Here is a 57,671-nt window from a genome sequence, read left to right as displayed (position 1 = left end):
CTTGGTGACTGTCCATTGGCCGTTCACCTGTTTGGCCTCGGCGCCGACGCGCAGAGTGCCGGATGGATGACCGAAACGTACCGCCTGACGCTCACCGCCACCGGCGGCCAGATTCACCAGGGTGCCGGGAATAGCGGCCGCCGTGCCTATGGCCACCGCAGCTGTGCCCATCATGGCGTGGTGCAGCTTGCCCATGGACAGCGCCCGCACCAGTAAATCCACCTCGGTGGCATCAATGTTTTTGCCGCTCGACACCACATGGGTCATGGGCCTCGTCACAAAGGCTACCTTGGGGGTGTGCTGGCGGGTCTTGGCTTCATCGAGGGTCTTGATAAGCCCCATTTTAATGGCGCCGTGGGCGCGCAGCTGCTCGAACATGTCAAGCGCCGCCGGATTGCCATTGATGGCCTCCTGCAGCTCGTCACCGCGATAGCCAAGGTCTTCGGCATTGACAAAAATGGTTGGGATCCCGGCATTGATCAGGGTCGCCTGAATTTTGCCGCTTAAGTGCACCTCGGTAGGCACTTCCAGCTCGTCCACCAGATTGCCGGTGGGGAACATGGCACCGCCGTCTTCGCCGTCATCTGCAGGATCAACAAACTCCAGCACGATTTCGGCGGCGGGGAAGGTCACTCCATCGAGCTCAAAGTCGCCGGTTTCCTGCACTTCGCCGTTAGTCACAGGCACATGGGCAATAATGGTTTTGCCGATATTGGCCTGCCAGATCCGCACTTCGCAGATGCCGTTTTCAGGTACCCGGGACGAATCAACCAAACCCGCGTGAATGGCAAAGGCGCCGGCGGCGGTTGACAGGTTGCCGCAGTTACCGCTCCAGTCAACGAAGGCGGTGTCGATGGACACCTGACCATAGAGGTAGTCCACATCGTGATTGGGCACGCTGCTTTTATTCATGATCACGCACTTGCTGGTGCTGGACGTGGCACCGCCCATGCCGTCGGTGTGCTTGCCGTAAGGGTCGGGGCTGCCAGTCACCCGCAGCAACAGCGCATCACGGGCGGCTCCCGGCACCTGTGCCGCCTCAGGCAAATCGTCGAGGCGGAAAAACACCCCTTTGGAGGTTCCGCCACGCATATAGGTGGCAGGAATGCGGATTTGTGGTTTAAACATTTTAATCTCCAAAAAACGATTGGGGCGAGGCCGCCGCGCGCAGTGTAGGAAGTCCTACATGAGCACGGCCAACAAAGCCCCGGGTGCAACAGGCCGCGTTATGAATTAGCCAAAAAGTCCTGCGCAAAACGCTGCAGTACGCCGCCTGCCTCATAAATTGAGACTTCTTCGGCGGTATCCAGGCGACACTTCACCGGCACTTCCAGGGTTTGACCATTTGTCTTATGCACTAATAGGGTCAGGCTTGCACCCGGGGTGCGCTCGCCCTTCACATCGAAGGTTTCAGTGCCGTCGATGCCGTAAGTCATGCGGGTTTCGCCGGGCATAAATTCCAGCGGCAACACGCCCATGCCCACCAAATTGGTGCGGTGAATACGCTCGAAGCCTTCGGCCACAATCACTTCGACACCGGCAAGACGCACGCCCTTCGCGGCCCAGTCACGGCTGGAGCCCTGACCGTAGTCCTTACCGGCGACAATGATCAGCGGCTGCTTGCGCTCCATGTAGGTTTCAATGGTTTCCCACATGCGCAGCACCTTGCCCTCAGGCTCAAGGCGGGCGAGTGAGCCCTGCTTCACCTTGCCGCCTTCGTCTTTCACCATCTCGTTAAAGAGCTTGGGATTGGCGAAGGTGGCGCGCTGGGCTGTCAGGTGGTCGCCCCTGTGGGTGGCGTAGGAGTTAAAGTCTTCCTCCGGCAGGCCCATTTTGGCGAGATACTCACCGGCGGCGGAGCTTGCCATAATCGCATTGGATGGCGACAGGTGGTCGGTGGTGATGTTGTCACCCAGCACCGCCAGTGGCCGCATGCCGCTTAGGGTTCGCTCACCGGCAAGGGCGCCTTCCCAGTAGGGCGGGCGGCGAATGTAAGTGCTCTGTGGACGCCAGTCGTACAGTGGCTTCTCGGTGCCGTATTCCACGGCGAGGTTAAACATAGGGTCATATACGGCACGGAACTGCTCGGGCTTCACCGACGACTTGATGATGGCATCGATTTCGGCATCTTCCGGCCACAGGTCTTTAAGGGTGACGGCATTGCCGGCATCGTCTGTGCCGAGCACATCCTTTTCAATATCGAAGCGCACAGTGCCTGCGATGGCGTAGGCCACGACCAATGGCGGCGAGGCCAGAAACGCCTGCTTGGCATAGGGGTGGATACGGCCGTCGAAGTTACGGTTGCCCGACAGCACGGCGGTAGCGTACAGATCCCGCTCGATGATTTCCTGTTGGATGGCTGGGTCCAGCGCGCCGCTCATGCCGTTACAGGTGGTGCAGGCAAACGCCACGATGCCGAAGCCGAGCTGCTCAAGATACGGCAACAGACCCGCTTCTTTCAGGTACAGCTCAACCGCCTTGGAGCCGGGGGCCAGAGAGGTTTTCACCCATGGCTTGCGCACCAGACCTTTTTGCACCGCGTTGCGGGCAATCAGACCCGCGGCAATCACGTTACGTGGGTTACTGGTGTTGGTACAGCTGGTGATGGCGGCGATGATCACAGCGCCATCGGGCATCTTGCCGGCTTCCTCTTGCCAGTTGTCGGCAATGCCTTTGGCGGCCAGGTCGCTGGTGGCCAAACGGGCATGAGGGTTGGAAGGGCCTGCCATGTTGCGTACCACACTGGAGAGGTCAAACGTCAGTACCCGACTATAGTCGGCACCTGTCATGGCATCCGCCCACAGACCTGTGGTCTTGGCGTAGTGTTCAACCAGCTCGACCTGCTTTTCATCACGGCCGGTGAGGCGCAGATAGTCGATGGTCTGCTCGTCGATATAGAACATGGCGGCGGTGGCGCCATATTCGGGGGTCATGTTGGAGATGGTGGCGCGGTCACCTAGGGTAAGCGCCTTGGCTCCTTCGCCGAAGAACTCAAGGTAGGCACCTACAACCCGCTCTTTACGCAAAAATTCGGTCAGCGCCAGCACCACGTCAGTGGCGGTAATGCCGGGGTTTGGTTTGCCGGTAAGCTCAACGCCGACGATATCCGGCAGGCGCATCCAGGAAGCGCGCCCCAGCATCACGTTTTCGGCTTCAAGGCCACCCACGCCGATGGCGATAACGCCGAGCGCGTCCACGTGGGGCGTGTGGCTGTCGGTGCCGACGCAGGTGTCGGGGAAGGCGATGCCGTCACGCACCTGAATAACCGGTGACATCTTTTCCAGATTTATCTGGTGCATGATGCCGTTGCCGGGGGGGATCACATCCACATTGCGAAACGCCTTTTTGGTCCAGTTGATAAAGTGGAAGCGATCGTCGTTGCGTCTGTCTTCGATGGCGCGGTTTTTCTCAAAGGCGTCTTTTTCAAAGCCGCCGTGCTCCACCGCCAGTGAGTGATCCACAATCAGCTGGGTGGGCACCACAGGGTTGACCTTGGCCGGATCGCCGCCTTTGGCGGCAATGGCATCACGCAGGCCGGCAAGGTCTACCAGCGCCGTTTGGCCGAGAATGTCGTGGCACACCACCCGGGCAGGGAACCAGGGGAAGTCGAGGTCTTGCTTACGGTAAATCAGCTGGCTCAAAAAGTCGTTAAGGCGCGCAGGCTCGGCCTTGCGCAGCAGGTTTTCGGCCAGCACCTTGGAGGTGTAGGGCAGTTTATCGAAAGCTCCGGGGGCGATGGCGTCCACCGCTTCGCGGGTATCGAAGAAGCTTAAATTGGTGCCGGGCAGCGGCTTACGGAATTGAGTGTTCATAACGGCGTTCCAGACAGGCAAAGGGCGCGAATAGTGAATGGCTGTTGTTGTTATTGCGCTGAGATTAATGGGGCCGACTGCTCGTCGGCCCCGCTGTTATCAGCCGCGCTCGCTGATTGGGGTCACGCTGCGCAGTTCCACACCCACATAATCGGCGCTTGGGCGGATGATGCGGTTGTTGCTGCGCTGCTCCATCACGTGGGCTGTCCAGCCGCTGACCCGTGAGCAAACAAAGATGGGGGTGAACAGCTTGGTGGGAATGCCCATGAAGTGATAGGCGCTGGCGTGGAAGAAGTCAGCGTTACAGAACAGCTTCTTTTGTTCCCACATAAAGGCTTCGCAGGCTACGGAAACACGGTACAGACGGTCGTCGCCGTATTCCTTGGCAAGCTTTTCAGACCACTCTTTGATGATGGCGTTGCGTGGGTCTGACTCGCGGTAGATGGCGTGACCAAAGCCCATGATCTTCTCTTTGCGCTCCAGCATGCCTGCCAGTACGTCGCGGGCGTGCTGCTCGTCGCGCATGTCCTGAATAAGCTCCATGGCCGCTTCGTTGGCACCGCCGTGCAGCGGGCCACGCAGAGAGCCGATGGCACCGGTTACGCAAGAGTGCATATCAGACAGAGTTGAGGCACACACGCGGGCGGTGAAGGTTGAGGCATTGAACTCGTGCTCGGCGTATAGGATGAGGGATACATCCATTACCCGGGCGTGCAGAGCAGAAGGCGCCTTGCCGTGCAGCAGGTGCAGGAAGTGGGCACCGATTTGCTCGTCATCGGTCTCGGTTTCGATGCGCACACCATCGTGGCTGAAGCGATACCAGTAGCAGATGATGGACGGGAAGGCCGCCAGCATGCGGTTGGTTACATCAAACTGGTCGGCAAAGCTGTGTTCAGTTTCCAGGTTGCCCAGCATGGAGCAACCAGTACGCAGTACATCCATGGGGTGAGCATTGGCGGGAATGCGCTCCAGCACCTCTTTCAGTGCCTGTGGCAGTCCACGCAGGCCTTTGAGCTTGGCGCGGTAGTTGTCCAGCTCCAGCTGGGTTGGCAGCTCGCCGTAGAGAATGAGGAAGGCGACTTCTTCAAAGCTGGCGTTTTCGGCCAGATCTTTTACGTCATAGCCACGATAGGTGAGGCCTGAGCCTGATTTACCCACGGTGCTCAGGGCGGTTTCACCGGCGCTCTGACCACGCAGGCCTGCACCACTCAGTTTTTTATCGGTTGTCTCAGCCATTTTGCATTCCCTCGTTAACTCGTTTGTTCTTGTCTGCCGGCATCGGTAGGGCGATGGGGTCCCGGCACTGGTTATGGATTACTTTGTTCGCCCCGGGGCTTTAGCCGGGGCGGGAAGCAGCTACTGCCTGGGCCTTATGCCCCGCTGTCTTCGTCCTTGCTTGTCTGTTACCTGTTCAGGCCTGCGGCCTTATTTGTTTTTTCCTTCGGCAAAGAGGCGGTCGAGTGTGTCTTCAAAGCTGTGGTAGTTCAAAAACTCGTACAGCTCTTTGCGGCTTTGCATGGTGCCCAGCACATTGCGCTGGTGGCCATCGTTCATCAGCGCCTGCATTACTTTAAGGGCGGCCTGGTTGGCGGCGCGGAAGGTGCCAAGTGGGTACAGCACCATGTCGGCACCGGCTTCATACAGGGCTGACTTATCAAACAGCTCTGTCTGACCGAATTCAGTCATATTGGCGAGGATGGGCGCTTTTACGGCATCCTTAAACTTGCGGTACTGGGGCAGCTCGGTCAGGGCTTCGGCAAAAATCATGTCTGCACCTGCCTCGATATAGGCCTGGGCGCGCTCGATACCGGCATCCAGCCCTTCCACGGCTACGGCATCGGTGCGGGCCATGATGACGAAGTTCTCGTCGGTGCGGGCATCCACGGCGGCCTTGATGCGGTCAACCATTTCCTGAGTGCTGACCACTGCCTTGTTGGGGCGATGACCACAACGCTTCTGAGATACCTGGTCTTCCATATGCACAGCAGCAACGCCGACCTTTTCAAACTCTTTGATGGTGCGGGCGATGTTGAAGGCGCCGCCCCAGCCGGTGTCGATATCGACCAGCAGTGGTAGCTGGGTGGCTGAAGTGATGCGGCCGGCATCAATCAGCACATCGTTCATGGAGGTCATGCCCAGATCCGGCAGGCCATAAGAGGCGTTGGCCACCCCGGCACCCGACAGATAGAGAGCCTGAAAGCCGGTCTTTTCGGCCATCAGAGCGAAATAGGCGTTGGTGGTACCTACGATTTGCAGTGGCTTTGAGCGTGCCAGTGCGTCGCGAAAACGCTTGCCTGCGCTGTGGGTCATGCTGTCTCTCCCTTTAATTGCTGTGTGTTGGCGAAGGCCGCTGAGCTTTGCTCGCGGGCGTTGGCCTCGGCCTTAAGTTCTTTAAGACGGGCTTCGGTATTGCGCCGTCCCTGTTCGATATGACGCTGCATCAACAGCGCTGCCAGCTCACCGTCTCTGTCGCTGATGGCTTCGACTATGCGCCTGTGTTCAGCAATGGCTCGACTGGGGCGCTGGTGGTTGCTGCACTGATAACGGTACATCCGCAGCAGGTGGTACAGGCCACCCATCAGAGTTTCCTGCAGGTGTTTGTTGCCGCTGGCACGGATGATTTGGTAGTGGAAATCCACATCACCCTGCTCCTGAAAATAGGTATCGCCCTGTTTAAGCGCCGCTTCCTGATGTGCCAGCAGCGCTTGTAACTCGGTCAGCTGCGCCTCGGTGATACGCTCAGCTGCGAGGCGGCAGGCCATGGCTTCAAGGGTGGAACGCAGATCGTAAAGATCATTCAGTTCTTCCGCTGACAGCTGAGCTACCCTTGCGCCCACATGGGGCATACGTACCACCAAACGTTGTCGCTCCAGGGTTTGCAGGGCTTCACGGGTGGGGCCACGGCTGATGCCAAATTGGGCGGCCAATGCCTGTTCGTTTATTTTGCTGCCGGGAGCCAGTTCGCCTTTGATAATCGCTGTTTGAATGGCACTCAGCACCTGATCGGCCAGCGTGGTGGCGCTGCGTTCTGTGCTTATGTCTTTATCGTTGCTCTGGCTCATTCGGCGACTCTGGTTTGTTGGGGCGGGCATCATCGGATGCGTGCTGCCGCTGGCAATGGTTGAAAATTAGACCTGTTACGGCAGATTGTCAACAATCTGTTGACGTAGACGTAAGTCTAAGATTTTATCGCCCTCGAGTGTTTATGTGTCTATGTGTATGTTTTATAGGTATTAAATGATTTTGCACGCTTTCTGTTATGTTTGCGTTACAACGATTGGTAAAGATTTATTGTCGACAACTGGCGGTTTTGTACTTTGTCTGCAAGGCATGGGAACATATATCCAGGCTGTTTCAGATAAGGGTGAATTGGATGGAAAAAATACTGGTGAGCGCCTGTTTGATGGGCGAAGCAGTGCGCTACGACGGCAAAGATAATTTGCTGGATTCGCCTTTGTGGCAGCGATGGCAGCAGGAGGGGCGTTTGGTCAGCATCTGCCCCGAGTGCGTTGGCGGTTTACCGACGCCCCGCCCGCCAGCGGAAATCCTGAGCCCTTTGGCAGAAATCAGCCGCTATCCTGCAGAAATCAAAAAGCCGTCAGCGGAAAAGCAAACACCAGACCCAAACCAGAGCATTCGGGTCGTCACAGTGATGGGGGAGGATGTGACTGATGCCTTCGTGCTGGGCGCAGAGGCGGCTTTAAGGCTGGCCGGAAAAGAAAATATTCGCTTTGCCATTCTCAAAGCGCGAAGTCCGTCATGCGGTAAGGGGCAGATTTACGATGGCAGCTTTTCCCGCACTTTGATTGATGGAAATGGCATTACCGCCGCGCTGCTGATCCTGCACGGAATTGAGGTATTTACTGAGGATGAGTTGCCACTTATCGACGAGCGTTTAACTCAGGTGTCGCCCTGACCACCCGTAGAGTCCGCCTGCAAAAAAGCCGACGGGTGTCGGCTTTCGGTTCGCATCACAATCAGAAGACTCAGCGGCTTCGCTCGGTGAGCTCGCGGTAGCTGTCGGTGCAGGCATTGTGGTGGGTCAGTAATTCATGGATCTGGGTATCTTTTTGCTGCCAGATCTCGTTAAGCCAGCGCTGGAACTGGGCGCGGTATTCTGCATTTTTGAAATACTGCTTGTTATCCACATGGGGCACTGGCAGCGCTTCAATGCGGATCACAATCTTGCTCACCTTCCCTTGCATGACACCTGAGAGAATATCCTTTGGTGCATCAGGATAGACTACGGTGACGTTAAGCAGGTGGCTGAATTGTTCACCCATGGCGGAAAGCGCAAAGGCAATACCCCCTGCCTTGGGCCGCAGCAGATAGCGGTAGGGCGAGTTCTGCCGGGCACGCTTTTCTTCGGTAAAGCGGCTGCCTTCCACATAGTTAATGATGGACGTTGGCAGATCGCGGAACTTTTCGCAGGCTTTGCGGGTAGTTTCCAGATCCTTGCCCTTGAGTTTGGGATTCTTTTTCAGCTTTTCAGGACTGGTGCGATTCATAAAGGGCATGTCCAGCGCCCAGCAACCCAGACCCATAATAGGCACATATAAAAGTTCTTTTTTGAGGAAAAACTTGAGCATGGGAATGTGGTTGCGCAGGATATAAGTTTGCGCGGCTATATCAAAACCACTCAAATGGTTGCTGACAACCAGATACCAGCCGTTTTTGTCGAGATTCTCGAGTCCCTTTACGTCCCACTCTATTTTCGCAATCAGTTTGAGGATGGCACCATTGAGAGTGGCCCATAACCACATCAAGCGGTTCATCAGCATGGTGATCCGGACCCGACCGGATTTAATGGGAGTCAGCAGCTTGAACAGGCCGCCAATTGAGATCAGTGAGCCGCAAACAGCAGTGTTGATAATCAATAAACTACCGCTTAATAAAAACAACAGCGGGCCAGGCAAAAAGTTAAGCATGTTGTTCAGAAACCTCGGTTTTTATCTCTTCTTTATCGGAAAGCTGAGTCAGAACGCCGTCTTTACGGGCCCAGATCTGATTGAGCTGCTCCTGGAAGTCCTGCTTGAATCCGCGGTCGTTGATGTAGTCGCCGCGCATTTCGGGGCAGATATCAGCCACTGCCACATGCACCCGAATTTCATCCACCTGACCGGAGATAAAGTCCCAGAAACTGGGTACCTTGCCGGGGTAGTAAATGGCCACATCCACCAATTTGTGAATGTGTTCTCCCATGGCTGATAGCGCAAAGGCCATGCCGCCAGCTTTGGGACGAAGCAAGTGCCGGAAGGGTGAGTTTTGCTTTTGGTGCTTGGCCGCCTGAAAACGGGTGCCTTCGACAAAGTTCATTACGCTCACCGGCTTGTCTTTAAACTTGGCGCAGGCGCGGCGGGTGATTTCAATGTCCTTGCCTTTGAGCTTGGGGTTCTTTTTCAGCTCAGCTGTGGAATAGCGGCGCATAAAGGGGAAGTCCAGCGCCCACCAAGCCAGACCAAGCACTGGCACATAGAGCAGCTCTTGCTTGAGGAAGAACTTGAGGAAAGGGATTTTGCGGTTGAATACCCGCTGCAGCACCAGAATATCGACCCAGCTCTGGTGATTGGCTATTACCATGTACCACTCATCGCGCGTCAGCTCAGCATTGCCCTGCACCTCGATACGTACCGGGTGCAACAGATTCTGATTAAAACTGTTTACCGAAATCCAGTTGGAGGCGCAGCCATCAACCAGATAAGACATGAATTTGCGCAGGGCTGGGATGGGCAGCAGTTTTACCAGGCCAAGCACCAGTATGGGGATACACCAAAACAGGGTGTTTAATGTATAGCCTGTAAAAGCAAGTGAGCCTCTGATAAGCGACAACAGCGGGCGCATTCATACCTCCGGAATTTTGTGGAGGCCTATGTTAACCGTGAATGCCCCATTGCTCAATCGCACCTCAGTGCCAAGATATTTGGTAATGTCGCCGCTGTGTATTGAGTTGGTTTCGGCAAAGCAGATGCAAAATCTGTGGAAATGGCAGACGTGGGAAGGTTCACGGTCTTAAGGATGCTGTAAATGAAGTGGGTGGATGCTTGGATTGATGAGGTTGAACTTGTGCCCTAAGTATTTGGCTGGTGAAGTCCCGTCCCTAGAGCCATCAGCGGTTACCTGAGGCCATCCTTCAATGATTTAGAGGTGCAGATGGACTGCCAATTGTCGGCCCGTTCGGCATTGGCCTCAAGCCAGCGAAGGGCTGCTGCGGTTTCTGTCATATGCTCTCTATCGACCCACATTGCCATTTGGGCTATATCGTTGCTGCGAAACGATACGGCTTGAACGAGTGCCAGGGCGCAATCGGCCCGAAGTGACAGACTAAAATGCGCGGCTTTTTTTAACCACGCGTTTTTTGGGTTGCCGCAGTCCCAGGTGTATTTAGGATTCAATCCCCAGCCAGGGTCTTGTTCACATTTGGGGTGATAGGTCGGAAATTCCACAAATCTCCCTGAGTAACGGGCTTCTACCCAATTGGGGCTCCAGTTAAACACCAACAGGGGACGACGCGCTTCCACATGTTCAATAATCAAGTCATTCAGAGCGTTGCCATCTGCAGCTTCGCTGACGACAAAGTCAATTCCCAGTGCTCTGATCCTGGCTCGGTCAGGCTTTTCCCATGGCCCCGCGTGGTATACACCTCTACCACCGGAGTCTTGTTCGGCGAAGATAGATGCGCATTTGTACAGAGCCTGCCAGTCAGGCAGGCCTGGGCACAAGTCTTCAACATAGGCGGGGTACCACCAGTCTTCGCGGGTGCTGGTCTCATGGTTTCCCGCATCTAGGATAAACCCCTTTTCTACCATGTGAGAGAACTCCTTGGCCATGGTGCCCTCCCAAACCTCCAGTTGCACATGGGCACGGCCGGTTCGCAGTAAAAACCACTGTGCACTGGCTGCGTCTTCTATTACTTCGGTCTTGATGTCTTGACGTGCCAGCAGTTGCGCCAGGATTTCTGTTTGAACCCGTTGACTGGACCAATCGAGTTTTAATAGCTTTACCGGTTGGCAGATCGCAGAAAAAGGCAAAAGAAGAAGGATAAGGAACATGGCAATACGCCTTGGCATTGACGGTATCCAATGGCTGAAGATATGCCACTGAGCATAGTTCAGTGGCGTCTTGCACGTATCCTTTTTATACCAATTGTTGAGCAAGGCTGGCCAACAGCCGATCCATGGCACGGTAGCCGAGAGCTTGGGCAAGATGCTTGCGTTCAACATTTGGGCAATTCTCCAGATCGGCTATTGTTCGTCCTACCCGTTGCAGCCGGTGATAGCTGCGAACGGACAGGCCCAGACGGTTAACGCTTTGCTCAAGGAACTCCAGATCAACCCGGGAAAATCCGGCTTGTTCCAGCTCTTTGCCGTTGAGTTCACTGTTGAGCTTGCCAGCTCTGGCCAGCTGCCTTTCCCGGGCAGCCGCCACGCGTTTGGCAACTGTTTCAGTGGTTTCAGCGTTTTGATTGGTCTGAGTGAGCGCTCCGGGCGGCAATGGCGGCACTTCAATGGAAAGGTCGAAGCGGTCAAGAAAGGGGCCGGACAGGCGTGCCAGATAGCGGCTGATTTGTTCGGGGCTTGAACGGCTGCCGGTACCGGCACTGCCGCAGGGGCTGGGATTCATGGCGGCAATTAGCTGGAAACGGCTGGCAAACGTGAGTTTGGCGGCGGCACGGGAAATAACAACTTCACCGGTTTCCATCGGTTCTCGCAGGCAGTCCAACACCTTTCGCGGAAACTCCGGCAGCTCATCGAGGAAGAGTACGCCTCTGTGGGCAAGGGATATTTCTCCCGGTTTGGGAACGCTGCCCCCACCCACCAAAGAAATCGCCGAGCAAGTATGGTGAGGTGCACGAAACGGCCTGCGGTGAAATTCATTTGGCTTTATGTTCAGTCCGGCGACAGAGTGCAGCGCCGCAACTTCCAGCGCTTCGTCATAATGCAGCGCTGGCAGCAGCCCCATAATACGGCTGGCCAGCATGGTTTTACCGCAGCCGGGTAAACCAAGCATAAGCAGGTTATGAGCGCCAGCAGCTGCTATCTCCAGCGCCTGCTTGGCCTGGTATTGCCCCGTCACTTCACTGAGGCAGTTGCTGGCTTGTGCCTGTTCCTCCAACCACTCTGTACCTTGCTCCAACCCCGGCAGAGGTTGCTGACCATGAAGAAAGGCCACCAGATGCACCAGTTGGCTGCAAAGTCGGATGGCCGGGTAATCCACCAGTTCCGCATCCGCACGGTTAGCCAAAGGCAGGATGAGCTCTCGGTTTTCTCTGCGCGCAGCGACTATGACAGGCAAGAGACCGGGACAAAACCGCACCTCACCCGACAATGCAAGCTCGCCGGCAAACTCTCGGTTTTTAAGGCTGGTCAGTGGAATTTGTCCTGAGGCGGCCAGAATACCGATGGCGATAGGCAGATCGTAACGCCCCCCCTGTTTGGGTAAGTCAGCGGGTGCCAGATTTACGGTAATGCGGCGCATGGGAAATTCAAATCCGGCGTTGACCAGGGCGCTGCGTACTCTTTCCCGGGCCTCCCTGACAGAGGCTTCCGGCAGGCCGACAAGGTTAAATGCCGGCAGGCCGTTGGCCAGATGAACTTCAACTGTCACGGCTGGGGCTTCCACCCCCAGACTCGCTCGGGTAGCGACGCAGGCAATGGCCATTGGACAAGTCCTTTTTATCCTTTAATGCGTTAAGTCTAGCAGCTGAAATCCGCTTGGAAATGAACAGTGGTTTATACTTTTATGAGTGGTCTAAGACAGGCGTTACATTGCAATGTGTTGTCAGCTGTGAGATTTATAGCGGTATTCTCTTTTGAAAATGTGCAAGGAAGACGTAACGCTGGCAGGGGTAAATAGCGCTTGCAGAATGGGGTGTACTCATGAGGTTATGGTTCTTTTTTGGGGTATTTCTGTTTATTTCTCCCTTGCAGGCGAAGACCGATGTGCTGTTTCTCAATCCCGGCATCAGTCAGGAAAGCTTTTGGGGTGATGTTGACAGCTTGTTCAACAAAGCTGCCGAACGTTTCAGACTGGAGGTAGAAACCCTTCATGCCGATCGCGACCATTTCCGGATGATCAGGCAAGCCCATGAAGTTGCCCTTCGCAGTGAACTCCCCCTGTATGTGGTTATGGTGAATGAAAAACAATCTGGTATGAGAATGTTGGATGTGTTTTACAAAAAGCCCGTGTATATCCAATTTATTCTCAATGATATCAGTCATTTTGAGAGGCAGGCGCTGCTTAAGGATGCTCACTGGCAGCACTATCTGTTACCGCCAATAGTGCCGGACAACCGCAGCATAGGGTTTGCAACGGCTGAAGCCTTAATGAAAGGTGTGACCGAGCAAAACCCTCAGGTTGTGTTGGTTTCAGGAGACGAGTCGACTCCGGCATCGGTTGAGCGAACTGAGGGCGCATTGGCGGCGCTTCAATCCATGACGGAGGTGATTACTGAACAAACTGTGTACGGTCAATGGCAGGAAACTAAGGCCTATCAGCAGGCTGGGGTGCTGTTGCAAAGGTATCCGGGACTCGATGCGATATGGACTGCAAACGACCACATGGCATTTGGTGTCATTCGTGCAATGAAAGACATTGCGGCGGTGCCGGGGCGGAAAATACGGATCGCCAGTATCAATACGTCGGCAGAAGTGCTGGCTTTAAGAAGAGAAGGGGTGATTAACGTATTGGGCGGTGGGCACTTTCTGGCCAGTGGTGTAGCGCTTGCTAATATCAGACGACATATGGAGACTGGTGAATATCCTCGCCGACAGATCACTTTGTTTCGATTGTTGGAGCCCGATACTGAGTTTTTTACAGCACTTGAGCATCGTGATTGGGATTCATTATTGGATATTGCTACAGCAGAGCATATTGCACTGGAGCACTAGCGTTTCAGGGGAGCAGCAATGACAGGTGGCAGTGTGTATAAATGCTGGCGTACCGGATAGTCGAGGTTCTGTCTTAGTCGGTGTTATTCGTGAAGATTGAGGGCGGATGTTTTTTTATGGCAGGTCTGAACGTCGGTGGGTATCAGGTTCTCTGAACCAGCTCATGGGTAAAGATGGCTGTTCGCTGTTCCATTTTTTTCGCATGGTACATGGCGATATCCGCGAATTTCATCAGTTGTTTTTTGTCGTCTGCATCCCGTGGATATTGGCTGATGCCAATACTGATGCCCACGGCCACCCTTAACCCGTCGAAGCAGATGTCCTGTACCAGTTGTTGATGTATCTGCTGGCACAGCTCTCGGGCAGATTGGGCGCTGAAGCCGGGTAATAACATGGCAAATTCATCGCCACCCAAACGCGCACAAAGTGCTCCATCAGGGGTTACAGATAACAGCCTGCTGCAGGCTTCCTGCAATACTCTGTCACCTATGTGGTGGCCATAGGTATCATTCACTGTTTTAAAATCATCCAAATCCATGATCAGGCAGGCGAATGGCTGCGCGTCCTTCAACATGAAATCAAAAGTTTTGTAATAGGCGTTTCGGTTTGGTAGTCCGGTCAGGAGGTCGTGTTCTGCCTGATAACGCATGTCTTCGAGGGTGTTGAAAAGCCTTTTAATGGTGTCGGCACTGAGCCTGGATACCAGATACACAAAGCAACCACCCGCACCAAAAATAGCCGCGACAATCAGCTCCAATGTGGTCACAGTATGACCATGCAGCATCCACAGGTATCCGATATAGCCAAGGATAAAGCCCAATACCAGTGCTAACAGCGTTAACCAGGCTCGAGTGTGGAATTCCGGTAACGTACAGATACGCCAAAGCGTTGGCAGTGAAGCCAAAAGAGCCAGTAGTCCCAAGACTGTCAATGCTGGAGCGGCAATGTCCATCAATTTGATTCCCAAAGTTGAAGTGGATTGTCCGGTCTGCGTAAGCCATTTCGTGTGAACTGATTATAGAAGAGATTCATTTTTCTGGTTTCAGTGACTGTCAGGAGTCAGTTTTCGCTGATGGTATTCCAGTATTTTTGCCAGTTGTCCCTGACTTCTCAGCTCCGCAATTTTGTCGTTGAAATGTATTTGTAACCATGACCGCCGACTGCTCTTGGGGGAGATCAGCATAAAAAAGGGTTCGCTTGGTGCCCCGGTGATTCGCCCCTTGTGTAATGGTGGCATAAAGGATTCGCCCAAGATTGCGATTGCGGCGGGCAGAAGCTCCAGGCGGTCGAGATAATAGCGACATCGTCCGGCTTTCAGCATTTCTGCCAGTTGCCGGTAATTGACCATGCGGATCACGTCTGAACCTTTCGTCAGACCGAACTGCGCATAATTATGGCCACCAAGCCCACACACAGAGCCCAACGCCTGTAATGCCGCGCCGCTGGCGATTTCGCTGGAAGTATCGGCGGCCTTGGCTAAATAAAAATAACCGGGGGTCAGGTAATAATAGGGTTCGGATGAGATATAATCCCGTTGCCGCTGTTCGTTCATGGATGCGCTCATGGCGGCATCCACAGCACCGGTTGTCAGGGACATAAGACAACGTCGCCAAGGCAGTGACACCACTTGATAAGGAACCCCCTCAAATACCCGCTTCAGTATGTCTATGTCGTAACCTGCAAGGATGTCGGTTTTTATGTTGTTTTCACGGACAAAATAGTTGAAGGGTGGGAATTCCGTGACTTCAACGCAGAAGGTCAAAGGGCGTTCGGTCGTGGAATGGGCAAACGGCGAGAACAGAGTCACAAAGCTGTAAATCATCAGCATATATAATGACTTGAACATAGTTACCCTCCGGTTCCTGCAGCATCTCAGAGTATAGCAAGTGAAGCGCAATCCTGCGTTTCAAGGATGGACGATTCCATGAGTTTTTTAGAAAATATCTCAATAATTCTGGCGCTTATATGTGTCAGTTGTTTCTTCTCCATGTCGGAGATTGCCCTTGCCGCGGCACGAAAAATCCGTCTTCGGCAGATGGCCGATGAAGGCAATGAAAAGGCCGGACGGGTGTTGGCCTTGCAGGCCCATCCGGGCAGTTTCTTCACCGTGGTGCAAATAGGTCTTAATGCCGTTGCTATCATGGGTGGTATTGTGGGGGAATCGGCCTTTACTCCCCACATAATGGCGCTGCTCACTGGTGTGGTACCCGACCTCTGGCTTGGCAAGTTAAGCTTTATATTGTCGTTTTTGCTGGTGACCAGTCTGTTTATTCTGCTGGCCGACCTTATGCCAAAACGCATTGCCATGGCCATGCCAGAGCAGGTTGCTGTGTCATTGGTGGGAGCCATGGGGCTGTGTATTACTCTGCTGCGGCCATTGGTGTGGGTGTTTAACGGCCTTGCAAACCGGTTGTTCCGTATGTTGCGTATTCCGACCCAGCGCAACGATACCATTACCGAAGATGACATCTATGCGGTGATGGATGCCGGTGCTGAAGCTGGCGTAATAGATAAAGGCGAACAGATGATGATGGAGAATGTGTTTGAAATGCAAAGCATTCCGGTCACTTCTGCCATGACCCCGCGGGAAAGTCTGGTGTTCTTTTTGCAAAGCGACACCGAAGAAGACATCAAGCGTAAAATTGCCGCAGACCCTCACAGTCAGTTTCTGCTGTGCGATGGTCAGCTGGATGCCATCAAGGGCTATGTGGATTCCAAGGATTTGCTCATCAAGGTGATAAGCGGTCAGGCCCTGAATCTGAAAGATCCGTCATTGGTGCAGAGCTGCCCGATTATTCCCGATACCCTGAGCCTGTCGGAGGCGCTGGACTATTTCCGCAATAACCGAGTCGATTTTGCCGTGGTGCTGAATGAGTATGCGCTGGTGCTGGGGGTTGTGACCTTTAACGACCTGCAAAGCGCCGTGATGGGCACCTGGTCGCTGGCCGAAGGCGAGGAGCAAATTGTCGCCCGTGATGCTTCATCCTGGCTGGTGGATGGGGTGACGCCCATTACCGATGTGATGCGTGCATTTGGCATTGACAGTTTTCCCCAGAGCCAGAATTACGAAACCATCGCAGGTTTCATTATGTTTATGCTGCGTAAAATTCCCCGTCGCACTGACTTTGTTATCTATGCCGGTTACAAGTTTGAAGTGGTTGATATTGACTCATACAAGGTAGATCAGCTGTTGGTGACCAAGGTGGAATTGACCGGAGCTGAAGATTAGTCAATCCCAAATATGAAAAAGGCCGCATGATGCGGCCTTTTTCATGGCTGTGGCTCAGGGCAGGAGTGAATGAGCCACGCAGAGCGGTGCAAGGAATTACACACACCTTCTTTAGTAGTCGATGCAATCGAGGAAGGCGGCTATCAGTGGGTCTTCCCGGCGCTTGGTCTTGCAGCAGCAACCCAGTTCAAAGGGGGCAATAGCCACCGGGCTTGGCATCAGCGCAATACGGTCGCGTACCGGGCTGTGCTGAATCACAACTTCCGGCGTAATACTCACGCCGCAGCCCAGTGCCACCATGGAGACAATCGCTTCATGGCCTGACACCTTGGCGTAAATATTGGGCTGAATGCCCATGGCCTTGAACCAGGCATCGGCACGGCGTCTGCCGGGGCCATGATCCTGAATGATAAAGGGCAGCTTGTCCCAGGGGATGGTTTCTTCACCAAGCAGCTCCCTGGCGCGGCAGGGCATTTGCGGGGCGATAATGGTCAGGGGGATAGTTTCGATTGGGGCGAAATGCAGATTATCCGGGAAGGCTTCCGGCAGCGCGGCAATGGCGATATCGGCACGGTTTTGCTGCACCTCACTCACCGCATTGGCCGCATCCCCGGTGCCAAGCACGATTTCCACCAGCGGGTGTTCGCGGCGAAACTTATCCAGTAAACCCGGTAAATGGCTGTAGGCGGCAGTCACCGAGCAGTACAGATTCAGCCGTCCTATTAACTGATGTTGATTGGGGGAAATGCGGCTTTTCAGTTGCTCCCAGCCATTAACCATGTTCTGGGCAAACTGGCGAAACTCCACTCCGGCGGAGGTCAGGCTTACGCTGCGGTTATCCCTTTCAAATAAACGGGTGCCGGCATCCTCCTCCAGCCGCTGCATGGCACGGCTTAAGGTGGACGGGCTCACGTGCATTTGCTCGGCGGTTCGGGCAAACTGCAAGGTGTCGCACAGACTCAGGAACAGCTTGATTTCTCGTATATCCACACCGACCTCGACTCGCTGGTTTTATCCGAAACCATGTTGCTTAAAGTGAAACAATAGCTTTCGTTTATATCATTTTGAGCAATGCTAACTCTCCGCTATAGTGATTTCAATCACAATCGGCACAGGCCAACAGAGGCATGCTGGTTGTTTGAACCCAATTGACGAAGGATAAGTGGTATTCACTATGGCTAACTACTTTAACTCATTGAATTTACGTCAGCAGCTGGCCCAGTTGAGCCAGTGCCGTTTTATGGATCGCAGCGAGTTTGAAAACGGTTGTGACTACATCAAGGGCTGGAATATCGTTATCCTCGGCTGTGGCGCCCAGGGCCTGAACCAGGGTCTGAACATGCGCGACTCCGGCCTGAATATCTCCTACGCCCTGCGCGCTGAGGCTATTGCCGAGAAGCGTGCTTCCTGGAAGAAGGCCACCGATAACGGTTTTACCGTTGGCACCTTCGAAGAGCTGATCCCACAGGCAGATCTGGTACTGAACCTGACCCCGGACAAGCAGCACTCCAACGTGGTTAACACCGTAATGCCGCTGATGAAGCAGGGCGCGACCCTGTCATATTCCCACGGCTTCAACATCGTTGAAGAAGGCATGCAGGTTCGCCCAGATATTACGGTTGTAATGGTGGCGCCCAAGTGCCCCGGCACCGAAGTGCGTGAAGAATACAAGCGCGGCTTCGGTGTACCTACCCTGATTGCGGTTCACCCAGAGAACGACCCACGCGGTGATGGTCTGGAAATCGCCAAGGCCTACGCCAGTGCCACCGGCGGCGACCGTGCCGGTGTACTGCACTCTTCGTTTATCGCTGAAGTAAAATCGGATCTGATGGGCGAGCAGACCATTCTGTGTGGCATGCTGCAAACCTCAGCCATCCTCGGCTACGAGAAGATGGTGGCCGACGGTGTTGAGCCTGGCTATGCCGCCAAGCTTATCCAGCAGGGTCTGGAGACCATCACCGAAGCACTCAAGCAGGGCGGTATCACCAATATGATGGATCGCCTGTCTAACCCAGCCAAGATCAAAGCCTTTGATATGGCCGAGGAATTGAAAGGCATTCTGGCACCTCTGTTCGAGAAGCACATGGATGACATCATCAGCGGCGAATTCTCCCGCACCATGATGGCAGACTGGGCCAACGATGATGCCAATCTGCTGCGCTGGCGGGCCGAAACCAACGAGACTGCCTTTGAGAATGCCCCAAGCAGCAATGAGCACATCGACGAACAGACTTACTTCGACAAGGGCATCTTCCTGGTTGCCATGATCAAGGCCGGTGTTGAGCTGGCATTCGATACCATGGTTGACGCCGGAATCATCGAAGAATCAGCCTATTATGAGTCGCTGCACGAAACACCGCTGATCGCCAACACCATCGCCCGTAAGCGTCTGTACGAGATGAACGTGGTGATTTCAGATACCGCCGAATATGGCTGCTATCTGTTCAACCATGCCGCCGTGCCCATGCTGCGTGATTACGTGAAGTCCATGTCAGCCGAGTATCTGGGCGCAGGGCTGAAAGACAGCAGCAACGCCGTAGACAACGTGCGTTTGATTGAAGTGAACCAAGCCATCCGCAACACCGCCGTTGAGTACATCGGTGAAGAGCTGCGCGGCTACATGAAAGACATGAAGCGCATCAGCGCTGCCCAGTAACAGGGGCACCAAGCTGGGTTGTTCAAGGAGCCAACGACCCGGCTGCAACAAATGCAATAAAGCAACAGTTGTGTTGAGTGGTCACAACTGACGCTGGCCGAAAGGCCTGAGCTTGTGGCCAAGGGAAGGTGAGAATAAGTCCCGTGCTTGCTCTGCGTGAGCTTACAGTGGATAGATGCAAGGCACAGTTCGCAGCGAATGGCCCTAGTCCTTCGCAAGAACTGTAACGTCGCAGATACCGCTGTAAGCCACGCCCTACGGGGCTTTGATAGCAACACCATTTCAGCGTTATTCAACTTCAGCAGGACGGCGGGGGCGCCCAGCCATGCTTTCAGTTGAATGCCTTGAACTGTCGTCGCTATCAAAGCCAGAGCTGTGCGAGGACTTGTTCGCACCTTCCTAAGCTCGATACTTTTTCTGTTGTTGTTTGCATTGTCTCGGCAGGGAAGCTGAATCTTTTTTGGAATGCAAATTTTCTGTTGTACAGCCCGCAAGCTTTGTGCTAATTCTTAAAGCTCGCTCAAAAAGGCGACATCAGAAACGAATACGCAAGTTGATTAAGGACTCTGTCAAACGTGTTTAACCAGGCTGCCAAGCTCATTCTCGTGATTATTACCGTAGTGATTATTAAGTCACAGCGGGGACGGCGCATGGCAAACTGACAGACCTAATCCAGGAAAGAAGTTGCAGAAAAGCCCCCCGCTCCGAAAGGACCGGGGGGTTTCTCGTTTCAGGGCATTTAAAAACTACCGTAAAGGCACAGAGCAGGAATTTAGATGGAAGGACAGATGATGAGAGGGGCTGACGCAGTCATCAAGGTATTGGCCGCCCATGGGGTGAACACGGTATTCGGTTATCCCGGTGGCGCCATCATGCCCATCTACGACGCGCTTTACGGCAGCGAAGTTGAGCACACCCTGTGCCGCCACGAACAGGGTGCTGGCTTCGCTGCCGTGGGCTATGCCCGCGCCAGTGGCAAAACCGGCGTCTGCTTCGCCACCTCTGGCCCCGGCGCCACCAACCTTATCACAGCCCTTGCCGATGCCCTGCTGGATTCAGTGCCTGTTGTGGCCATCACAGGTCAGGTGTCCACCTCGGTTATCGGCACCGATGCCTTTCAGGAAATCGATGTACTCGGCATGAGCCTGTCCTGCACCAAACACAGCTTTATGGTGCAGAGCGTCGATGAACTGGTGCCAACCCTCTACCGTGCCTTCGAACTTGCCGCCTCAGGCCGCCCGGGTCCTGTGCTGGTGGACATCCCCAAGGATATCCAAATCGCTCAGCTTGAGTACCGTGCCCCGCTGCTGGCCGTCGCCGATGAGCCCGAACTGTTGGACGCGGACATAGACGCCGCCCGCGCCCTGATAGCAGCGGCGAAGAAGCCTATGTTGTACGTGGGCGGTGGTGTGGGGATGGCCGGCTCTGTTGAGCAGCTGCGCCGCTTCATCAAGGCCACCAATATGCCATCCGTGGCTACACTCAAGGGCCTCGGTGCTATCCCCCATGGTACCCCGGGCTATTTGGGCATGCTGGGGATGCACGGTGGCAAGGCCGCTAACCTCGCGGTGCAGGAATGTGATTTGCTGATGGTGGTGGGTGCCCGTTTCGATGATCGAGTGACCGGCCGTCTGGCCTCATTTGCGCCCAACGCCAGGGTGCTGCATCTGGATATAGACGCCGCCGAGCTTGGCAAGCTGCGCCAGCCCGATGTGGCCATTGCCGCCGAGCTTCGCGCCGTGCTGCCACGGCTTGAAATGGAACTGGATATCGCCCCTTGGTGCGCCGAGGTGGCAGCGATGGATGAAGAGCACCGCTGGGACTACAACCACCCCGGCAGCCTTATCTACGCCCCGGCCATGTTGCGTCGCCTGGCCAACAAGCTGCCCGAGGACAGCGTAGTGAGCTGCGATGTGGGTCAGCACCAGATGTGGGTTGCCCAGCATATGCATTTCCGCCGCCCTGAAGATCATTTATCCAGCGCCGGCCTTGGCACCATGGGCTTTGGCTTACCTGCCGCCATCGGCGCCCAGATGGCCCGCCCCGATGCAACAGTGGTGGCCGTGTCCGGCGATGGCTCCTTCATGATGAATGTGCAGGAGCTGACCACTATCAAGCGCCGTAAGCTGCCGGTGAAAATCCTGCTTATCGACAACCAGCGTCTGGGCATGGTGAAGCAGTGGCAACAGCTGTTTTTCGAAGAGCGCTACAGCGAGACCAATCTGTCGGATAACCCCGACTTTGTCACCCTGGCGTCGGCCTTCGAGATCCCCGGTCGCACCATTTTCGGCGCCGACGAAGTGGAAGAAGCCCTGGAAGAAATGCTCACCTGCAAAGGCCCCTTCCTGCTGCATGTGGCAATTGATGATGCCTTTAACGTCTGGCCGCTGGTACCGCCCGGCGCCTCAAACAGCGATATGATGGAAGAAATGGAGAGAAGCACATGAACCACAGTCTGGAAGTTACTCTGGCACAGCGTCCCGAAGTGGTTGAGCGTGTCCTTCGGGTCGTTCGCCATCGCGGCTTTACTCTGACCAATATGAATATGCGCCTCGGTGATGACGGCGTGCATCTGTCGATGTCGGTTTCCAGTGAGCGAGCGATTGAGCTTTTGAGCAACCAGTTGACCAAACTGGTGGATGTGACCGGTTGTCATGTGATGCAGCCCGCCATGTCACAGTCGGCAAGTGCCTGATCTCATAACATAAGTAAGATATTCTGTTTCCATCAAAAAATTGAAAAAAGCATAGGAAGTTTCAATGGCTAAATTACGTTCCGCCACCAGTACCGAAGGCCGCAACATGGCTGGAGCCCGCGCCCTGTGGCGTGCCACCGGCGTTAAAGATACCGACTTCGGCAAGCCCATCATCGCCATTGCCAACTCCTTTACCCAGTTTGTGCCCGGCCACGTGCACTTGAAAGACATGGGCGCTCTGGTGGCGTCTGCCATCGAAGAGGCGGGCGGTATCGCCAAAGAATTCAATACCATCGCCGTGGATGACGGTATTGCCATGGGCCACGGCGGCATGCTGTATTCGCTGCCATCCCGTGAGCTGATTGCCGACAGCGTGGAGTACATGGTCAACGCCCACTGCGCAGATGCGCTGGTGTGTATCAGTAACTGCGACAAAATCACCCCCGGCATGCTGATGGCGGCGCTGCGCCTCAACATTCCTGTGGTGTTTGTTTCCGGCGGGCCGATGGAAGCGGGTAAAACCAAGCTGTCTGACAAGCTCATCAAGCTGGATTTGGTCGACGCTATGGTGGCGGCGGCGGACGACCGTATCAGCGACGCCGACAGTGAGAAAATCGAGCGCAGTGCCTGCCCCACCTGCGGCAGCTGCTCCGGCATGTTTACCGCCAACTCCATGAACTGCCTCACCGAAGCGCTGGGTCTGTCACTGCCGGGCAACGGCTCCATGCTGGCGACCCATGCAGATCGCCGTGAGCTGTTCCTCGAAGCCGGTCGCCGGGTGATGAAGCTTGCCAAGCGTTACTATGGCGACGATGACGCCTCTGTGCTGCCCCGCGCCATTGCCTCGTTCAAGGCCTTTGAAAACGCCATGGCGCTGGACGTGGCCATGGGCGGCTCGTCCAATACCGTGTTGCACCTGCTGGCGGCGGCCCAGGAGGCCGAGGTGGATTTCACCATGGCCGATATCGACCGCATCAGCCGCAAGGTGCCGCACCTGTGCAAGGTGGCGCCGTCCACACCCAAATACCATATGGAAGATGTGCACCGCGCCGGTGGCGTGATGGCGATTCTGGGTGAGCTCGACCGCGCTGGGCTTTTGCACACAGATGTAAACCACGTGGCATCGGAAGATGGCACCTTGAAATCTGTGCTCGAGCGCTTCGATGTGGTGCTAACCAAAGATCAAAAAGTACACGAGTTTTTCCGCGCAGGTCCTGCGGGCATCCCCACCACCCGCGCCTTCAGCCAGTCTTGCCGCTGGGACACCCTGGATGATGACCGCCGCGAAGGCTGTATCCGCAGCCGTGAGTTTGCCTTCAGTCAGGAAGGTGGCCTGGCGGTATTGTCGGGCAATCTCGCCGAAAACGGCTGTATCGTGAAGACCGCCGGGGTGGATGACTCCAACCTCAAATTCAGCGGCGTGGCAAGGGTATATGAGAGCCAGGAAGACGCGGTTGCCGGTATCCTCGGCGGCGAAGTGGTGGCCGGTGACGTAGTGGTGATTCGTTACGAGGGCCCCAAGGGCGGCCCCGGCATGCAGGAAATGCTCTACCCAACCAGTTACTTAAAGTCCCGCGGCCTTGGCACCCAGTGCGCCCTCATTACCGACGGCCGTTTCTCCGGCGGTACCTCGGGGCTGTCCATCGGCCATGTGTCGCCCGAGGCGGCCTCCGGCGGCACCATAGGCCTGATTGAAAATGGCGATCGTATCGATATCGACATCCCCGGCCGCAGCATCAAGCTGCTGGTGAGTGACGCTGAGCTCGAAAGCCGCCGCGAAGCCATGAACGCCAAGGGGCCACTGGCCTGGAAACCATTGTCACGGGTTCGCCCAGTGTCCATGGCGCTGAAGGCATACGCCATGCTTGCCACCAGTGCTGATAAGGGCGCGGTGCGCGATGTCTCCAAACTGGAGGGCTGAGATGCTGGATTTCGCTGGCGGTGGTGACACTAATAAATCAGAGGTGAAGCCTGTGGATCTTGCTCATTATTATCTGCAAAAAATCCTGCTGTCGTCTGTGTATGACGTGGCCAAGGTGACGCCCCTGTCCCATATGGGCAAGCTGTCGGCGCGCCTCGGGCAGGAGATTTATCTGAAACGCGAAGACATGCAGCCGGTGCATTCCTTTAAGCTGCGTGGCGCCTATAACCGCATTTCGCAGCTGACTCAGGCCGAGTGTAAGCGCGGTGTGGTATGCGCTTCGGCGGGTAACCATGCTCAGGGCGTTGCGCTGTCGGCCTCAAGTCGTGGCATTGATGCCGTGATAGTCATGCCCACCACCACGCCGGACATCAAAATCGATGCGGTGCGTCGTCGTGGCGGTAATGTGCTCTTGCACGGTGAGTCGTTCGATCAGGCCAATGCTCACGCCCAGCATCTGGCGCAAACCGAGGGCCGGGTCTATATCGCGCCTTTCGATGATGAGGCTGTGATTGCCGGGCAGGGCACAGTGGCGCAGGAAATGTTGCAGCAGCAGCGGGATCTGGAGCTGGTATTTGTGCCCGTGGGCGGCGGTGGTCTGGTTGCCGGCATCGCTGCCTATTACAAGGCGGTGCGACCATCGGTGAAAATCATCGGGGTCGAGCCTGAGGATGCCGCTTGCCTTAAGGCCGCCATGGCGGCGGGTGAGCCTGTGACTTTATCCCAGGTGGGCCTCTTTGCCGATGGCGTAGCGGTAAAGCGCATCGGCGCTGAGCCATTTCGTATCGCCAAACACTATGTGGATGAAGTGGTTACCGTGAGCTCAGACGAAATCTGCGCCGCGGTGAAGGATATCTTCGAAGACACCCGTGCCATTGCTGAGCCGGCGGGCGCGCTGTCTCTGGCGGGGCTGAAAAAGTATCTGGCGCAGACAACACCTGCTCTTGCTGAGGCGTGCAAACCAGCCCGCAAGGTGGCGGCCATTTTGAGTGGCGCCAACGTGAATTTTCACAGCTTGAGATACGTGTCTGAGCGCTGCGAACTGGGTGAGCAAAAAGAAGCTGTGCTGGCGGTGCAGGTGCCGGAAGTGCCCGGTAGCTTTCTTAAGTTTTGCGAGCTTTTGGGCAAGCGCGCCATGACTGAGTTCAATTACCGCTTCTCGGGCCGCGACAGCGCCGTGGTGTTTGCCGGTATCCGGCTCTCCGGTGGCCAGTCGGAGCTTAAAGAGATCATCGCGTCCCTCACTTCAGGCGGCTTTGAAGTGCAGGATTTATCGAGCGATGAAACCGCCAAACTGCATGTGCGTTATATGGTGGGAGGTCACCCCACAGAGCCCTTGAGTGAGCGGTTATTCAGCTTCGAGTTTCCCGAGTATCCGGGGGCGCTGCTTAAGTTTTTAACCACCCTCGGCAGCCGCTGGAACATCAGTCTGTTCCACTACCGTAACCACGGCGCGGCTTTCGGCCGGGTACTGGCGGGCTTCGAGGTGCCTGAGGGTGACAGCGAAGCCTTTGGCCGCTTCCTCACCGAGCTTGGCTTTGTGTGGCAGGAAGAAACCCACAGCCCGGCTTACCGCTTGTTTTTGGGCAGTAAATAAGTGGGAAAGCCCGTTAGGGAGGTGTGAGTGAGTCCCTGCGTGCTCTGGCTTTGGCGGCAACAGGAGTTCGAGGCATTCAACTGAAGGCATGCCGAGGCATGTCGAAGTTGAATAACGATGAAATACTAAAGCCCCTAAAGCCCCTTTGGGCGCGGCTTACTTGGGCGTGATTTACAAGGATATGGTTAGCGGCGCATTCATAGCTCAGTTCCTATCTGTCATTAACGACAGCTAAATTCAGCAAGGTAAGCCAGCGCAGAGCGTGTATGGGGCTCATTCGAACCTCCCTTAGACCAAGGCAGGGGCGTTTTAGTAAAGGAATTATGCTAGGGTAATTGCTCGAAATCAGAAGATAACGAGATAACTCAGACCTCAGCGCGGCAGCGCCGCGACAAGTTGCAAAACCCGACAACACCAACAAGGAGTCTCCATGCAAGCCGCCCCCAAGATTGCTCCCTTTATGCCGCCGCGTCGTATTCTGATGGGCCCGGGCCCTTCTGATGTGTATCCGGAGGTGTTGCTGGCTCAGTCGCGCCCAACCGTGGGCCACCTGGACCCCTTGTTTGTGGCCATGATGGATGAGCTTAAATCTCTGCTGCAATACGCCTTTCAGACGCAGAATGAGATGACTCTTGCTGTGTCGGCGCCGGGCAGTGCCGGCATGGAAACCTGTTTTGTGAACCTGGTGGAGCCTGGCGAAAAGGTAGTTGTATGCCGCAATGGGGTGTTTGGCGAGCGGATGCGTCAAAACGTGGAGCGCTGCGGCGGTATTGCGGTGGTGGTGGACTTCCCCTGGGGGACGCCGGTTGACCCTGGCGTGGTTGATGGGGTTTTGAAGTTAAACCCCGATGCCAAATTCCTTGCCTTTGTCCATGCCGAAACCAGTACAGGCGCGCTGTCGGATGCCAAAACCCTCTGTGCCCTTGCCCGCGAGCACGGCTGCCTGTCGATTGTCGATGCGGTGACCTCCCTTGGCGGGGTTGAGCTCAGGGTGGATGAATGGGGCATAGATGCCATTTATTCTGGCAGCCAGAAGTGTTTATCCTGCGTACCCGGCCTGTCGCCTGTGTCTTTCTCGCCAAGGGCGGTTGAAAAGATTAAAAGCCGTAAAACGCCGGTGCAGAGCTGGTTTTTGGATCAGACCCTGGTAATGGGCTACTGGAGTGGCGCTGGCAAGCGCGCGTATCACCACACAGCGCCGGTTAATGCCCTTTACGCCCTGCACGAGTCACTGCGGCTGCTTGCCGAAGAAGGCCTCGAAAATGCCTGGACCAGACATCAAAACATGCATCAGTTGCTCAAGGCTGGCCTTGAAAAGCTGGGGCTGAGGTTTGTGGTGGAAGTAGCCTGTCGTTTACCCCAGTTGAATGCTGTGTATATTCCTGAAGGTATAGATGATGCAGCCGTTCGTACGCTGTTATTGCAGAGATATAATCTGGAAATAGGTGCAGGCCTTGGCGAGCTGGCCGGCAAGGCCTGGCGTATCGGGCTCATGGGGTATGGCGCCCGGGCTGAAAATGTGGCACTTTGCCTTCGGGCTCTGGAAGAAGCGCTGAAATAAAACCGTCTGGTTGAGGGTTGCGCATTGGTCTCTTCGGTTGTCAGCGTCTATATTATTTGACAACGATAATTAAAAGGGATCTTATGCGCTTCCCCATGTTTTTGCTGGCAATGTGCTTTGCGATAGTAGCTCAGGCGTCCACTGTTACTATCGGTGCCACCAACAACAAGCCCCCCTATGTGCTTGAAGACTCAGAGTCTGGACTTGAACTTGAAATCATCCGTGCTGCTTTTGCTGAAGTAGGTATGGATGTTCGCTTTAAATTTTACTCCCGTAAGCGGCAAATCCTTTTCTACGAAAAAGAACGCCTTGATGGCGTGATGACGGTAAATTCTTACTTCAGGTTGTCAGGATATCCAACTGAAAATTACATTTACTATCAAAACGTTGCAATTAGTCTTGAGGAGCGGGGATTGCGGTTGAAGCAGATCCGGGATTTGACTCAGTACAGTGTGGCGGCCTTTGAAAATGCATCCGTTATGCTTGGTGGGGAATTTAAAACCGTTACCGATAAAACCATTTACCGCGAGCTTAGCCCTCAATCCACGCAAAACAAGATGTTATACCTTGGAAGGATAGATGTTGCGGTAGCTGACAAATACATCTTTCTGGCTAACAATCGATTGGTTGAAAGCGAGATTGATTCGGGTAAAAAAGTCGAATTTCACGAAATTTTTCCACGTACCGGTTACCAGCTGATGTTCCGCAACTCCATTATCCGGGATGCTTTTAATGAAGGTCTGAATAAGATCAAGCAAAGTGGCCGATATCAAGCACTGTTAATCGAGTATCTGCGCTGAACCAGCACAGTGAGCAACTGTGCACCTATAATTCCCACTGAGACCAATGGTAGTGAAAGTGCCGTTGCCGCCAGTACATCCTGACTGTGATGCATCCCCAGAAACATTCTTGAAAACCCCATAGCGACAGCCCATCCACCCAGCATCAGACAGGGCACCCGGTGTCCTGATGCAATAAAAAACCAACACACGGTCAGTGACAGGGTTGCCGCATAAAGTGTATGGCCGGAAGGAAAAGACAGCCCGACTTCCTGACGCCAGTGAGCTGCAATGTTTTGTGTCATCAATGGCAGTTCAGCATCTTGTAGCGTAAGCAGGTGTGCTATTTCTGTGCGGCGCTCCTGCTTGGATTGACCGTAAAAAACATCCAGCTGCAGCAGATTTTTCTTGGCCAGATATTCAGCGTTGGGACGGGGTTCATCGAAGCAGGTTTTCAGATGCTCATTCAGCACCAGTCCGCCGCCAAGGGAGAGCGCGAGCGCCAGCAACATCCTTGTTGCCTGCGCCCGTGACAAGCGATAAAACCCCAAAGCGGCCACCGCCGCCGCAGTGAGAGCACCCCAGGGCGCTGTGCCGGTAAAGGTGACCCAATAAAGGAAATCAGCGCCAACACTGTCGAGCTCGAGCAGTGGAAACAGCTTGATATCCAAAAGATAAAGCATGGTGGATGGCAGCAATAACACCAGCCAAAACAGCAGCAGTAACAAGGGGCGCGAGCCCTGGCCAAACCTGGATGCGTGGGCGTAATGCATCTTAACTCTTTGTATGCTATGAAAAACTGAGTGTACCCGTTTGGGGCACAGAAAAAAACCGGCAGCCAAAAGAGGGGCACTGCCGGTACCTTCATCGAGGCTTAAGGGATGTGGTTATGAACTGGTAACGCTTTGGCGGCGGGTGAGGTACATCAGCGTCAGCAGGACCGCCAGCAGCAGACCACTGCCCATCAACAGGGCGTAATCTTCAAGACGCAAAATCGAGTACAGAAGACCATAAAGACCAAGCAGCATCGCCAGCATAATCACACCCCTGCCATGGCTTTGGGTGGCGCTGGCCACATAGACGGGGATGCTGAGGACAGGTGCCAGGGCTGCCAATACATAGGCCATGCCAAAGCCAAGGTGTTCAGACAGTGCCAACAACAGCAGGTAAAACAGGGTCATGGCGGCACCGACCATCAAATACTGCAGCGGTGATAAGTTTTGGCCTAGACTCAATTCAAGCATCAGCAGCAGGACAAATGTCAGGGCGACGAACAACAGCCCATATTTGATGGCCCGCTCGATTTTGCCGTAGTGGGTGACAGGTTCAAACAGCTGGGTATGGGCTTTGGCTTCCAGCAGGCTCTGCCCCTGTGAGGTACGGATAATTTGCGGATAGTTGCGGCTTAAGTGGCTGATATTCCAAGAGGCGGTAAAGCCATCGGCGCCGATATTGCGCTCGCTGGGGAGTATGCCGCTAAAGCTGGGGTGAGGCCAATCGGCGCTGAGACTAAACTCGGAGGCCTCGCCGAGGGGCAGAAATCCTATACCCTGAGAGCCACGCAGGCGCAGTTTGAAGTCCACTGTAAAGGGAGCCTGTTCCTGACCCAGTTGCAGCGGCCGATGAAAACCTCGATTCAGCGCCTCAATGGCAAGGCCGGTACCGGACATCAGATGGCCATCACCCCCTGGGCCATCAGCGCTTATGACAAAGCTGTCCACGCTATCTATTGCCTGATTGGCTGATAGTCCAAACACCAAACGGGCGCGGGAAAATTCGAATGACTCCAGATTGCTGATGATGGGCAAATTGATATCGAAACTTGCCTGGCCCTCCACCCCGGTTTGGTAGACCAGTGAGTGGTAAATGCCACGGTCGCGAAAGTCATGCTTGAGATCTGCTCTCATTTTCAGATGTCTGGGAAGAATCAGTAATTCATCTTCCATTATGGTGCGACGCTGACGACGACCGCCATCGGCCAGGGTTTCCTCCGTCAGCACCGCATAGCGATAGGGCAGAACGAGCACGGGGCCGGTCAGCAGTTGCTCCTCCCCCCAGGACTCCGCTATGTCACGTACTACATCGCGGTACAGACCTTCGCGCTCAGTTGCCAAATCCTGCACCAGGGTCAGCGGTACTGTGGCCAGCAGGCACAGCAGCAGTGTAAGTGCGCCTTTTAAAATCAGTGACATTCTGGCCAGCTGCGCCGGATCTTCAGTATTGCCATACAGACGTCTGAGTCCGGTGCGAATGGCCATAAAGCCACCAAAGCCAAGAGCGCCGAGCAGCGCCAATGCCATGAGTCCAAAAAACATGTCCGCCATGATTCTTCCTTGCTACAAAAGTGGGATTTAGTGCCTGGCTAATTGAAACAGTTTTGAGTAGAAACAGGGGGGCAGACCGCTGATCAATTGTGGCCAAAAAATGACTTTTGAGGTTAATGGCTTCCGATTGGGGCGTTCGGTCTTTACTTGTGGGAAATGCTTACGGTGGGCTAGTCTGTTAGGAAAGCCAAAAGAGTCAAAATGGTCTTTGACAAAAAGCTTTCGGCTAAATATCAAGGAGGATAATCCATGCAACTTATTGTTGAACACATAGATCCCGCCAAAGTTTCAGTGTTATTGGCAGCGCATTTTAACGGTGATACCAGTGATGCTCTTTGCATGAAAGCGTGCTATAGCGCTTTGTTAAGTCCTGAGACCTGCTACGTTTTTTTTGCCCGATATGCCGCGCTGAATGGTTATGCCGGCCCATTGGTTGCTCGACTTGCCAGCAGCCTTGGGTTAAGCCGGGGTATATTTAATGATCAAGCGGAATACAGCGATGTATCTGATAAAGATATGCTGATTGCTCAGCATGTGTTTGCGGCCACAGTGGATGAATATGGCGACAACAGGCAGAGGGGCCTGACCCACCGGACGCTGGCGCAGGCAACCGTGGCGGCAATGGCACGTTATGCAGGTTTGACCCGTCGTCGCCGAGAGCAATTGGGGCATTTGCCGGTGCAATACAAACCGGTGTTAAGTGCTTTTATCCGTGATTATCAAGGGGAAGTTGGGAATGCCCGTGACCTTATCCGTGCCCTTGGATTCCATTTGGCAAGTGAGCAGCGTGCTGACAGGGAATACGCCCTGATTGACGAGGTTTTTTGCCATAGCAGTTGGGGGAAGGAGTTTAAGGCATGGCTTGCGGATAATAAGCGGATAGAATTGGCCGGTGAGTCTATTCCTGTGTGGTATTGGGTTGCTACCCATGGCCACTACGGTGGCACCGGTGTTGAGTGGGCGCATTTTGATGAAGCGCTTGGTGCCATTCGTCTTGCAAGGCGGTACAGCCCCATTGCACTGGATGAGTTTGATCGCCTGATAGAAGAGGGATATCAAGCCTTTATTGATCTGATAGACACCGCTTTTATAACTCTTACTGCCGAATGTGAAGCTTTGGCAGAAACGGATACTTTGGTCTTTGCCTGAGTTAAATCGGGTAAAATGTAGCCTGTGTCACGCCTCCCGCAATGCTGCTGGCCTATGCTTATAAAGTCAGCAAACCTCGGCAAGGCCATGCTGAAGGCTACCGAGGATACGGGAGGTACGTGATGAGTTACTCCGTTCAATTTACCCTGGCTATTCGGAGCTTTGACAAAAAACGGGCGGCATTTTTGTCGAAAAAGCTCACCTTGCCGTTTGTGCCCTTCGTTGGGCTGAGCCTGGTGGAACCCTCCGGCAACAGCGAACCCGTGGTCTCAGTGGCCTGGTCAGATGAAAGCCAGAGTTTTCATTGCCATATAGATGCGATTCAAGCCGAGATGCCTTCAGGCTGTGAGTTGGATTTGGACTATATGATTGAATCAGCGAGAGATAACGGCTGGGAAGGGGCTGCCAAGATTTATCAATTGGCCGCCTGATAAGGTCGCTTGCTGCGCAAAATGAAGCGGACGATAGCTATATCGCCCACGGTGGCTTTTGCTGCGCTGACAGCGGCTGGAGGTGACATTCAGCTCATTGCAGCCGCTATGACTCTACGCAGTCACTAAAACAAAAAGCTGGAAAATGCCCGGCTTTTTTGTCGAGATTGAGCTCAGTTGCCCAGTTTCTTTTCCAGCTCGTCCACTTTGGCTTGCAGCGCTTCGAGCTTTTCGCGGGTGCGCAACAGTACGTGTTGCTGCACTTCAAACTCTTCTCTGGATACCAAATCCAGCTTCATCAGTTGGCTTTGCAGTACCTGCTTGCTGCGATCTTCCATTTCACCGGCAAATTGCTTCAGGCCGGAGGGCAGGTTGTCACTGAGCTGTTTGGCCAGCTCTTCAATTTTTTTCGGATTCAGCATCGGGTGTTCCGCCTTGGATTAAATTGGCTGTGATTGTACCCCAGCCCATGCACGCTTTACAGTTGCGCCTTAAAGATAACGCTTGAGCAGGAAGAAACGCCCCGGACTGTCGCCAATGGCGGGCACTTCGCCAATGATGTCGAAGCCTTGTTTTTGGTAAAACCCCGGGGCCTGGAACGCCAGGGTATCCACCTGCGCCGCAATACAGCCGCGCTCCCGTGCCGCCGCCTCGGCTTTGGCCATCAGCTCGCGGCCTAACCCACTTTGGCGACAGCTGTCATCGACCCAGAGTACCTCTATCAAAAACTGGCGATAGATGGTGCGCCCGGCAATGCCACCAAGCAGCTTACCTGTATCATCTTTGGCACACACCAACAGTGGCTGGGCCTTTTCCGTGCCCAGATGCGCATGGTTAAAGCTGCGCACGCCACTCACCAACTCATCAAAAAGTGGCTGATTTTCTTCGTTAAACAGACTGAATTCTTGGTGCATTGGCTAGGTCTCTGGCTATAACAGCCTTTGAGCTTAGGGAAAACGGGCCGCAGTGGCAAGCGGGGCGCATCCAGTCGTCGGGCATAAAAAACCGGGCACTGGGCCCGGTTTTCGATTTGAAAGTTGAGTCGCGTTAACTCGCGCTGGCCTCTTCAAACTCGGGCAGCGGTTTGTGCTTTTCGCCAAGGAAACTGTAGATCACCGGCAGTACAAACAGGGTGAACACAGTGCCTATGGCAAGGCCTGCCACAATCACCAGACCAATGTTGAAACGGGCCACCGCGCCGGCGCCGGAGGCGAACAGCAGCGGAATAAGACCTGCAATCATGGCTGCTGTGGTCATCAGAATGGGGCGCAAACGGATTTTGGCCGCAAGGCTGATGGCTTCGATTCGGCCAATCCGGCGGTGCAACTGCTCTTCCTTGGCCACTTCACACATCAGGATACCGTGCTTGGTGATAAGGCCTACCAGGGTAATCAAACCCACCTGGGTGTAGATGTTCATCGACGATAAGCCGAACACATGGGTCCAGCCCAGTGCGATGAGGGCACCGCAGATGGCGAGTGGCACAGACACCAAAATCACCACAGGGTCTTTCAGGCTCTCGAACTGGCTCGCCAACACCAAAAAGATGATGGCAATGGCCAGCAGGAAGGTGCTGTACAGCGCTGAACCTTCGGTCACAAACTGGCGGGCTTCACCGAGGAAGTCGTAGTTGTAACCCTTGGGCAGCTCGTTATCGCCGATGTCTTTCAGGAAGTTAATCGCATCGCCAATGGCCACGCCCGGGGTGGCAACGCCGCCGATGGTGAGCGAGTTCATCTGGTTGAAGTGTGGCAGCGAGCGGGGCTGCGCAACCATCTCGATTTCCACCAGGCTGGAGAGCGGAATTGACTTGCCATCGGCCGCCTTAACGTAATAGTTCGCCAGCGACTCAGGGTTGGCGCGCAGTTTACGCTCTACCTGCGGAATAACCTCGTAAGAACGGCCATCCAGATTGATGCGGTTAACATAGCCGTCGCTCATCATGGTGGAGAGCGTCATGCCGATGTCCTGCATGGTCACCCCATAGGTGCCCGCCAGATCGCGCTTGATATGAATGCGCATGCTGCCTGAGTCAAACTTGAGGTTCATCTCCGAGTAGATGAAATACGGGCTCTTTTGCACTTTTTCGAGCACCTGGGTACCAATCTGGAATAGGCTCTCGAAGCTGCTGGCGGTGGTGATGACAAACTGGATCGGCAAGCCGCCAGAGGCGCCGGGCAGCTCAGGCATCTCGAAGGTGGTGACCGCCATGCCGGGAATGCTTTTTACTTCACCGGCAAAGAACTTCTGCATTTCCTTCTGGCTCTTGTCACGCTCACTCCAGGGCACCAGCGGCGCAATACCGAAGGCCTGGTTGGCATTGGGAATACCGACGAAGGCGAGCGAGGCCGCCGACTCAGGCTGAGCCTTAATCATGTCGGTCACCAGCTTCATATTGCTCTGGATATAGTCAAGGTTCGCGCTAGAAGGCGCCGTGCCCATCATCATCACCACGCCCTTGTCTTCCTTGGGGGCAAGCTCGGCCGGAATAAACTTAAACAGCAGCGGCAGTGAGGCAAACACAATAACCGCAAAGGCCACCACCACGGCGCGTTTTTGCATCACGGCGCCGAGCATGCGGGCATAGCTGTCGGTCAGGCGGGTTAAGGTGGTTTCCACCGCGTGCTCAAACTTACTCGGTGCGCTGTGAGCTTTGAGGATTTTTGAGCACATCATGGGCGACAGCGTCAGCGCTACAATCCCTGAGATAAACACGGCGCCCGCCAGTGTCAGGGCAAACTCCTTAAAGAGAGAGCCTGTGATCCCGCCCATCAGTGCAATTGGCGCGTACACAGCCGCCAGGGTGATGGTCATGGAAATCACCGGCACCGCAATTTCGCGGGTACCTATGATGGCGGCGCGAAACGGGCTTTCACCGAGCTTGATATGCCGGTCGACGTTTTCCACCACCACGATGGCATCGTCCACCACCAGACCAATGGCCAGCACCATCGCCAGCAGGGTCATCAGGTTCAAACTGAAGCCGAAGGTCTGCATGATGATGGCCACACCAATCAGTGACAGCGGAATAGTCACAATCGGAATAAGCACCGCCCGCAGCGAGCCCAAAAACAGGGTGATCACCACGATAACGATAATGGCGGCTTCGCCGATGGTCTTGATAACCTCGTTGATGGATTCATCAATAGCGCGGGATGAGTCGTACAGAATACGCGCCTTAATGGATGGCGGCAGGCTGCGCTCAATTTCCGGCAGCAGGGTGCGGGCATCGGCGGCCACGGTGAGCGGGTTGGCGGTGGGGGTCACATCCAGGCCTATCACCACGGCTTCCTGACCATCGGCCAGCGCCCGGTACACATCGTGGCTCTTGTCCAGCGAGACTTCGGCAATATCACCAAGGCGTACTACCTTGCCATCGCCACTCTTGATCACCAGTTTTTTCAGTTCATCGATGGTGGCCACCTGGGTATCGGCTGTGCCGTTAAACAGGGTGTAAACCCCATTGGCCTGACCCACGGCCGACTGGAAGTTGTTGGCCTGCAGTACCTGCATCACCTCGGTGGCGCTTAAGTTAAAGGCACCCATGCGTGCCGGGTCGAGCCATATTCTCATGGCGTACTGGATACCGCCGTACAGGTTTACCTTCGCCACGCCATTGATGGTAAAGAGTTGCGGCTTGACCACACGCTCCAGATAGTCGGTGAGCTGACTTGAGTTGATCTGGTCGCTGGAGAAGGCGATATAGAGCACCGAAGTCTGGGAGCCGGTGGACATGGTCACGGTCGGGTCTTCAGACTCTTTGGGCAATTGCGAGCGCACCGAGTTCACCTTGGCGAGAATATCCGCCAAGGCGCCATTGGGGTCGGTGTTGAGCTTCATGTAGACGTTGATATTTGACTTACCGAGGAAACTCTCGGAGGTCATAAAATCCACGTTGTCGGCCTGGGCCAGCGCCTGCTCCAGTGGCTGGGTAATAAAGCCCTGAATAAGGTTGGCATCGGCACCATAGTAGCTGGTGGCCACGTTGACCACGGTATTGGTCATCTCGGGGTATTCCCGCACCTGCATGCTCTTTAAGGCGTTAAGGCCCAACAGCAGGATAAGGAAACTTATCGAAATCGCCAGCACCGGCCGCTTGATAAAAATATCGGTAAAGCGCATCCGGATGTCTCCTTAGAGCCTTGGCATGGCGTCAGATTCGGTCAGGGCCTTGTCTTCCACCACTTTGACTTTGCTGTTGTTGGACAGACGGATTTGACCCGAGGTCACGACTTTGTCGCCGACCTTCAGTTCACCGGAAACCAGTGCGCTGTTGCCGCTGCGCTCGATGACGTTAACGTTAATCTGGCGCACGCGGCTTTCACCACTTTCTGGTTTTTGTTCAACCAGATAAACCGAGTTGCCATACAAGGTGAAGTTAATGGCAGTCTGAGGCAGTACAAACTGGTTCTCAAGTCGTGGCAGCAGCACATTCACCCGGGCAAACATACCGCTGCGAAGTTTGGCATGGTCATTGGGGATTCGGGCCTGAATCTGGATCAACCCGCTTTGGTAAAATACCGCAGGTTCAATGGCGGCAATTTCGCCTTCAAAGGGCGTGTCGGGGTAGGCATCCACAAACACATGGATTTTCTGGCCTACGGCGATGCGTGGCAGCTGGGTTTGCGGAATGGTAAAGCGGATTTTCATGGTGCTGATGTCTTCAAGACGCACTATGTCGCTGCCCACCTGCAGGTATTCACCCAGGTTGATGTTGCGAATACCCACCAGACCCTCGAAGGGCGCGCGGATTTCGCGGCGGCCAATGGTGGCTTCGAGGCTGTCGATATCGGACTTAAGCGCCAGATACTTGGCTTCGGCGTTGTCCAGATCCTGCTTGGACACCGACTTTTGCGTATACAGGCGTGACAGGCGTTTGTAGTCGGCCTCGGCGGCGGGCAGCTGCACCAGCTTGCTTTGCAGGTTGGCTTTTTCTACCTTGGTGTCGAGCGCGACCAATAATTGATCTTTGCTGACCTTAGTGCCGTTTTCAAAGGCGATTTGGGTGACAACACCGGCTGCTTCGTTGGCCACGGTCACACCCTGATGGGGCTCGACAAAGCCGATGGCGTCAATGGTGGGTTGCCAGCTCTGTGGGCTGACCTCGAGTGCAGTTACCGGAAACTCCGCTTCCGGCATATTGGCGATGGCATCGGCAATTTTGCCCTTCACAAACAGGTTAAAGCCGATGACGCTCCCAAGAGTCACCAGCGCTATGGTCAGCATGACCGCTATCCACTTTTTCATTGCCTTTTGGCTCCGCTTGATGGTGGTAATTAAGATTAAAAATTGAGTTTTAACGTTTGATGGCGCGCCAGCTGAGGTCGCAGACCACAGTCAGCTCATCCATCGAAAAATGAAGGCCAGTGCGGCGCATGCGGCGACACAGGCCAACGGCCGGCTCAAATGCCAGCGCAAACAGCAGTTCATCGTCAAGGTCCACTATCAATCCCTCGGTCTTGGCCTCGGTAAACAAAGCATGCAGTGGTGCAAAGGTTTCACGTTCGAACTGGCGGTGTTCGGGGCTGTTGGCTCCGGGCAGGTGGGTGTATTGCTCAAAGTTGAGCCGCTCCAGCGTACAGGTTTCGCCCAGCCGGATAATGTTGAACCACACCTTACGAAAGCGCGCCTCGATGCTGCCTTCATTGGCTCCTTCGAGGATGGACTGGGCTATTTGAGTCAATACATCGCGGCGCAGGTCATCAATGAGTTCATCCTTGTCGGTAAAGTAACGGTAGATGGTGCCTGCAGCGACACCGGCCTCCTTGGCGAGTTTTTGCATCGACAAATTGTGCAATCCCTCGTTGGCGATAATGTTTTCCGCGGCTCTCAGTATCTGTTCCCGTTTGTTGTCCATGGCTCTAATTGCATGTGAATGAACGTTCATTCATTTTAGTGTGTGAGATCTAAACTGGCAAGTGCTGCTTTGGTCGCGCTTTGTAAAAAGGATCTGCTATGATCCCGCTTCTGTGTTTGTCATCCCTTAGAGAAGTCTGCCCCAATGAAGCTCAACCCCGCGCAAGATGAAGCTGTTCACTATGTTTCCGGACCCTGCCTGGTATTGGCCGGGGCGGGCAGTGGCAAGACGCGGGTGATCATCAACAAAATTGCTTATTTGGTGCAAAAGTGTGGTTATCAGGCGCGTAATATCGCTGCCGTGACCTTTACCAACAAGGCTGCCAGAGAGATGAAAGAGCGGGTGGCTCAGTCCATGGGCCGCAAGGAGGCGCGGGGGCTGTGGATCTCTACCTTCCATACCTTGGGGCTGGAAATCCTCAAGCGTGAACATAAGACCGTCGGCCTCAAGGCTGGGTTTTCGCTGTTTGACGATCAGGACACTCTGGCGCTGCTCAAAGAGTTGACCGTAAACGAGCTGAAGGATGACAAGGACTTGCTGAAACTGCTGGCCAGTGCCATTTCCAACTGGAAGGGCGCACTGGTTATTCCTGACCATGCCCGCAGGATTGCCAAAGATGAGCGCGAGCAGCTGTTTGCGCTCTTGTATCAGCGCTATGCCCAGCATATGAAGGCCTATAATGCACTGGACTTTGACGATCTGATCCTGCTGCCGACCTTGCTGCTGAGGCACAATGAAGAAGTGCGCAGCCGCTGGCAGGCACGTATTCAATACCTGCTGGTGGATGAATATCAGGACACCAATGGCAGCCAGTACGAGCTGGTAAAGCTGCTGGTGGGCGAGCGTGCTCGCTTTACTGTAGTGGGTGACGATGACCAGTCGATTTATTCCTGGCGCGGCGCCAAGCCGCAAAATCTGGTGTTGCTGGGTAAAGACTTTCCGCAGCTGCGGCTGATTAAGCTGGAGCAAAATTATCGTTCCAGTCAGCGCATTCTGAGGGCGGCAAACATCTTGATTGCCAACAATCCCCACGTGTACGACAAGTCGCTGTTTTCCGAGCTGGCTTACGGCGAACCCATGCGGGTGCTGACGGCGCTCAATGAAGAGCAGGAGGCAGAGCGGGTTGTGGCCGAGATTATCCGCCACCGCTTTGTGGGCAAAACCAGTTACGGCGATTACGCCATTCTTTATCGGGGCAACCATCAGTCGCGGCTGATGGAGCGGGCGCTGATGACCAACCGCATCCCCTACAAGTTAAGTGGTGGCACCTCGTTTTTCTCTCGCGCCGAAATTAAAGACATCATGGCCTACCTGCGGCTGGTGGTGAACAACGACGATGACAACGCCTTTCTGCGCATAGTTAACTTGCCAAAACGTGGCATAGGTCCGGCGACACTTGAGAAATTGGGTAACTTTGCCAACAGCAAGCATATCTCCATGTTTGCCGCTATTTTCGAGCCGGAAATTGAGCTGCATTTGGGGGCCAGCGCCCTCAATGCGCTGGAGGAATTTGGCCGCTTTATCGTTGAAACGGGCGATGTGGCCGAGCGCGGTGAAGGGGTGGATGCCATCAAGCAGCTTATTCGTAATATCAATTACGAAGATTTTCTGTATGAAAGCAGCCCCAGCGCCAAGGCGGCCGAGATGCGGATGAAGAACATCTCAGAGCTGTATCGCTGGGTAACTGAGATGCTCAATGGCGACGATCTGGACGAGCCTATGACCCTGCCCGAGGTAGTCAGTCGCCTGACGCTGCGGGACATGATGGAGCGCTCCAGCGAAGATGAGGCCGGTGATCAGGTGCAGCTGATGACACTGCACGCGTCAAAAGGACTGGAGTTCCCTTATGTGTTTATGATTGGTATGGAAGAGCGGATTTTGCCGCATCAAACCAGTATCGATGAAGACAACGTAGAAGAAGAGCGGCGTCTGGCCTATGTGGGGGTGACCCGCGCCCAGCGGGAACTGTGGTTTACCATGTGCCGCGAGCGGCGCCAGTTTGGTGAAACCATGCGTTGTGAACCAAGCCGCTTTTTGGATGAGTTGCCCCAGGATGACCTGATTTGGGAGAGCCGTAAGAAGCCTCAAAGTGAGCAGCAGCGGCAGCAGACCGGTAAGGCAAATATTGCCAACATCCGAGCCATGTTCAAAAAATAGTCCCAGGACATTGGGTTAAGTTGATTCCAATGGTTTGGCTAAACCAGGATTGGCGGGCAGATGTCTTTGTCTGTATCCAGGATCTGAAACAGACTCACCCCCGCCTTGGCAAGTGCGCCGCGTGTTTGTTTGGATTCTCCGCCAGCAGAAATAACTTTCAGCCCCAGTGATAATGCCGCAACCGCCGATGCAGTGAGTAAGCGGACTTTTTCGTCCGCTGCATCGCCCCGTGCTTCAGCCAGTATCAGGGCTTGAATGGGCATTAAGGTAAGAGATTTCAGTGAGCTGAAACCATTTCCGTAGCCAGACATTCCAAAATTAACTTTGAGTTGGCTCAGCACTTCAAAGCCAGCTATGTGGCTTTGGATATCTTGCACCAGCGAGGCTTCTTCAAAAAACAACCAGATATCTTGGGTGCTTGCACAGACATTTTTCAGCAAATTTTTAAGTTTTCTTAATGCGTGTTTATGTTTGAGATGCGCGCTTGAAAGACACAGATGCAGTTCTTTCGTTTTACCCATGTCCGGCAAATTGTTGGATAGGGCGCGTAGCAAGTAGTTGTCGAGTTCAATACTCAGATTTGATCGTTCCGCCAAATCAATTAGCGGACCTGCAAAAATTTCTCCCCGGATAGGGTGTTGCCAGGCCAATGTGAGCCTGTGGGCTTTGGACGAATCGCCATTGACATGTTTTACAGGCAAGGCTTTGAGGTAGAGCGTTTCCTGAGCAATGGCTTCTCTTAAGAGGGTCTCATCGAGTCGTTGTTTATTTTGTGCTTCACGGCGTTTGTCGTCATATACGACGTAGCAACCTTTACCCCGTGCTTTTGCCTGATACATGGCGCAATCTGCATCTCTGAGGATAGACTCGGCAGTCTCCATTGGGTTGCCACCGCTGACGGTAATACCAATACTGGCACCGGATTGAAACAGGGAGTCGCCAAGTTGAAATGGTTCGGAAAGCTGGCTGAGGATTCGTTCTGCAACCTCTTCGGCTTCGCGTGGGCTGTGTACTCTATTCAGTAACACAACAAATTCATCACCACCCAGACGCCCAAGTGTATCGATTTCACGGATGCAATATTGAAGGCGCGCTGCTGTTTCTTTTAAAAAACGATCACCGGCTAGATGGCCGAGGGTATCGTTGATTTGCTTGAATCTGTCCAAATCGATAAACAGTAATGCAAATTGATCGCTGCCGTGACGGCGCACATGCCGCACTGCCTGCGACAGGCGTTCAGAAATCATATTACGGTTCGGCAAGCCTGTCAGCGCGTCGTGCTTGGCATCGTGGATGAGTTGTTGCTCCACTTCTCGACGACGCATTATTTCCTGTTTAAGGTCGCCGTTCAGAAGTGCAAGAGCCCGGGTTCTTTCTGCTACCTTTTCTTCAAGTTGTTCATAGCTTTTCTTTAACACCATGGCTTGGTGCTTGCGTTCTATGGCCGTGCAAATGTGCTGAGAGACGAAAGTAAGTAATTCCAAATCCCGAATTTGGTAGTTCTGACTAATACTCAGGCTATAAATGGTCAAAGCACCTTTGACTTCATCTCCTATGAATAAGGGAACACCCACCCATTGATGCATTTTTTGAGTATTGTTGAGGTGCGGAGTGTCAGCGTAGATATTACCAGCGGTTACCAGAGCTTGAATGTCATCTTGATTGAGCAGAAGGGGTTTGCGTTGCTCAATCAGATATTCAGTTAAACCATCAGTCAATGGCCTGCATTTGGGAGCCTTAGTCCCAAGCTGAGATACGTAGAATGGAAAATTGAGTGTTTTTTTATCTTTGTCTATCAGAGCTATATAGCAGTTACTTGCGGGAATGAGGTGGCTTAATATCGTGTGCAGTCTGCCATAAAAGTCAGGCTGTTCCAGGCCAGTCGCCGATAACTCAGATATTTCGAATAACGATTTTTGCAGATTCTCTGCACGACGACGTTCTTGTACTTCCAGCTTTAGTTTTTCGTAGGCATCGCTCAGTTCATGGGTTCGTTGCGCTATGGATTGTTCCAGTTGCTCCTGGTGACGCAGTCTTTCCATCACGCCGGAAATATGGTGACTGATAAACTCCATCAGCTCAACTTCGGTCAGACTATAGTTGACGTCGGAATTGTAGGTTTGTACCACCAATACGCCAGTTGTACGCTCCTGGAAGCGAATAGGAACCCCAAGCCACTGGTGACTGGCACTGCCAAAGCTGATTATTTCCCCATTTGCTTCTAGCCGCTCAAAGTCTTCTTGACCGCATAGAACCGTTTCCCCTCGGCGAAACACATAACCAGTGATTCCACGGGTTAACATTTGGTGGAGATCTTCGTCAGGGTACATCTTGGATGGGTGTGGATCTTTTTCGTCGGCAAAAAAGGGCACTTCCAGCCGGCCGTTGTGATGGTTAAAAGTGGCTATAAAAAAATTATCAGCGGCAATGAGTGATTTAAGTTGAGCGTGCACGCCTGCGTAAAAGTCTTCAGGCGAACTGACCTCGGTTGCAATATGGGTAATATGCAGCAAGGCATCACGAATCACCTCTGCGCGTTTGTACTTGCCCGCTAAGCGTCGCAGACGTTCTACCCGCTTGTACAGACGGTTTATTTCCCCTGTTGTTGGGGTATCGACCACATCCGTAAATCCATTATCCCTTGGCATAGCGCTCGCTGTCTTTTTGTTGAACGGGGACGCGTTTTTGACCCGAAAGAACAGCATACTCTTTAACGTGGTCACGAAAAAGGTAATTCTTAGAACGTTTTTTGTTCGTGCACTATCACTTATTAATCAAAAGTTGAGCAAACGAATAAAAAAACGATTATATACTCTGGACTCAGGAACAAATACCTCCTACTATATGCGGCGCTGACACGGCAGGGCACCCATAGCTCAGTTGGATAGAGCGCACCCCTCCGGAGGGTGAGGCCGAGGGTTCGAATCCTTCTGGGTGCGCCAGTTAGATTCGACAGTGTCAGCAAGGGAAATTCAGTGGTGACTGTAGCTCAGTTGGTAGAGTCCCGGATTGTGATTCCGGTTGTCGTGGGTTCGAGCCCCATCAGTCACCCCACTTTCCTCAGAAGGTAAAAACGTCGGTGATTAGCGCAGTCTGGTAGCGCATCTGCTTTGGGAGCAGAGGGTCAGAGGTTCGAATCCTCTATCACCGACCACTTCTGAAAAAGTCCAGTCAGAATGCCACTCGGCATGTTTTTTGTTTCTGGCAATCACATGCTCAACTATGTCGGTGATTAGCGCAGTCTGGTAGCGCATCTGCTTTGGGAGCAGAGGGTCAGAGGTTCGAATCCTCTATCACCGACCACTTTCTATAATTCCTGTTCCAAATTCTGTTGCTTCTTGTGGTTATTCGTTGTCCATCGTCATGCTGGAACTCAGCGAGGCACTCTTAAACAAAGTGATTTTTTATCACCGTCACCATTGTGACGGTTTTGCAGTGCTTTGACGCACTTAGTTGTAACGCACTTAAATCCGCTTTATTTATTGGGTCAATATTGCCTCGTGCATCGAATTGGGAAACGCCAGCGCCGATGGCAATTAAGCCAAAAAGAAAGGGTGCCCAGGGCACCCTTTTGCGTAGAGCTGTGCGCCTTAATCAACAGCCACAGGCGGGGCAATAAAGCCTTGATATGCCGTGGTCTTAAGCGGAATGAAGCGTTCCAGCTGTGGTTTTTCCTGAATACCGGTGACAATTACCTGTATTTCCAGACCCTTTGCCACGTTAACCAAGGCGCGACATAGCTCGGCATTGTGTTGGTTTTCGTCATAATAGGCAAAAGATTGATCCAGTTTAACGTAGGCTGGCCTCAATGTTTGTAAGTAGGACATTGAGCCAAACTGGCGGCCGAAGTGGTCGATACCAAACCTGGCGCCATTATCGCGGATGATGGCGCACAGGGCTTCACAGGCTTCTGGATTGCTGTAGACCCCCGATTCGGGTATATCGAAACACAGCCGCTCTGCCAATGGGGTAGAACGCAGGAACTGTTGTAACCACTGATGGAACTCGGTATCTGTTAAACTCTGGTGGGTCAGGTTTATGGCCAGTGGCTCGAAATTACGGGTCAACAGGTGGATATCATTAACTTTCTGGATAAGGCACTTATCCAGTACTGAGCCAAGCGACAGCAATTCCACGTAGGGCATAAATTGCCCTGCATGAGCAAGCTTATCGCCGATTTCCAGCTGACAGTATAGCTCCCGCTGGAGTAAGCCAGCCCCATCACTGAGTTGAATGGGTTGCCAACGGAATTGGAACAGCTTGGCATTGATTGCACTGGAGAGCTTTTCGCGCCACTGTTCACGGGTGAATAGCTGTTCTTCGTTGGACTCAAACCAGTGGTAAACCTTGCCGGATTTAATCGCATTTTGCAGGGCGTTATCTGCCTGGGCGAGCATGTCAGATGCGGTCATTGAGCCTATGCGTTCTGCAATACCAATGGCAAATTGCTCATTAGCTTTACCTCCGGCTTTGGAGATCTCCTGATTTACGGTGCGAATAAGAGTTTGTAAGTATTTACTGATCAGTTCTTTATCGACATCAAAAACCAAAAAGGCAAATTCGAAAGCGGCAATACGCGCCACAACCCCAGGGGCAATTTCCTCCAGTTGACTCTGAAGTTTCTCTGACAACAGTTTGATGGTTTCATCACGTACCTGATAGCCATATTTGGCGTGTACTTCTTCCAGCCAATCAAATTTAGCCATAAACATGGCACCACTTCCCGGTTCGGATAGCCAGCTATTAAGGCGACCTACTAAATATTGGCGATTTGGCAGATTGGATACCTGATCTACGAGGTTCTTTTTGCGAAGTGAGGTCACTTCTTCATCGAGGGAGCTGAAGATCTGCTTTAGCTGTACAGACATACTGTTAAATGCAGTAACCACTTCTCTGAGCTCTTGCGTTTTGGGGACTGCAAGCTCTGGCCCGAATTGGCGGTTGGCAACACTCTTTGCATGGACTGAGAGAATGTGCAATGGTTTCAGGATCCAGCTCAAACCAAAGCGAGCCAGGAATATGGTAACTAAAAATAATATTGAAAATACTATGATGGTATTGGTCAGAATCCGCCACAATTCATGGTAACCAAACCCGGGGTGGGCGGTAATTTCCAATTGAGCGAGCTGTAGCCAACCAGAGGTGATAGTGGTTTCTTTTTTGATGGTGCCAAATATTCCGAAGTCGATAAACCACTGAGGGACATCTTTAATTTGTAGTGAGTTATTCCATTCTTGCTGCTTGCCATCCACAAGCCAGGTCAGCTTGACTTGTTGGTAGTAACCGCCTTCAAAAATGACATTAATCAGGGTTTCTGCGGTGGCAATATCACCGGATTCTAAAGCAGGCACCAACAGCAGACCAAGTGAATTGCTGACATTGTTCAGGTCAGATTCCATTTGGTTGCTCAAAAAACTTTTGGTCTCTGTAAACTGCACGTAGGCAAGGCTGGTGATTACCAATAAAAACAAGCCAAACAGTAGCGAGTACAGCTGTCGAAACAGTGTCATGCGGTAATTACTCCAATCTCATTTTGGGTTGTCTGAGTCTCTCAACGCCCAACCGGCGGGTTAAATCGGACCATTTTTCCAGCCTTGAGGACGAACCTGCGAGCTCCCCCCGTCCCCTTTCTTTGTTTAACCACAGTTGCTTACCGTTAAAGCTGTAGACAGGCAACAAATCCCGTCTTTGGGTGGCGGGCTTGATAGCTTTGTCCAGATTATCCAAGACCAAGGGCACTGAACCAGGCGTTTCGTAATACGCTAACACCATGTGATATTGGTTGACCGAGGTTGCCTTTACCATTGTTATCCTGAGTTTCTCGTCAGGTATGCCCAGTTGCAGCAGTGTAAAGTATTTGGCGATGGAAAAATCTTCGCAGTCGCCCCCGGCCACACCAATAAATTCCATAGGTGTTGCCCAATAGTTGGATTCACCCCATAGCTTTATATCGTCGACAAAAGTGAACAGGTTGAAAAAGGTATTTACCTTGGTCAACTTCTCTTCGTTGGTTAAATTCTGTGCTGAATCAACAACCTGAAACCATGCATTGGCACGCTTACCCGCTCTGGGACCGTATTTGCTCTCCAGAGTAGAGATAATGTGGTCACGGTTCAGCTGGGTGCTGGACTGTGCCAGCAGACAAATTCCCAGCATAACCGTTGCCGACAGACTCTGCCGGCAGACTTTCATTATTCGTTGGCTTACTTCACGCCTGCCTGTCATGGTTTTGGGTCAGCACACTATTTCACTTCCTGGTCAACAGTATATATAGTCCACTTCATATCGGCAGCAGTATCTTCACCGGTGATCTCAGCAATTACACGTCTGTTTCGCGTATGTGCCATAGGGGTATCTGATGGATCTACCGGGCGGTCAAAGCTATAGCCAATTGCCGTTAGACGTCCTGCATCGATACCAAACTGCTGTGTCAGTGCTGCAGTTACCGCATTTGCACGGTTTTGTGACAACTCCTGATTATGCTCATGGCTGCCGGTACGACTGCAATGGCCTTCAATAGTTACCTTGGTATTGGGATACTGGCGCATAAAGGATGCCAGCTCTTCTAACTGCCCATAGTATTGTGGTGACAGGTAGAAGGAGTCGTTTTCAAACAGCACTTTCAGTTCGCGACGTTCATTGATTGGCTTAATCTTGCCGCAGCCGTAATTATTAATGGCAGCACCAAGCACGGTACCCGCGCAGCGCTCTCTGGCTTCAATCACGCCATCGCGATCGACGTCGTTAAGGTCATGAACCTGGTTGGTTGGAGTGTCCATACTGACGGTATCGCGCATTGAGCACGCACCGAGCATAGACATTGCCAGTAATAGATATAAGGCTTTCATTAGTTCGCTCCTCCTTCGTAATTGCGCTCACCATTCCATGATTCCGGACGGGTGACTCTCAGTGAGTCGAGTAAGCGGCCGGTGGCATTGAGCACTCTGTACTTGGCAACGATTTCGTCGAATTCTGCCTGCAGGTAATCTTTGCGGGCCTCAAACAGTTCATTTTCAGTGTCGAGCAAATCAAGCAAGGTTCGTTGACCCAAATTAAACTGCTGTGAGTAAGCCACTTGGGTATCTTTGGCTGCAACGACATGATCGCGAATGTATTGTTTTTGCGGGGTCAACAATTCATAGGCGTTCCAAGCCAGGTTGGCGCCTTCAACGACTTCACGATAGGCGCGCTGACGAATTTCCTTGGCTTCGCCTATCTTGTAGGCTGCTTCTTTCTCTCGGGCTAAATCTTTACCGCCGGCGAACAGATTGTATCTGACTCTCACCATAGCCAGCAGGTCATTGTTGTAGCCGTTAACATTTTGGCTTGCAATGATGCTCTTGCCATCTTCGCCACCGATGTCATTGTTCCAGTTGCCTTCAAGCTCTAACGTAACTTTTGGGTAATAGTTGGCTTGGGCAGAGGAGCGTTCATGCTCAGCTGCGTTAATGTCTGCAGCCGCAGACTTGAGTATGGGGTGATGCTCCTGAGCCAGAGTGACTGTGCTGGCGAGATCTGCTGGCAACATGTCTGCATCGGGAACCGGAATAATCATATCTTCCGGTTCCATTTCAACAACTCTCAGGTATTGAGCCTTGGCGTCGAAGAAATTATTACGAGCTGCGATAACGTTGGCGTTGGCTCTGGCCAAGCGGCCTGTAATCTGAGACAGATCCGCAATCGAACCCAAGCCTGAATCGGTACGCTGTTTGATCTGATCATAGATGTCCTGGTGAGTTTTGAGGTTTTTCTCAGCCAGTTGCAGTACTTGTTCTGTCCGCAAGTAATTAACATAGACTTTGGACACATCAAGAGCCATATCTTCAGCGGCAGAGAACAGTGCCCATTGATCAGCACTGGCTTCAAAACTGTATCTGTCTACTTCACTGCTGGTATAGAAACCATCAAACAGCATTTGTTTGATACTGATACCAAATTCGCCGCGATCCAACTCGACTTCATCTTGACCACGACGGCGGGTAGCTGGACTGTCAGTATTTTCATATCCATAGCCACCTGTGATGTCTATGGTTGGCATATAGCCGGCAATGGCTTGATTAACCTGTTCTTCCCTGGCTTTGAAGCGATTGAAAGCCACTCTTAACTGCGGATGTGTGTCCAGAGTGTGGGCGACAGCTTGCTCCAGGGTTTGGCTGGAAGCTGTAGCCGGCAGCATCAAAGCGCCGACAGCGAGCGCTAATGCACTGCGCCTTAGCTGCAGTATAAGTTTATCGTTCATTTGAAACCCTCCCGGTTTACTGGTTGCCTAGCGCTCTCTGAGCGCATTCTCTCTGGCTCTAAGTATTGGATTTAATATGTACTCAAGAATAGATCTTTGTCCTGTGATCACATCGACTGATGTCAGCATCCCAGGAATAATTGGCATCTGTGTGCCATCTTCCTTCATTAAATTAGACTCTTCAGTCCGAACCCGGATGAGGTAAAAGCTGTTCCCCTCCTCATCCTGAGTTGTATCGGCACTGATGTGTTCTACCGTCCCATCCAAACCACCGTAACGAGTAAAATCATATGCAGTGACCTTCACTACAGCCGGTAACCCGGGATGTAGAAATGCGATATCTTTGGGGCTGATGCGAGCCTCAATTAACAATTTGTCTTCGGATGGGACGATTTCAATAATGTCTACACCGGGCTGGACTACACCGCCCAACGTATTGATGTGTACTGTTTTTACTGTGCCATTTACCGGTGAAGTAATTACAGCTTTACTGACCTTATCCTGTGCCCCCACTTGTGCTTCATTCATCCGCGACAAGCGTGTTTGCAGCTCACTTAGCAGGGAGCGTGCATCGCTGGCATAAACAAATACGGCTTCACGGCGTTTGAGTATGGCCTCATCCAAGGTGGCTTTGGCCTTGGGTTGCATCACTCGCAGGGATTTCAGTTCACCCTGCAGGTCGTTAACCGTCCTTTGTAGCTTGAGCAGTTCAACCTCGGGCACTATGCCCTTAGCGGCCAGAGGCTTGGTCAACTCCAATTCGCGGCTGATCAGCTGATAACTGGTGGTGAGGGTGTTTATCTTGGATGCCAGCTCCTCACTCTCCTGCTGCCTTTGCTGGATCTGTCGGGCCAGAATTTCGAGTTGGTTTTCAAGGTTTGATAAGCGGCCGTTATATTCGGCCTCATGGCGTTCTACAAGCTCCGGCTTGTCGGCCACCAGATTGCCGGGAAATTTTAGCGGATGCTTGGTGATCCTGACCTGCTCGCGCCAGTCGTTGGCCATGTCAGACACCTGAATGCTCTCAAGTTCAGCTTTCAGGCGGATAACTGTGGCTTGCAGGCTATAGACTTCCTGCTCCTGCTGCGCAAAGTCAGAGCGAAAACGCGTATCATCAATACGTGCAAGAGGTTGCCCCTTTGTGACCATATTGCCTTCGCGAACAAAGAGTTCCTGCAAGATGCCGCCGTCGAGACTTTGTATGACTTGCACCTGAGAGGAGGGGATTACCTTGCCGCTGCCTACAGTGACTCTGTCTAATTCGGCAAAGTGAGCCCAAAGTAAAAATGCCAGAGAAAAGCCTGCCAAAGCCCAAATTGTCAGACGGTGGTTGGTGGGGGTATCTGCCATCAAGGCACCATAGATATCATCCACCATTTCCAGATCCTGAGTCGTTAAATGCTTGCTCATGACTTCTGCCCTCCCGCCAGCAAGCCCAGACTCAACTTCTCCAGCACCTCTGCTTTGGGGCCGTCTGCCAGAACATGCCCACGCTCCAGGACTATGATGCGATCCACCAGTTTCAGCAGATGCATTTTGTGGGTGATGAGCAGCAGTGTCCGATCCTTGGTGACATGCTCCATCGCGCGGATAAACTGCTTTTCTGCCCGGGCATCAAGGCTGGCTGTAGGCTCATCCATCAGCAATATTGGTGGGTCATTTAGCGTCGCGCGCGCGAGGGCGACTGTCTGGCGTTGGCCTCTTGAAAGTGCCTGTCCGCCTTCGCCGACCTGCTGATCAAGTCCTTCGGATTCAAGATTGGTAAACAAGCTGACCCCAGACAGTTGTACAGCTCGAATTAATTGATGTTCTGAAACTTGGCGTGTTCCAAAAAGAATGTTGTCACGAATGGAGCCATGAAATAAGACGACATCCTGAGGTAAGTAACCGAAGTTTCTTCTCAAGTCACTGGGGTGGATTTGGGCGCTATCCAGACCGTCATACCTCAGACTTCCGCTCGTTGGTTGATAAAGTCCGACCAGCATCTTTGCCAATGTACTTTTACCGCTGCCATTACGTCCTATGATGGCTACTCTTTCACCCGGTTGGATAGAAATGCTTACCGGATGTAGAACAGGTTTTTCTGAGCCAGGGTAATTGAAACCAACATGATCGGCTTCAATTTTTCCCAGTAGTCTCTGTTTGCTGGTGAGATGGCCCTTGTTTTCAAATTCATCTTCCTGGGTCATGATGCCATCGAGTTGGCGCAGCGCACTGGCAGTATGATTACCCCGAGTAAGCAAGTTGGCCAGCTGCGCCATGGGGGAGATAGCGCGACTGGAGAGCATCACTGCAGCAATGATCCCCCCCATTGATATTTCATTATCTGCGACCCGGTAAACCCCCAGAATGACAACGCTTACGACAGTCAGCTGCACTATAAAGTTAGCGGCGTTGGCTACGGCGTTGGTTAATTTTTTGGATTTGAGCTGCCAGGTTGCCGTGTGGCCAATCATTTGTTGCCAGGACTTCTGTACCAAGCCTTCCGCGCCATAGGCTTTGATTGACTCCAATGCCGCAAGGCTCTCGATAAGATGGCCATGCTTCAGGCTGGAAAATTTGTTGCTTTCTTCTATCGCAGCTTTAAGTTTCGGTTGGATATACAAGGTGTAACCAATAATGATAAGGCCGCCAATCAGAGGTACCAGAGCTAAATCTCCCGCCACTATGTAAATTATCAGCAGGAAAAACACCGCAAAAGGCAGGTCAACCAAAGTCGTGATGGTTGCTGAGGTAAGAATATCTCTGATGCTGTCAAATTCACCAAGTTGCTTTGCCATGCCACCAACACTTGGGGAACGTTTAGCAAGAGGGATCCCAATAGCTTTGGCAAATAGCCTTGATGAAACTATAATATCGACCTTTTTTCCTGCAACATCAATCAGATAGCTCCTGAGTTGTCGCATGACCAAGTCAAATATATAAGCAATGGCTGCCCCAATAGCCAAGACCCAAAGCGAATCAAATGCAAGGTTGGGAACGACCTTGTCATACACATTCATAATAAAAAGAGGGGAAACCAGGGCAAACAGGTTGACCAGAATGGACGCGATCAACACATCTCGGTAGATGGGCGCCGCATCCTTGAGCGTTTGCCACAACCAGTGATGCCGGGTGTCATGACGGTAGACATCGAAACCCATGTCCCCACGGTATTGCTGTTTTACCAGAAATAAATAGCCAACATAAATGGCTTCCAAGGCCTCAATCGACAGTGTTTCTTCACCTCCTGTTTCTGGAAGCTGAATGACGGCAATGTCCTTATCATGATCGAGCTTGCGCAATAAACAGGCTTTTTTATCTTTTAACAACAGAATGCAGGGCAGCATAATGTCTGACACCTGATCTAACCCTTTCCGTGTCAGTCGTGCGCTTAATCCAGCCCTGGCCGCTGCCTGAGGTAACAAATCGGGCGTCAAAAGTGCGCCGCTAATAGGCAAGCCTGCCGCCAGTGAGTCACTGGAGCAAGGGCTTCCAAAATATTCAGTGAGGAGTACAAGACTATCGAGTAAGGGATCAACAGTGACCCTAGTGGAAGCAGAGATAGTCCATTGCTCCTGCTTTTCAGAGGCAGTAAGAGACACCTTTGGTTGTCACCTTTGTATTTTTTGAGATGCGCTAAGTATCAACCAAGGAGAGCGATATTGCTACCGCTCTCCCGGGCTTTTACCTGTTAAGGTAAATAGTTACCGCTGAATGTATGGCTCTGTTCATCCAACGACGTGGAACCGCTACTCACCGGTTGAACACCTGGGCTGTCTGACGTGGTATCAATGATGAGAGGTCCGTGTCCATCACCGAGCAGACCATTGATGATGCCGGTCTCGTTCGATGCGTCGACATGATATACGTCCGCCAAATCGACGCCGTCCAGCACGATACGTTGATCGACCTGACCATCCCTGTTGGCATCTATCTCAATGGTGGTTGAACCATTTTCAATAGTGAAGCTCAGGAAGCTTTCGAGGCTGTGCTGATCTTCACCCTGAAGCAAGTCACTCAGATCCAGTTTGTCATGCTCGATATCGAAGTCGATTAAATGGTCTGTGCCCTTATCACCAGCTTGCCAAACAAAGGTATCAGCCCCTAAACCGCCAATCAGGGTGTCATCACCCAGACCACCAATCAGAGTGTCGTTACCTTCACCGCCCAGCAGCAGATCATTGCCAGCCCCGCCGAACAACTGGTCGTTGCCACCCTGACCAAAGAGGATGTCGTTGCCCTCCCCACCATAGAGCTTGTCATCACCATCATTCGCTCTGGAGACATCAAACTCACTGGCATGAGTACGAATGTAATTATGTACATCCCTTACGCTGATGTTTTCAGGGCTTTCATTGGTTTTCACAGCAACATATTTTTGCAAGGCGGCGTAACCTTGGCCTTGAATATCAGCGAACTGAACCAAGTCGCCAAATATGATGTCATTGCCAGCGCCGCCGTTGCTGAGATCATTGCCTTGCAACAGCGATGTCTCGCTACCAATGATGACACTCGCCAGATTGCTTACATCAATGTTGGCTCTTACCTGACCATCGCTGTCGTAGAGAGCAAGGTTGCTGGCATTGATGCCACTGCCAAGCCCAATGGTTTCAACAGTTGAAAGGGCGCTCAACAAGCTAAATGCAGCTTGTGCAGCAGTTGCAGCACCAGCTGAATCCGATGCAGCAAGGGCGATGTAATAATTGCCGCTGGCATCTTTCTGGAGCTGGCCGATTTGCACCGGTGAATGCCAACCTTCGTTGCCCTTCTGTTGCCACAGGTAAACAACGCCTTGGCTATCAATAATCTGATGCCCATCATAAACAAGTGCCTTGCCTGGCTGGTAATGACTGATTAGCTTGTCAAGGTTGATGTCGTTTTTATATTTATAATCAATGACTTTGATTTCGCCCGCTGGTGTATTTTTCAGATACTGATTTGGCTCACCATCGGTGATAAAGAACGTCAGATTGGTGCCGCCATTGCCTGCAATAGCGTTACTGTTGAACCAACTCACCGCCGATTCGAAAGCAGACTGATAGTTGGTTCTGCCGTAGCTGTCATCCTGGATGCCCTGCAATGCGGCGTTTAAGCTCTCCAGTGCTCCAGGGTCAGCGAGGTTCACCGACAAACTGAAATTGGTGTTGGTAGAAAAATCCGTCAACAGCAGGTTAATGGTGCCGGCATGTTCTCCTTTGGCCGAGTTGGTAAGCTCTTTGAACACCAGCGCAAGCTGATTTTTGGCCTCGGTAATACTACCTTCCATGCTGCCCGATGTATCGAATATGAAGGCAAGGTTGTAGTCTTCACCGGCTACTACTTGGAGGCCCTCTACATCGCTGACAATGATATTGTGGAGATCGTTGCCATCTATGACATCATCGCCCGGATTATGGTTCTGATAGCTGAACTTCTCTAACGGATCATCTACCCCAATCACGTTTATCGTGACGGTGGCGGTATCGGTTGCACCATCAGCATCAGTAATGGTGTAACTGAAGCTGTCGGTAGCCAGTTCACCTGCAGTCAGATAATCGAAGTGGCCGGCAGGATCGTAGCTATAGGTACCGTCAGCATGCAGGGTGAGCAAGGCGCCACTTGGCAATGTGACAGTCTGTCCATCGCTAATGGTTGCTCCGTTTACACCTGTGATACTGAAACTATCACCCTGCTGGTCGCTGTCATTGGCAAGCAGACCGTTTGCAGGATTCGTGACTGAGAGTGTTCCATCTTCCTGAACCAAAATAGCGCCTTCACCAAGAGCTGGGCCTGTGACGCTTAATGATGTCAAATAGTAGTCCGAAGAATCACCGTTAGTTACAGGGTTTCCGTAGTTGATGGCCTCGAATACCAAGGTGTCAAATACCACATTGCCTGTATTCAGAACAAACTCACCGCTGTTGCCATTTGTTGTGCTGAACACTTCAGTGGCAACCAGTTGACCGTTGTAGTAAGCCTTCCACACTCCCTGCTCGCCGCCGCTTTCAGTGTGATACATGTTGGACACATTGAATGCAACATGATTGACCAAGCCGTTGAACTCAAATACCAGAGCTTCGGAGCGGCCTGTTTCGGCATCGAATTCTATCTGCCCTTCAATCTGTCCGCTGCCACGTGGTGAGCCCGCTACGCCGAGCTTATTGGCATCGGAAGAAATATTAACGATTCCGGCAGACCCATCGGCATTGAGGGCACTGATGGTGAACAAGGGGCTGCCGTCGGTAGCTGTTGGGATAACCCAAGCGCTGCTTGCACCGGCAGACGCCGAATAAACCATGCCTGCACCGTCATCCACAGCATCGACGGTGTTAAAGTCAACAACCCTAACCTCAACGCCAGCGCTGACACTGTGGCCGTTGCCATCTACGCCAACCACCTGAATACCCGAAATACTTAATTCATCGACGCTGATGTTGTGGGGCAGGTTGCCCAGCAGTTCGGCCGTAACTTCCACACCGCCTTCCTCACCAGCAAGTATGGTGTCGCTGTTCAGTGTCAGTGCAATTACCGCTTTGCCGTTTGGCAATGAGCCTATTAACTGACCATTGCTCTCGCTCCAACTCAGCGGGAAGTTTTGGTTCAGGCCGTAGACTTTAATGCCTGAGGTGTCGCCAAAGCTGAATTGTTGTAAGTCAGAGTCACCAGCTTTGAAGCGCAAAGTCTGGGTGTCGATGTCATGCTGACCATCCAGCAGTTTTGCCTCGTTCAGCGTGGCCAGAGCAATTGGCGTAAAGGTTAGCGGCGTACTGTCGGTGGCATTCAGTTGAACCGTGAAGTTGCTCTCGCTGCTGTCACCGTCGCTATCCAGAATGTCTGCAACAAACTCCAGTGTGGTTCCATTGGTGTCGACAGTAATGCTGCTAGAGGAGAAGCCCTTGAGGTTAAAGTCGGAGCCACCGTTGGCCTTCATAAAGTCCAATTGAGTGAATTGAACAACACCTGCAGCCAGAATCTGGTTACCAAGTGTTGCACCTGTACCCGTCAGGGTGACAGTTATCGGCTGACCATTTGCATCTACGCCATGAACGGTAACGGTAACATTGCCATTATAGGTGCTGCCGTTATTGGTGGTGAAATGCAGGTTATCGAAGCCAACCACAGCCTTATTGAAACTCAGTGTCAGCGTCTCTCCTGCACCGATATCTTTGCCTGCGCCCACACCTATACCATTGGGGCTGGTGTTAACTGTGGTCGCCCCTCTGCTGTCTGTTGCAGTGAGAGTACACAGAAGATCATCACCGGACACTAGGCTACCTTTAACACTGCCATTGACCAGGATGAACAGATCTTCATCGTTCCCGCCAGGGATGCTGCTGGAGATCTGGGCAGTGGTTTGGCTGATGGTGGTAATAGATGTCTGCATATCCAGGGTGTAGCTGCCACCATTGGGATCCATACTCAGGGTGAAAATCAGATCCTGATTGGTGCCGCTGGCTCCCCAGGCTGCGCTGATATCACTGGTATAGGCGTACAATACATCTGGATTTGCCGGGTCGACAAAGTAGTAAATTGTTTGGCCTGCAGTGGTCAGCCCCGAGTCACCAAAGGTCGCACCGTTGGCCCAGTCTGGGACATTCTTCAGCAGGCTGGCACTGAATGAATCGTTGCCGGTATTGTCGCTGCCATCGGCACCGGCGACGGTAACTGTCCCGGTGATGCTTGTGCTGGAGGCGTTATTACCAGCACTGTTGCTGACTGAGGCATCGACCTGATCGTCACTGATGGTGACCGACAAGGTGTTGGACAGCACGCTGCCATCGGCTCCGACGGCTTCAATCACAATGCCACTGATCAATGCGTCAATATTGATTTCTTCGCCGTTAAGACCAAGCTCGTTGGCCAAGTGCTGTAAATTGTCCTGCAGTGTCACTGTCACAGTGACATTGCCAGTATCGCCAGCGGCAATATCGGCACCACTCAGAGATAGTTCCAGCACAGCGATGCCATTGAGCTTGCCTACCAATACAGAACCATTGGCTTCCCAAGTCAGTACACTGATAAGACCCGCAATGGCGATGCCATCAGTGCTGCCGAATCTGAAGCCTGAGAGAGTGCTGTTACCGGCGGTAAAGCTGACATCGGCACTGGAGGCAGTATTGACTGCACCACGCAGATCCGATTCATGTAGTGTTACATGGGTGTTCTGAGTACCAATAACACGGGCGCTGTCGCTACCTTGGGCCGAGGTATTGTTGTTGACGTCGGTTTGGGTTGCAGTGACAACAATCTCTGCACCCACCGCTGGAGCCGTTTCGGTCCAGGTCAGTGTCTCGCTGCCAGCATCAAAGCTGTAGCTGCGACCATCACTGGCAGTCACGGAGTTAGTGTTGGTATCCCAGTTCAAGGTGACGCTCTGGCCATTGATGGTCAGAGTAACAAAGCCACCTGCGACAAACTCGTTGCCATCAATATTGACGCTGATCTGTACGCCTTCACCACCGCTGGCAATTTCACTGGCTGTCAGCAGGCCATCGCCTGGGATGCCATCGTCAATAATGGTGACCACTGGGGCTGAGGTAGGTGTGTCATCCACATCCAGCTCGTTCAATACTACATTGATGTTGGTTGTGGTGTGGCCATCAAAGGCGCCTACAACCAGATTGTGAATGTTTGCAAGTGCTTCAAAATCATTAGCTACTGCCAAAGCACCCGCTTCAGTCAGGGTGATTGCGCCGGTGACGGAATCGATGGCAAACCAGCCATTGTCATTACCACTGACAAAGGTGTAGCTGATGTTGTCACCATCCACATCTTCAGCATGCACGGTACCAATCACTGTGTTGGCAGCGCTGTTTTCCTGATAGTCGAAGCTGTAGCTGGTGCCATTTTCCGCATTTGGCGTGGTGAACACAGGTGCATCATTGGTGCCGGTAATGGTGATGGTGATGGTGTGCTCGGTGCCATCGGCACTCAATACCACGAAGGTTTCAACCTTGGTCTCGCCTTCAGCGAGGTATTGCACGTCGGCGTTGGCGACGTTGTAAGTCCAGTTGCCGTTGGCATCAATGGTGAGGCTGCCCAGCGCGCCCTGGCTTGGTGTGCCAGCGCCTGCCTGGAAGACCGATTGACCGGCATCAGCATCATCAATGGTGAGGGTACCGGTGTCAGTCAGTGTTGGGTCGCTGGCGTCTTCAGTAACAGCGCCGCTGTCATCACCGGCGATCACCGGCATATCCTCGGTGCCCACAATGGTGACGGTGATGGTGTGCGTGGCCGTGCCATCGGCACTGGTGACCGTGATGTCACGGGTCAGTGTCTCACCGGCCTTGAGTGACTGCACGTCGTCATGGCTGTTGTTGAGGACGTAGGTCCAGTTGCCATTGGCATCGATGCTGAAGAAACCGTAGTTGCCATCGGCCACGTTGCTCTGCACCTGGAACACGGCTTCGCCGGTG

General features: G+C 53.1%; 40 protein-coding genes and 4 tRNA genes (1 of these 44 running past the window's edge). 17 read left to right on the top strand and 27 right to left on the bottom strand.

Translation table 11 applies throughout. From position 1 onward, the window contains the following. The 5 genes from prpF to ABYK60_RS06455 form a co-directional block, all read right to left on the bottom strand. Positions 1–1,128, bottom strand: the 5' portion of a protein-coding gene (prpF, locus tag ABYK60_RS06475) for a 2-methylaconitate cis-trans isomerase PrpF (RefSeq protein ID WP_372871132.1). 63 nt of this gene lie to the left of the window's left edge; 1,128 of the gene's 1,191 nt are visible here — the first part of the coding sequence; its start codon is at positions 1,126–1,128; its stop codon lies off the left edge, out of view. Between the two features lie 98 nt (positions 1,129–1,226). Further along, positions 1,227–3,812 (bottom strand): Fe/S-dependent 2-methylisocitrate dehydratase AcnD, encoded by a 2,586-nt coding sequence (acnD, locus tag ABYK60_RS06470; RefSeq protein ID WP_372871131.1) that lies wholly within the window; start codon positions 3,810–3,812, stop codon positions 1,227–1,229. Between the two features lie 99 nt (positions 3,813–3,911). Then, positions 3,912–5,048, bottom strand: a complete 1,137-nt coding sequence (gene prpC, locus ABYK60_RS06465; RefSeq protein ID WP_240591594.1) for a 2-methylcitrate synthase — start codon at positions 5,046–5,048, stop codon at positions 3,912–3,914. Between the two features lie 189 nt (positions 5,049–5,237). Further along, positions 5,238–6,122: a methylisocitrate lyase gene (gene prpB / locus ABYK60_RS06460; RefSeq protein WP_372871130.1), complete on the bottom strand. Its 885-nt coding sequence runs from the start codon at positions 6,120–6,122 to the stop codon at positions 5,238–5,240. Then, the gene (locus tag ABYK60_RS06455) at positions 6,119–6,874 is read right to left on the bottom strand and encodes a GntR family transcriptional regulator (protein ID WP_372871129.1); all 756 of its coding nucleotides are present in this window, start codon (positions 6,872–6,874) and stop codon (positions 6,119–6,121) included. Before ABYK60_RS06455 ends, prpB begins: the two co-directional genes overlap by 4 nt. A gap of 311 nt (positions 6,875–7,185) precedes the next feature. On the opposite strand from ABYK60_RS06455, the gene ABYK60_RS06450 reads away from it, so the two are divergent. Then, entirely contained in the window at positions 7,186–7,728 is a 543-nt protein-coding gene (locus ABYK60_RS06450) for a DUF523 domain-containing protein (RefSeq protein ID WP_372871128.1), read from the top strand. Positions 7,729–7,798: 70 nt separating this feature from the next. Here the strand turns inward: ABYK60_RS06450 and ABYK60_RS06445 are convergent, their stop codons facing one another. The 4 genes from ABYK60_RS06445 to ABYK60_RS06430 form a co-directional block, all read right to left on the bottom strand. Further along, positions 7,799–8,740 (bottom strand): acyltransferase, encoded by a 942-nt coding sequence (locus ABYK60_RS06445; RefSeq protein WP_372871127.1) that lies wholly within the window; start codon positions 8,738–8,740, stop codon positions 7,799–7,801. Continuing rightward, positions 8,733–9,653: an acyltransferase gene (locus tag ABYK60_RS06440; RefSeq protein ID WP_372871126.1), complete on the bottom strand. Its 921-nt coding sequence runs from the start codon at positions 9,651–9,653 to the stop codon at positions 8,733–8,735. The genes ABYK60_RS06445 and ABYK60_RS06440 overlap by 8 nt, the downstream gene beginning before the upstream one ends. 272 nt (positions 9,654–9,925) lie before the next feature. Continuing rightward, positions 9,926–10,861 (bottom strand): ABC transporter substrate-binding protein, encoded by a 936-nt coding sequence (locus ABYK60_RS06435; RefSeq protein WP_372871125.1) that lies wholly within the window; start codon positions 10,859–10,861, stop codon positions 9,926–9,928. 85 nt (positions 10,862–10,946) lie between these two features. Further along, positions 10,947–12,470, bottom strand: coding sequence for a YifB family Mg chelatase-like AAA ATPase (locus ABYK60_RS06430; RefSeq protein ID WP_372871124.1), 1,524 nt, complete (start codon positions 12,468–12,470; stop codon positions 10,947–10,949). A 218-nt stretch (positions 12,471–12,688) separates the two neighbouring features. Here ABYK60_RS06430 and ABYK60_RS06425 point away from each other — a divergent pair, with 218 nt between their 5' ends. Beyond that, entirely contained in the window at positions 12,689–13,699 is a 1,011-nt protein-coding gene (locus ABYK60_RS06425; protein ID WP_372871123.1) for an ABC transporter substrate-binding protein, read from the top strand. 142 nt (positions 13,700–13,841) lie between these two features. Here the strand turns inward: ABYK60_RS06425 and ABYK60_RS06420 are convergent, their stop codons facing one another. Together ABYK60_RS06420 and ABYK60_RS06415 are read right to left on the bottom strand one after the other, a co-directional pair. Next, positions 13,842–14,651, bottom strand: a complete 810-nt coding sequence (locus ABYK60_RS06420; protein ID WP_372871122.1) for a diguanylate cyclase domain-containing protein — start codon at positions 14,649–14,651, stop codon at positions 13,842–13,844. Positions 14,652–14,741: 90 nt separating this feature from the next. Next, a complete protein-coding gene (locus ABYK60_RS06415; RefSeq protein ID WP_372871121.1) occupies positions 14,742–15,545 on the bottom strand; it encodes a substrate-binding periplasmic protein in 804 nt (267 codons plus the stop codon). Positions 15,546–15,623: 78 nt separating this feature from the next. On the opposite strand from ABYK60_RS06415, the gene ABYK60_RS06410 reads away from it, so the two are divergent. Further along, positions 15,624–16,928: a hemolysin family protein gene (locus ABYK60_RS06410; protein WP_372871120.1), complete on the top strand. Its 1,305-nt coding sequence runs from the start codon at positions 15,624–15,626 to the stop codon at positions 16,926–16,928. A gap of 111 nt (positions 16,929–17,039) precedes the next feature. Here the strand turns inward: ABYK60_RS06410 and ilvY are convergent, their stop codons facing one another. Beyond that, positions 17,040–17,918, bottom strand: a complete 879-nt coding sequence (ilvY, locus tag ABYK60_RS06405) for an HTH-type transcriptional activator IlvY (RefSeq protein WP_372871119.1) — start codon at positions 17,916–17,918, stop codon at positions 17,040–17,042. A 184-nt stretch (positions 17,919–18,102) separates the two neighbouring features. On the opposite strand from ilvY, the gene ilvC reads away from it, so the two are divergent. The 7 genes from ilvC to ABYK60_RS06370 all read left to right on the top strand — a co-directional run bounded on the left by ilvC (position 18,103) and on the right by ABYK60_RS06370 (position 28,158). After that, positions 18,103–19,584: a ketol-acid reductoisomerase gene (gene ilvC, locus ABYK60_RS06400; RefSeq protein WP_372871118.1), complete on the top strand. Its 1,482-nt coding sequence runs from the start codon at positions 18,103–18,105 to the stop codon at positions 19,582–19,584. Positions 19,585–20,375: 791 nt separating this feature from the next. Then, positions 20,376–22,031 (top strand): acetolactate synthase 2 catalytic subunit, encoded by a 1,656-nt coding sequence (gene ilvG, locus ABYK60_RS06395; RefSeq protein ID WP_372871146.1) that lies wholly within the window; start codon positions 20,376–20,378, stop codon positions 22,029–22,031. Continuing rightward, positions 22,028–22,279 carry an acetolactate synthase 2 small subunit gene (gene ilvM / locus ABYK60_RS06390; protein WP_372871117.1) on the top strand — a complete coding sequence of 84 codons (252 nt, stop codon included), beginning with the start codon at positions 22,028–22,030 and terminating at the stop codon, positions 22,277–22,279. The genes ilvG and ilvM overlap by 4 nt, the downstream gene beginning before the upstream one ends. 64 nt (positions 22,280–22,343) lie before the next feature. Continuing rightward, positions 22,344–24,200 (top strand): dihydroxy-acid dehydratase, encoded by a 1,857-nt coding sequence (gene ilvD / locus ABYK60_RS06385; RefSeq protein ID WP_372871116.1) that lies wholly within the window; start codon positions 22,344–22,346, stop codon positions 24,198–24,200. Position 24,201: 1 nt separating this feature from the next. Beyond that, complete coding sequence (gene ilvA / locus ABYK60_RS06380) at positions 24,202–25,797, top strand: threonine ammonia-lyase, biosynthetic (RefSeq protein ID WP_372871115.1); 1,596 nt, start codon at positions 24,202–24,204, stop codon at positions 25,795–25,797. 430 nt (positions 25,798–26,227) lie between these two features. Beyond that, positions 26,228–27,358: an alanine--glyoxylate aminotransferase family protein gene (locus ABYK60_RS06375; protein WP_372871113.1), complete on the top strand. Its 1,131-nt coding sequence runs from the start codon at positions 26,228–26,230 to the stop codon at positions 27,356–27,358. Between the two features lie 95 nt (positions 27,359–27,453). Beyond that, positions 27,454–28,158, top strand: a complete 705-nt coding sequence (locus ABYK60_RS06370; protein ID WP_372871112.1) for a substrate-binding periplasmic protein — start codon at positions 27,454–27,456, stop codon at positions 28,156–28,158. Here ABYK60_RS06370 and ABYK60_RS06365 read toward each other — a convergent pair. Beyond that, positions 28,128–28,910, bottom strand: a complete 783-nt coding sequence (locus ABYK60_RS06365) for a phosphatase PAP2 family protein (protein ID WP_372871110.1) — start codon at positions 28,908–28,910, stop codon at positions 28,128–28,130. The genes ABYK60_RS06370 and ABYK60_RS06365 overlap by 31 nt on opposite strands. Before the next feature lie 114 nt (positions 28,911–29,024). Beyond that, entirely contained in the window at positions 29,025–30,461 is a 1,437-nt protein-coding gene (gene creD / locus ABYK60_RS06360; protein WP_372871108.1) for a cell envelope integrity protein CreD, read from the bottom strand. Positions 30,462–30,710: 249 nt separating this feature from the next. Between creD and ABYK60_RS06355 the strand changes: the two genes are divergently transcribed. Both ABYK60_RS06355 and ABYK60_RS06350 read left to right on the top strand, forming a co-directional pair. Further along, positions 30,711–31,610 carry a hypothetical protein gene (locus tag ABYK60_RS06355; RefSeq protein WP_372871106.1) on the top strand — a complete coding sequence of 300 codons (900 nt, stop codon included), beginning with the start codon at positions 30,711–30,713 and terminating at the stop codon, positions 31,608–31,610. A 122-nt stretch (positions 31,611–31,732) separates the two neighbouring features. After that, the gene (locus ABYK60_RS06350) at positions 31,733–32,041 is read left to right on the top strand and encodes a hypothetical protein (protein ID WP_372871104.1); all 309 of its coding nucleotides are present in this window, start codon (positions 31,733–31,735) and stop codon (positions 32,039–32,041) included. 173 nt (positions 32,042–32,214) lie between these two features. Here the strand turns inward: ABYK60_RS06350 and ABYK60_RS06345 are convergent, their stop codons facing one another. The 5 genes from ABYK60_RS06345 to ABYK60_RS06325 all read right to left on the bottom strand — a co-directional run bounded on the left by ABYK60_RS06345 (position 32,215) and on the right by ABYK60_RS06325 (position 37,898). After that, entirely contained in the window at positions 32,215–32,463 is a 249-nt protein-coding gene (locus tag ABYK60_RS06345; protein WP_126168448.1) for an accessory factor UbiK family protein, read from the bottom strand. A 69-nt stretch (positions 32,464–32,532) separates the two neighbouring features. Further along, positions 32,533–32,955, bottom strand: a complete 423-nt coding sequence (locus ABYK60_RS06340) for a GNAT family N-acetyltransferase (RefSeq protein WP_372871102.1) — start codon at positions 32,953–32,955, stop codon at positions 32,533–32,535. A 133-nt stretch (positions 32,956–33,088) separates the two neighbouring features. Further along, positions 33,089–36,163 carry a multidrug efflux RND transporter permease subunit gene (locus ABYK60_RS06335; RefSeq protein WP_372871101.1) on the bottom strand — a complete coding sequence of 1,025 codons (3,075 nt, stop codon included), beginning with the start codon at positions 36,161–36,163 and terminating at the stop codon, positions 33,089–33,091. 12 nt (positions 36,164–36,175) lie between these two features. Beyond that, positions 36,176–37,288, bottom strand: coding sequence for an efflux RND transporter periplasmic adaptor subunit (locus ABYK60_RS06330; protein WP_372871100.1), 1,113 nt, complete (start codon positions 37,286–37,288; stop codon positions 36,176–36,178). Positions 37,289–37,337: 49 nt separating this feature from the next. After that, positions 37,338–37,898, bottom strand: coding sequence for a TetR/AcrR family transcriptional regulator (locus ABYK60_RS06325; protein ID WP_372871099.1), 561 nt, complete (start codon positions 37,896–37,898; stop codon positions 37,338–37,340). Positions 37,899–38,042: 144 nt separating this feature from the next. Here ABYK60_RS06325 and rep point away from each other — a divergent pair, with 144 nt between their 5' ends. Next, on the top strand, positions 38,043–40,055 hold the full coding sequence (gene rep / locus ABYK60_RS06320; protein WP_372871098.1) for a DNA helicase Rep: 2,013 nt from the start codon (positions 38,043–38,045) through the stop codon (positions 40,053–40,055). A gap of 38 nt (positions 40,056–40,093) precedes the next feature. Here the strand turns inward: rep and ABYK60_RS06315 are convergent, their stop codons facing one another. Next, positions 40,094–42,778 carry a diguanylate cyclase domain-containing protein gene (locus ABYK60_RS06315; protein ID WP_372871096.1) on the bottom strand — a complete coding sequence of 895 codons (2,685 nt, stop codon included), beginning with the start codon at positions 42,776–42,778 and terminating at the stop codon, positions 40,094–40,096. Between the two features lie 142 nt (positions 42,779–42,920). Between ABYK60_RS06315 and ABYK60_RS06310 the strand changes: the two genes are divergently transcribed. The 4 genes from ABYK60_RS06310 to ABYK60_RS06295 all read left to right on the top strand — a co-directional run bounded on the left by ABYK60_RS06310 (position 42,921) and on the right by ABYK60_RS06295 (position 43,358). Continuing rightward, positions 42,921–42,997: transfer RNA gene (locus ABYK60_RS06310), tRNA-Arg, on the top strand. A gap of 36 nt (positions 42,998–43,033) precedes the next feature. Then, a tRNA-His gene (locus ABYK60_RS06305) sits at positions 43,034–43,109 on the top strand. Between the two features lie 23 nt (positions 43,110–43,132). Further along, a tRNA-Pro gene (locus ABYK60_RS06300) sits at positions 43,133–43,209 on the top strand. 72 nt (positions 43,210–43,281) lie between these two features. Continuing rightward, positions 43,282–43,358: transfer RNA gene (locus ABYK60_RS06295), tRNA-Pro, on the top strand. Between the two features lie 287 nt (positions 43,359–43,645). Here ABYK60_RS06295 and ABYK60_RS06290 read toward each other — a convergent pair. The 7 genes from ABYK60_RS06290 to ABYK60_RS06260 form a co-directional block, all read right to left on the bottom strand. After that, positions 43,646–45,565, bottom strand: a complete 1,920-nt coding sequence (locus tag ABYK60_RS06290; protein ID WP_372871095.1) for an EAL domain-containing protein — start codon at positions 45,563–45,565, stop codon at positions 43,646–43,648. Positions 45,566–45,572: 7 nt separating this feature from the next. Continuing rightward, complete coding sequence (locus ABYK60_RS06285) at positions 45,573–46,280, bottom strand: transglutaminase-like cysteine peptidase (protein WP_372871094.1); 708 nt, start codon at positions 46,278–46,280, stop codon at positions 45,573–45,575. A 17-nt stretch (positions 46,281–46,297) separates the two neighbouring features. Further along, positions 46,298–46,903 carry an OmpA family protein gene (locus ABYK60_RS06280; RefSeq protein ID WP_372871093.1) on the bottom strand — a complete coding sequence of 202 codons (606 nt, stop codon included), beginning with the start codon at positions 46,901–46,903 and terminating at the stop codon, positions 46,298–46,300. Further along, a complete protein-coding gene (locus ABYK60_RS06275) occupies positions 46,903–48,231 on the bottom strand; it encodes a TolC family outer membrane protein (protein WP_372871145.1) in 1,329 nt (442 codons plus the stop codon). Before ABYK60_RS06275 ends, ABYK60_RS06280 begins: the two co-directional genes overlap by 1 nt. Positions 48,232–48,321: 90 nt before the next feature. Beyond that, complete coding sequence (locus ABYK60_RS06270) at positions 48,322–49,704, bottom strand: HlyD family type I secretion periplasmic adaptor subunit (RefSeq protein ID WP_372871092.1); 1,383 nt, start codon at positions 49,702–49,704, stop codon at positions 48,322–48,324. Beyond that, positions 49,701–51,878 carry a type I secretion system permease/ATPase gene (locus ABYK60_RS06265; RefSeq protein WP_372871091.1) on the bottom strand — a complete coding sequence of 726 codons (2,178 nt, stop codon included), beginning with the start codon at positions 51,876–51,878 and terminating at the stop codon, positions 49,701–49,703. The genes ABYK60_RS06270 and ABYK60_RS06265 overlap by 4 nt, the downstream gene beginning before the upstream one ends. 89 nt (positions 51,879–51,967) lie before the next feature. After that, on the bottom strand, positions 51,968–57,658 hold the full coding sequence (locus ABYK60_RS06260) for a VCBS domain-containing protein (protein ID WP_372871090.1): 5,691 nt from the start codon (positions 57,656–57,658) through the stop codon (positions 51,968–51,970). Positions 57,659–57,671 lie beyond the last annotated feature (13 nt).

The organism is Shewanella sp. (genome assembly GCF_041630135.1).
Taxonomy (GTDB): domain Bacteria; phylum Pseudomonadota; class Gammaproteobacteria; order Enterobacterales; family Shewanellaceae; genus Shewanella.
Note: the sequence above shows the minus strand (reverse complement) of the source record. Positions and strands in the feature narration are given on the sequence as shown.

What these genes read in the sequence shown, in the direction of transcription:
- acnD (WP_372871131.1), bottom strand. Translation starts at nt 3,812, where the DNA reads ATGAACACTCAATTCCGTAAGCCGCTGCCCGGCACCAATTTAAGCTTC.
- prpC (WP_240591594.1), bottom strand. Translation starts at nt 5,048, where the DNA reads ATGGCTGAGACAACCGATAAAAAACTGAGTGGTGCAGGCCTGCGTGGT.
- prpB (WP_372871130.1), bottom strand. Translation starts at nt 6,122, where the DNA reads ATGACCCACAGCGCAGGCAAGCGTTTTCGCGACGCACTGGCACGCTCA.
- ABYK60_RS06455 (WP_372871129.1), bottom strand. Translation starts at nt 6,874, where the DNA reads ATGAGCCAGAGCAACGATAAAGACATAAGCACAGAACGCAGCGCCACC.
- ABYK60_RS06450 (WP_372871128.1), top strand. Translation starts at nt 7,186, where the DNA reads ATGGAAAAAATACTGGTGAGCGCCTGTTTGATGGGCGAAGCAGTGCGC.
- ABYK60_RS06445 (WP_372871127.1), bottom strand. Translation starts at nt 8,740, where the DNA reads ATGCTTAACTTTTTGCCTGGCCCGCTGTTGTTTTTATTAAGCGGTAGT.
- ABYK60_RS06440 (WP_372871126.1), bottom strand. Translation starts at nt 9,653, where the DNA reads ATGCGCCCGCTGTTGTCGCTTATCAGAGGCTCACTTGCTTTTACAGGC.
- ABYK60_RS06435 (WP_372871125.1), bottom strand. Translation starts at nt 10,861, where the DNA reads ATGTTCCTTATCCTTCTTCTTTTGCCTTTTTCTGCGATCTGCCAACCG.
- ABYK60_RS06430 (WP_372871124.1), bottom strand. Translation starts at nt 12,470, where the DNA reads ATGGCCATTGCCTGCGTCGCTACCCGAGCGAGTCTGGGGGTGGAAGCC.
- ABYK60_RS06425 (WP_372871123.1), top strand. Translation starts at nt 12,689, where the DNA reads ATGAGGTTATGGTTCTTTTTTGGGGTATTTCTGTTTATTTCTCCCTTG.
- ABYK60_RS06420 (WP_372871122.1), bottom strand. Translation starts at nt 14,651, where the DNA reads ATGGACATTGCCGCTCCAGCATTGACAGTCTTGGGACTACTGGCTCTT.
- ABYK60_RS06415 (WP_372871121.1), bottom strand. Translation starts at nt 15,545, where the DNA reads ATGTTCAAGTCATTATATATGCTGATGATTTACAGCTTTGTGACTCTG.
- ABYK60_RS06410 (WP_372871120.1), top strand. Translation starts at nt 15,624, where the DNA reads ATGAGTTTTTTAGAAAATATCTCAATAATTCTGGCGCTTATATGTGTC.
- ilvC (WP_372871118.1), top strand. Translation starts at nt 18,103, where the DNA reads ATGGCTAACTACTTTAACTCATTGAATTTACGTCAGCAGCTGGCCCAG.
- ilvG (WP_372871146.1), top strand. Translation starts at nt 20,376, where the DNA reads ATGAGAGGGGCTGACGCAGTCATCAAGGTATTGGCCGCCCATGGGGTG.
- ilvM (WP_372871117.1), top strand. Translation starts at nt 22,028, where the DNA reads ATGAACCACAGTCTGGAAGTTACTCTGGCACAGCGTCCCGAAGTGGTT.
- ilvD (WP_372871116.1), top strand. Translation starts at nt 22,344, where the DNA reads ATGGCTAAATTACGTTCCGCCACCAGTACCGAAGGCCGCAACATGGCT.
- ilvA (WP_372871115.1), top strand. Translation starts at nt 24,202, where the DNA reads ATGCTGGATTTCGCTGGCGGTGGTGACACTAATAAATCAGAGGTGAAG.
- ABYK60_RS06375 (WP_372871113.1), top strand. Translation starts at nt 26,228, where the DNA reads ATGCAAGCCGCCCCCAAGATTGCTCCCTTTATGCCGCCGCGTCGTATT.
- ABYK60_RS06370 (WP_372871112.1), top strand. Translation starts at nt 27,454, where the DNA reads ATGTTTTTGCTGGCAATGTGCTTTGCGATAGTAGCTCAGGCGTCCACT.
- ABYK60_RS06365 (WP_372871110.1), bottom strand. Translation starts at nt 28,910, where the DNA reads ATGCATTACGCCCACGCATCCAGGTTTGGCCAGGGCTCGCGCCCCTTG.
- creD (WP_372871108.1), bottom strand. Translation starts at nt 30,461, where the DNA reads ATGGCGGACATGTTTTTTGGACTCATGGCATTGGCGCTGCTCGGCGCT.
- ABYK60_RS06355 (WP_372871106.1), top strand. Translation starts at nt 30,711, where the DNA reads ATGCAACTTATTGTTGAACACATAGATCCCGCCAAAGTTTCAGTGTTA.
- ABYK60_RS06350 (WP_372871104.1), top strand. Translation starts at nt 31,733, where the DNA reads ATGAGTTACTCCGTTCAATTTACCCTGGCTATTCGGAGCTTTGACAAA.
- ABYK60_RS06345 (WP_126168448.1), bottom strand. Translation starts at nt 32,463, where the DNA reads ATGCTGAATCCGAAAAAAATTGAAGAGCTGGCCAAACAGCTCAGTGAC.
- ABYK60_RS06340 (WP_372871102.1), bottom strand. Translation starts at nt 32,955, where the DNA reads ATGCACCAAGAATTCAGTCTGTTTAACGAAGAAAATCAGCCACTTTTT.
- ABYK60_RS06335 (WP_372871101.1), bottom strand. Translation starts at nt 36,163, where the DNA reads ATGCGCTTTACCGATATTTTTATCAAGCGGCCGGTGCTGGCGATTTCG.
- ABYK60_RS06330 (WP_372871100.1), bottom strand. Translation starts at nt 37,288, where the DNA reads ATGAAAAAGTGGATAGCGGTCATGCTGACCATAGCGCTGGTGACTCTT.
- ABYK60_RS06325 (WP_372871099.1), bottom strand. Translation starts at nt 37,898, where the DNA reads ATGGACAACAAACGGGAACAGATACTGAGAGCCGCGGAAAACATTATC.
- rep (WP_372871098.1), top strand. Translation starts at nt 38,043, where the DNA reads ATGAAGCTCAACCCCGCGCAAGATGAAGCTGTTCACTATGTTTCCGGA.
- ABYK60_RS06290 (WP_372871095.1), bottom strand. Translation starts at nt 45,565, where the DNA reads ATGACACTGTTTCGACAGCTGTACTCGCTACTGTTTGGCTTGTTTTTA.
- ABYK60_RS06285 (WP_372871094.1), bottom strand. Translation starts at nt 46,280, where the DNA reads ATGACAGGCAGGCGTGAAGTAAGCCAACGAATAATGAAAGTCTGCCGG.
- ABYK60_RS06280 (WP_372871093.1), bottom strand. Translation starts at nt 46,903, where the DNA reads ATGAAAGCCTTATATCTATTACTGGCAATGTCTATGCTCGGTGCGTGC.
- ABYK60_RS06275 (WP_372871145.1), bottom strand. Translation starts at nt 48,231, where the DNA reads ATGCTGCCGGCTACAGCTTCCAGCCAAACCCTGGAGCAAGCTGTCGCC.
- ABYK60_RS06270 (WP_372871092.1), bottom strand. Translation starts at nt 49,704, where the DNA reads ATGAGCAAGCATTTAACGACTCAGGATCTGGAAATGGTGGATGATATC.